The sequence below is a fragment of the Pseudomonas sp. FH1 genome (assembly GCF_000510895.2).
GTDB classification, from domain to species: Bacteria; Pseudomonadota; Gammaproteobacteria; order Pseudomonadales; family Pseudomonadaceae; genus Aquipseudomonas; species Aquipseudomonas azotoformans_A.
In genome coordinates this window covers 1-55,811 of record NZ_AOHM01000039.1, presented here as the reverse complement: position 1 = coordinate 55,811, position 55,811 = coordinate 1, and the positions used below count along the sequence as shown (strand labels likewise).

The 55,811-nt window shown below is 60.4% G+C and carries 54 protein-coding genes and 1 pseudogene (1 of these 55 running past the window's edge); 18 read left to right on the top strand and 37 right to left on the bottom strand.

Features of this window, described 5'->3' with window-relative positions; all coding sequences use genetic code 11:
- The 7 genes from tauD to H096_RS13450 form a co-directional block, all read right to left on the bottom strand.
- A protein-coding gene (gene tauD / locus H096_RS13480) for a taurine dioxygenase (protein ID WP_033898765.1) crosses the window boundary here: on the bottom strand, window positions 1-407 show its 5' end (the start). Its footprint begins 430 nt before the window's first position; the window shows 407 of its 837 coding nt (coding positions 1-407); the start codon lies at window positions 405-407; the stop codon falls past the left edge of the window.
- Window positions 408-418: 11 nt separating this feature from the next.
- Window positions 419-1,246: a taurine ABC transporter permease TauC gene (tauC, locus tag H096_RS13475; protein WP_033898762.1), complete on the bottom strand. Its 828-nt coding sequence runs from the start codon at window positions 1,244-1,246 to the stop codon at window positions 419-421.
- Window positions 1,243-2,022, bottom strand: a complete 780-nt coding sequence (tauB, locus tag H096_RS13470; RefSeq protein WP_017254560.1) for a taurine ABC transporter ATP-binding subunit — start codon at window positions 2,020-2,022, stop codon at window positions 1,243-1,245. Before tauB ends, tauC begins: the two co-directional genes overlap by 4 nt.
- A gap of 16 nt (window positions 2,023-2,038) precedes the next feature.
- Window positions 2,039-3,016, bottom strand: a complete 978-nt coding sequence (gene tauA, locus H096_RS13465; protein ID WP_033898757.1) for a taurine ABC transporter substrate-binding protein — start codon at window positions 3,014-3,016, stop codon at window positions 2,039-2,041.
- Between the two features lie 165 nt (window positions 3,017-3,181).
- Complete coding sequence (gene gshA, locus H096_RS13460; RefSeq protein WP_033898755.1) at window positions 3,182-4,765, bottom strand: glutamate--cysteine ligase; 1,584 nt, start codon at window positions 4,763-4,765, stop codon at window positions 3,182-3,184.
- 214 nt (window positions 4,766-4,979) lie between these two features.
- The gene (locus H096_RS13455) at window positions 4,980-5,363 is read right to left on the bottom strand and encodes a PaaI family thioesterase (protein WP_016979039.1); all 384 of its coding nucleotides are present in this window, start codon (window positions 5,361-5,363) and stop codon (window positions 4,980-4,982) included.
- Window positions 5,363-7,687, bottom strand: a complete 2,325-nt coding sequence (locus H096_RS13450) for a Tex family protein (protein WP_033898751.1) — start codon at window positions 7,685-7,687, stop codon at window positions 5,363-5,365. Before H096_RS13450 ends, H096_RS13455 begins: the two co-directional genes overlap by 1 nt.
- Window positions 7,688-8,043: 356 nt before the next feature.
- On the opposite strand from H096_RS13450, the gene ompR reads away from it, so the two are divergent.
- Together ompR and H096_RS13440 are read left to right on the top strand one after the other, a co-directional pair.
- The gene (ompR, locus tag H096_RS13445) at window positions 8,044-8,784 is read left to right on the top strand and encodes a two-component system response regulator OmpR (RefSeq protein ID WP_016979041.1); all 741 of its coding nucleotides are present in this window, start codon (window positions 8,044-8,046) and stop codon (window positions 8,782-8,784) included.
- A 117-nt stretch (window positions 8,785-8,901) separates the two neighbouring features.
- Window positions 8,902-10,215: an ATP-binding protein gene (locus H096_RS13440; RefSeq protein ID WP_033898748.1), complete on the top strand. Its 1,314-nt coding sequence runs from the start codon at window positions 8,902-8,904 to the stop codon at window positions 10,213-10,215.
- Window positions 10,216-10,310: 95 nt separating this feature from the next.
- Here H096_RS13440 and rimK read toward each other — a convergent pair whose 3' ends face one another.
- From rimK to H096_RS13425, 3 genes are read right to left on the bottom strand one after another with little or no spacing between them, the layout of a single operon-like run.
- Window positions 10,311-11,216 carry a 30S ribosomal protein S6--L-glutamate ligase gene (rimK, locus tag H096_RS13435; RefSeq protein WP_010214091.1) on the bottom strand — a complete coding sequence of 302 codons (906 nt, stop codon included), beginning with the start codon at window positions 11,214-11,216 and terminating at the stop codon, window positions 10,311-10,313.
- The gene (locus H096_RS13430; protein WP_170949822.1) at window positions 11,213-11,662 is read right to left on the bottom strand and encodes an ATP-dependent zinc protease; all 450 of its coding nucleotides are present in this window, start codon (window positions 11,660-11,662) and stop codon (window positions 11,213-11,215) included. Before H096_RS13430 ends, rimK begins: the two co-directional genes overlap by 4 nt.
- Before the next feature lie 46 nt (window positions 11,663-11,708).
- A complete protein-coding gene (locus tag H096_RS13425) occupies window positions 11,709-12,488 on the bottom strand; it encodes an EAL domain-containing protein (RefSeq protein WP_033898746.1) in 780 nt (259 codons plus the stop codon).
- 116 nt (window positions 12,489-12,604) lie between these two features.
- Between H096_RS13425 and H096_RS13420 the strand changes: the two genes are divergently transcribed.
- Entirely contained in the window at window positions 12,605-13,012 is a 408-nt protein-coding gene (locus H096_RS13420; protein ID WP_016979044.1) for a S4 domain-containing protein, read from the top strand.
- 39 nt (window positions 13,013-13,051) lie between these two features.
- On the opposite strand, the gene H096_RS13415 is transcribed toward H096_RS13420, so the two are convergent.
- A complete protein-coding gene (locus tag H096_RS13415; protein WP_033898744.1) occupies window positions 13,052-13,852 on the bottom strand; it encodes a phosphatase PAP2 family protein in 801 nt (266 codons plus the stop codon).
- Window positions 13,853-13,956: 104 nt separating this feature from the next.
- On the opposite strand from H096_RS13415, the gene hslO reads away from it, so the two are divergent.
- Together hslO and H096_RS13405 are read left to right on the top strand one after the other, a co-directional pair.
- Window positions 13,957-14,859, top strand: coding sequence for an Hsp33 family molecular chaperone HslO (gene hslO / locus H096_RS13410; protein WP_016979046.1), 903 nt, complete (start codon window positions 13,957-13,959; stop codon window positions 14,857-14,859).
- Window positions 14,860-15,038: 179 nt separating this feature from the next.
- On the top strand, window positions 15,039-16,580 hold the full coding sequence (locus H096_RS13405; protein ID WP_016979047.1) for a phosphoenolpyruvate carboxykinase: 1,542 nt from the start codon (window positions 15,039-15,041) through the stop codon (window positions 16,578-16,580).
- A gap of 57 nt (window positions 16,581-16,637) precedes the next feature.
- On the opposite strand, the gene H096_RS13400 is transcribed toward H096_RS13405, so the two are convergent.
- From H096_RS13400 to H096_RS13380, 6 genes are all read right to left on the bottom strand, one after another.
- The gene (locus tag H096_RS13400) at window positions 16,638-17,501 is read right to left on the bottom strand and encodes an EamA family transporter (protein ID WP_241495494.1); all 864 of its coding nucleotides are present in this window, start codon (window positions 17,499-17,501) and stop codon (window positions 16,638-16,640) included.
- A gap of 17 nt (window positions 17,502-17,518) precedes the next feature.
- Entirely contained in the window at window positions 17,519-17,875 is a 357-nt protein-coding gene (locus tag H096_RS13395) for a DUF1493 family protein (protein ID WP_033898738.1), read from the bottom strand.
- 542 nt (window positions 17,876-18,417) lie between these two features.
- Window positions 18,418-18,708, bottom strand: a complete 291-nt coding sequence (locus H096_RS13390) for a hypothetical protein (RefSeq protein WP_033898737.1) — start codon at window positions 18,706-18,708, stop codon at window positions 18,418-18,420.
- A gap of 301 nt (window positions 18,709-19,009) precedes the next feature.
- Window positions 19,010-19,609 carry a putative adenosine monophosphate-protein transferase Fic gene (locus H096_RS13385; RefSeq protein WP_033898735.1) on the bottom strand — a complete coding sequence of 200 codons (600 nt, stop codon included), beginning with the start codon at window positions 19,607-19,609 and terminating at the stop codon, window positions 19,010-19,012.
- Window positions 19,609-19,779, bottom strand: a complete 171-nt coding sequence (locus H096_RS33170) for a YhfG family protein (RefSeq protein ID WP_016979054.1) — start codon at window positions 19,777-19,779, stop codon at window positions 19,609-19,611. Before H096_RS33170 ends, H096_RS13385 begins: the two co-directional genes overlap by 1 nt.
- A gap of 115 nt (window positions 19,780-19,894) precedes the next feature.
- Window positions 19,895-20,944 carry a S8 family peptidase gene (locus H096_RS13380; RefSeq protein ID WP_051422024.1) on the bottom strand — a complete coding sequence of 350 codons (1,050 nt, stop codon included), beginning with the start codon at window positions 20,942-20,944 and terminating at the stop codon, window positions 19,895-19,897.
- Between the two features lie 164 nt (window positions 20,945-21,108).
- Between H096_RS13380 and H096_RS13375 the strand changes: the two genes are divergently transcribed.
- Window positions 21,109-23,046, top strand: a complete 1,938-nt coding sequence (locus tag H096_RS13375) for a RecQ family ATP-dependent DNA helicase (protein ID WP_033898732.1) — start codon at window positions 21,109-21,111, stop codon at window positions 23,044-23,046.
- A gap of 22 nt (window positions 23,047-23,068) precedes the next feature.
- A complete protein-coding gene (locus H096_RS13370) occupies window positions 23,069-23,500 on the top strand; it encodes a thioesterase family protein (RefSeq protein ID WP_016979057.1) in 432 nt (143 codons plus the stop codon).
- Window positions 23,501-23,525: 25 nt separating this feature from the next.
- Here the strand turns inward: H096_RS13370 and H096_RS13365 are convergent, their stop codons facing one another.
- From H096_RS13365 to H096_RS13350, 4 genes are all read right to left on the bottom strand, one after another.
- On the bottom strand, window positions 23,526-24,005 hold the full coding sequence (locus H096_RS13365) for a glycine zipper domain-containing protein (RefSeq protein ID WP_033898730.1): 480 nt from the start codon (window positions 24,003-24,005) through the stop codon (window positions 23,526-23,528).
- A 201-nt stretch (window positions 24,006-24,206) separates the two neighbouring features.
- Window positions 24,207-26,555 carry an FdhF/YdeP family oxidoreductase gene (locus H096_RS13360; protein ID WP_033898726.1) on the bottom strand — a complete coding sequence of 783 codons (2,349 nt, stop codon included), beginning with the start codon at window positions 26,553-26,555 and terminating at the stop codon, window positions 24,207-24,209.
- Window positions 26,552-27,391, bottom strand: a complete 840-nt coding sequence (fdhD, locus tag H096_RS13355) for a formate dehydrogenase accessory sulfurtransferase FdhD (protein ID WP_033898725.1) — start codon at window positions 27,389-27,391, stop codon at window positions 26,552-26,554. Before fdhD ends, H096_RS13360 begins: the two co-directional genes overlap by 4 nt.
- A gap of 97 nt (window positions 27,392-27,488) precedes the next feature.
- Window positions 27,489-28,376 (bottom strand): LysR family transcriptional regulator, encoded by an 888-nt coding sequence (locus tag H096_RS13350; protein ID WP_033898722.1) that lies wholly within the window; start codon window positions 28,374-28,376, stop codon window positions 27,489-27,491.
- Window positions 28,377-28,508: 132 nt separating this feature from the next.
- On the opposite strand from H096_RS13350, the gene lysM reads away from it, so the two are divergent.
- Window positions 28,509-28,949: a peptidoglycan-binding protein LysM gene (gene lysM, locus H096_RS13345; RefSeq protein ID WP_033898718.1), complete on the top strand. Its 441-nt coding sequence runs from the start codon at window positions 28,509-28,511 to the stop codon at window positions 28,947-28,949.
- 32 nt (window positions 28,950-28,981) lie between these two features.
- Here lysM and yrfG read toward each other — a convergent pair whose 3' ends face one another.
- Window positions 28,982-29,644 carry a GMP/IMP nucleotidase gene (gene yrfG / locus H096_RS13340; RefSeq protein ID WP_033898716.1) on the bottom strand — a complete coding sequence of 221 codons (663 nt, stop codon included), beginning with the start codon at window positions 29,642-29,644 and terminating at the stop codon, window positions 28,982-28,984.
- A gap of 87 nt (window positions 29,645-29,731) precedes the next feature.
- On the opposite strand from yrfG, the gene nudE reads away from it, so the two are divergent.
- Window positions 29,732-30,298, top strand: a complete 567-nt coding sequence (gene nudE / locus H096_RS13335) for an ADP compounds hydrolase NudE (protein ID WP_016979064.1) — start codon at window positions 29,732-29,734, stop codon at window positions 30,296-30,298.
- Window positions 30,295-31,131, top strand: coding sequence for a 3'(2'),5'-bisphosphate nucleotidase CysQ (gene cysQ / locus H096_RS13330; protein ID WP_033898713.1), 837 nt, complete (start codon window positions 30,295-30,297; stop codon window positions 31,129-31,131). Before nudE ends, cysQ begins: the two co-directional genes overlap by 4 nt.
- Window positions 31,132-31,150: 19 nt before the next feature.
- Here the strand turns inward: cysQ and H096_RS13325 are convergent, their stop codons facing one another.
- The 7 genes from H096_RS13325 to rfbB are packed head-to-tail and all read right to left on the bottom strand — an operon-like array spanning window position 31,151 to window position 38,227.
- Window positions 31,151-31,606: a YiiD C-terminal domain-containing protein gene (locus tag H096_RS13325; protein ID WP_033898712.1), complete on the bottom strand. Its 456-nt coding sequence runs from the start codon at window positions 31,604-31,606 to the stop codon at window positions 31,151-31,153.
- Between the two features lie 26 nt (window positions 31,607-31,632).
- A complete protein-coding gene (locus H096_RS13320; protein WP_033898710.1) occupies window positions 31,633-33,009 on the bottom strand; it encodes a sigma-54 dependent transcriptional regulator in 1,377 nt (458 codons plus the stop codon).
- The gene (locus tag H096_RS13315) at window positions 33,006-34,814 is read right to left on the bottom strand and encodes an ATP-binding protein (protein ID WP_033898706.1); all 1,809 of its coding nucleotides are present in this window, start codon (window positions 34,812-34,814) and stop codon (window positions 33,006-33,008) included. The genes H096_RS13320 and H096_RS13315 overlap by 4 nt, the downstream gene beginning before the upstream one ends.
- Window positions 34,815-34,850: 36 nt before the next feature.
- Window positions 34,851-35,732, bottom strand: coding sequence for a dTDP-4-dehydrorhamnose reductase (gene rfbD, locus H096_RS13310; protein WP_033898700.1), 882 nt, complete (start codon window positions 35,730-35,732; stop codon window positions 34,851-34,853).
- Window positions 35,729-36,274, bottom strand: a complete 546-nt coding sequence (rfbC, locus tag H096_RS13305) for a dTDP-4-dehydrorhamnose 3,5-epimerase (protein WP_033898696.1) — start codon at window positions 36,272-36,274, stop codon at window positions 35,729-35,731. Before rfbC ends, rfbD begins: the two co-directional genes overlap by 4 nt.
- Window positions 36,255-37,148, bottom strand: coding sequence for a glucose-1-phosphate thymidylyltransferase RfbA (gene rfbA, locus H096_RS13300; RefSeq protein ID WP_033898695.1), 894 nt, complete (start codon window positions 37,146-37,148; stop codon window positions 36,255-36,257). The genes rfbC and rfbA overlap by 20 nt, the downstream gene beginning before the upstream one ends.
- A complete protein-coding gene (gene rfbB, locus H096_RS13295) occupies window positions 37,145-38,227 on the bottom strand; it encodes a dTDP-glucose 4,6-dehydratase (RefSeq protein WP_033898694.1) in 1,083 nt (360 codons plus the stop codon). The genes rfbA and rfbB overlap by 4 nt, the downstream gene beginning before the upstream one ends.
- Window positions 38,228-38,379: 152 nt before the next feature.
- Between rfbB and H096_RS13290 the strand changes: the two genes are divergently transcribed.
- The 3 genes from H096_RS13290 to H096_RS13280 all read left to right on the top strand — a co-directional run bounded on the left by H096_RS13290 (window position 38,380) and on the right by H096_RS13280 (window position 42,961).
- Entirely contained in the window at window positions 38,380-41,280 is a 2,901-nt protein-coding gene (locus H096_RS13290; protein ID WP_033898693.1) for an aminotransferase, read from the top strand.
- Between the two features lie 124 nt (window positions 41,281-41,404).
- Window positions 41,405-42,511, top strand: coding sequence for an agmatine deiminase (gene aguA, locus H096_RS13285; RefSeq protein WP_033898692.1), 1,107 nt, complete (start codon window positions 41,405-41,407; stop codon window positions 42,509-42,511).
- A 234-nt stretch (window positions 42,512-42,745) separates the two neighbouring features.
- On the top strand, window positions 42,746-42,961 hold the full coding sequence (locus tag H096_RS13280) for a hypothetical protein (protein WP_033898691.1): 216 nt from the start codon (window positions 42,746-42,748) through the stop codon (window positions 42,959-42,961).
- A 59-nt stretch (window positions 42,962-43,020) separates the two neighbouring features.
- Here the strand turns inward: H096_RS13280 and H096_RS13275 are convergent, their stop codons facing one another.
- Window positions 43,021-45,108 (bottom strand): TonB-dependent siderophore receptor, encoded by a 2,088-nt coding sequence (locus H096_RS13275; protein WP_033898689.1) that lies wholly within the window; start codon window positions 45,106-45,108, stop codon window positions 43,021-43,023.
- Window positions 45,109-45,519: 411 nt separating this feature from the next.
- Here H096_RS13275 and H096_RS13270 point away from each other — a divergent pair, with 411 nt between their 5' ends.
- The 3 genes from H096_RS13270 (at window position 45,520) to H096_RS13260 (ending at window position 47,966) form a co-directional block, all read left to right on the top strand.
- Window positions 45,520-46,836, top strand: a complete 1,317-nt coding sequence (locus H096_RS13270) for an OprD family porin (RefSeq protein WP_033898687.1) — start codon at window positions 45,520-45,522, stop codon at window positions 46,834-46,836.
- 204 nt (window positions 46,837-47,040) lie between these two features.
- The gene (locus H096_RS13265; protein ID WP_016979078.1) at window positions 47,041-47,244 is read left to right on the top strand and encodes a 4-oxalocrotonate tautomerase family protein; all 204 of its coding nucleotides are present in this window, start codon (window positions 47,041-47,043) and stop codon (window positions 47,242-47,244) included.
- 20 nt (window positions 47,245-47,264) lie between these two features.
- Window positions 47,265-47,966 carry an SDR family oxidoreductase gene (locus H096_RS13260; RefSeq protein WP_033898685.1) on the top strand — a complete coding sequence of 234 codons (702 nt, stop codon included), beginning with the start codon at window positions 47,265-47,267 and terminating at the stop codon, window positions 47,964-47,966.
- Window positions 47,967-47,981: 15 nt separating this feature from the next.
- On the opposite strand, the gene H096_RS13255 is transcribed toward H096_RS13260, so the two are convergent.
- Window positions 47,982-48,869 carry an AraC family transcriptional regulator gene (locus H096_RS13255; protein WP_033898684.1) on the bottom strand — a complete coding sequence of 296 codons (888 nt, stop codon included), beginning with the start codon at window positions 48,867-48,869 and terminating at the stop codon, window positions 47,982-47,984.
- Between the two features lie 122 nt (window positions 48,870-48,991).
- On the opposite strand from H096_RS13255, the gene H096_RS13250 reads away from it, so the two are divergent.
- Entirely contained in the window at window positions 48,992-49,483 is a 492-nt protein-coding gene (locus tag H096_RS13250; RefSeq protein WP_033898683.1) for a hypothetical protein, read from the top strand.
- Here the strand turns inward: H096_RS13250 and H096_RS13245 are convergent.
- From H096_RS13245 to H096_RS33165, 6 genes and pseudogenes are all read right to left on the bottom strand, one after another.
- Entirely contained in the window at window positions 49,467-50,216 is a 750-nt protein-coding gene (locus tag H096_RS13245; RefSeq protein WP_033898681.1) for a hypothetical protein, read from the bottom strand. The two genes, H096_RS13250 and H096_RS13245, sit on opposite strands and share 17 nt — an antisense overlap.
- 13 nt (window positions 50,217-50,229) lie before the next feature.
- Complete coding sequence (locus H096_RS13240) at window positions 50,230-51,045, bottom strand: phosphatase PAP2 family protein (protein ID WP_033898680.1); 816 nt, start codon at window positions 51,043-51,045, stop codon at window positions 50,230-50,232.
- Between the two features lie 14 nt (window positions 51,046-51,059).
- Window positions 51,060-51,905 carry a MipA/OmpV family protein gene (locus H096_RS13235; RefSeq protein WP_033898677.1) on the bottom strand — a complete coding sequence of 282 codons (846 nt, stop codon included), beginning with the start codon at window positions 51,903-51,905 and terminating at the stop codon, window positions 51,060-51,062.
- A 15-nt stretch (window positions 51,906-51,920) separates the two neighbouring features.
- Window positions 51,921-52,955 carry a DUF1254 domain-containing protein gene (locus H096_RS13230; protein ID WP_033898676.1) on the bottom strand — a complete coding sequence of 345 codons (1,035 nt, stop codon included), beginning with the start codon at window positions 52,953-52,955 and terminating at the stop codon, window positions 51,921-51,923.
- A gap of 147 nt (window positions 52,956-53,102) precedes the next feature.
- Window positions 53,103-54,086 carry an AraC family transcriptional regulator gene (locus tag H096_RS13225; RefSeq protein ID WP_033898674.1) on the bottom strand — a complete coding sequence of 328 codons (984 nt, stop codon included), beginning with the start codon at window positions 54,084-54,086 and terminating at the stop codon, window positions 53,103-53,105.
- Window positions 54,087-54,252: 166 nt separating this feature from the next.
- A pseudogene (locus H096_RS33165) lies at window positions 54,253-54,353 on the bottom strand (DUF3077 domain-containing protein); the annotation flags it as partial.
- A gap of 755 nt (window positions 54,354-55,108) precedes the next feature.
- Here H096_RS33165 and H096_RS13220 point away from each other — a divergent pair.
- Window positions 55,109-55,786: a phospholipase D family protein gene (locus H096_RS13220; protein WP_051422021.1), complete on the top strand. Its 678-nt coding sequence runs from the start codon at window positions 55,109-55,111 to the stop codon at window positions 55,784-55,786.
- Window positions 55,787-55,811 lie beyond the last annotated feature (25 nt).

Genomic DNA, 55,811 nt, shown 5'->3' with positions numbered 1-55,811 from the left:
GCCTCATACGCCGCAATCCCGCTGGCCCACAGCGTATCGCCGCCAAACGCCGGCAGCAGCTTGGCGCTGAGTACGGCGCCCAACGCCGGGGTGGGCAGGAAGGTCACGTCGGTGTGCCACACGGCGTTGTCACGCACGTCGGTGACGGCGGTGTCGAGGATCAGCACTTCGGGCTGTTCCGGCACATTGGGGTAGATCGGGTGGATATGCAGGTCACCAAAATTCGCCGCGAATCGCGCTTGCTGTTGCGGGTTGATCGGTTGATCGCGGAAGAACAGCACCGAGTGGGTGAGCAACGCCTGTTCAATGGCATCTCGCTCTTCAATGTTCAACGGCTGGGTGATATCGACGCCACTGATCAGGGCACCCAATGCGGTGCTGATGGGGGTAACGGTCAGGCTGCTCATGCGGTTCTCACTCAATGTGCCTGGCCATGCCACGGCACTAATTTACGCTGCAGGGCGCGCAGGCCCATTTCCATGGCGAAGGCGATCAGGGCGATGACCAGGATGCCCAGCACCACCACGTCAGTGACCAGGAACTGCGCCGCCGACTGCACCATGAAACCCAGGCCGCTGGTGGCCGCGATCAGCTCGGCGGCGACCAATGTCGACCAGCCCACGCCCAGGCCGATGCGCACGCCGGTGAGGATGTCGGGCAGGGCGCTCGGCAGGATCACATGGCGAATCAGCTGGGCACGGGTGGCGCCCAACGACTGCGCCGCGCGCAGCTTGGCCGGGTCGACCGTGCGCACACCGGTCGCGGTGGCGATGGTAATCGGCGCGAAGATTGCCAGGTAAATCAGCAGCACCTTGGACAGCTCGCCAATGCCGCACCAGATCACGATCAGCGGCAGATAGGCCAGTGGCGGGATCGGGCGGTAGAACTCGATCAGCGGGTCGAGGACGCCACGGGCGATACGGTTGGAACCAATGGCGATCCCCACCGGCACGGCGGTCAGCACGGCAAAACCGAGGCCCAGGCCGATACGGCTGAGGCTCGCGCCCAGGTGCTGCCACAAGGTGGAATCCATATAACCGCTGGTCGCCAGCAGCCAGCCCTTTTGCAGCACGGCGGACGGCGGCGGCAGGAACAGCGGTTCGATCAGACCGGTGGCGGTCACGGCCCACCAGATTGTCAGCAGGGCGACCAGCGTCAGCACGCTGATCCAGCGCGTGCTCAAGCTGCGGCGCAGCGGGATAACGGTATGCACCACCGGCTTGGCGGCGAGTTCGTAGCTGCTCATGCGGACACCTGCCGTTGGGAGAACACTTTGCCCAGCACGTGTTCGCGGGTTTCGATAAAGCGCGGGTCGGACTTGATCGCCCGCGCCGACTCACCGGCGGCGTAGCGTTGGCCGAAGTCCAGGCTCAGGCGTTCGACGATCTGGCCAGGGTTGGGCGCCAGCAGGATCAGGTCAGTGGCGAGGAAGACCGCTTCTTCGATGTCGTGGGTAATCAGGAACACCGGCTTGGCCGTGCGCCGCCAGACTTGCAGCAGCAGCTCCTGCATCTGTTCGCGGGTGAAGGCGTCGAGGGCGCCGAAGGGTTCGTCCATCAGCAACACGCGAGGGTCGGCCGCCAGCGCGCGGGCGAGGCCGACACGTTGCTTCTGCCCACCGGAAAGTTGCCAGATGCGGCGGCTGTCGAAACCGGCCAGGTCTACCAGCGCGAGCATTTCCCGAGCGCGCACTTCACGTTGCGCCTTGGGCACACCGGCCAGCTCCAGGCCGAAGCCGACGTTGGCCAACACATCCTGCCAGGGCAGCAGGGCGTCGTCCTGGAACACCACGCCGCGTTCGGCGCTCGGGCCTTTGACCGGCACGCCATCAAGCGTAATGCGCCCGGCGGACGGTTCGACAAAGCCGGCAATCAGGTTCAACAGCGAAGTCTTGCCACTGCCGGACGGGCCGAGGGCCACCAGCAATTGCTGGGGCCCCAGGTCGATTGAAATGTCTGACAGTACCGGTTCTGTGGCGCCTGGGTACTGTGCGCTGATGCGCTCCAGTTGTAGCAAGGCCATCGCGATGAACTCCTGATCAATTAGTAATGAACTTGGCGCTGACGTACGGGGCGTAGTCCGGCAGCACGGCGTCGACCTTGCCTTGCTCCTTGAGGAACGCGGCGGTATCGGTCACGGCCTTGGTGGTCGGTGCGCCCAGCAGGGTCACTTGGTCAGCGGCCAGCGGGTAGACGTTGCCTTGCAGCAGCAGTGGGATGTCGCTGGCCTTGGCGCCGGAGAGTTTCACCAGTTTTTCGACGTTGCCTTTGTCGGCGAGCCAGGCTTGTGGGTCTTTACGGTAGGCGGCGTAGGCATCCAGAGTGACTTTGGCAAACGACGTGACGATTTCCGGGTGCTTCTCGGCAAAATCCTTACGCACGATCCAGGCATCGAAGGTAGGCGCGCCAAACTTGGCCAGTTCGCCGGAGGTGATCAGCACCTTGCCGTTTTCCTTGGCCACGCCCAGGGCAGGGTCCCAAACGTAAGTAGCGTCGATATCACCACGCTTCCAGGCGGCGATGATCGCCGGTGGTGCGAGGTTGAGGATGGTTACTTTGGACGGGTCGATGTTCCAGTGCTTCAGCGCGGCCAACAGGCTGTAGTGACCGGTGGACACGAATGGCACGGCGATTTTTTTGCCGATCAGGTCCTGCGGGCTGTTGATCCCCGAACCGTCGCGCGCTACCAGGGCTTCGGCGCCGCCGATCTGGGTGGCAACGAGGAAGGTTTCCACCGGCACTTTGCGGGTGATCGCGGCGGTCAGGGGGCTGGAACCGAGGTAGCCAATCTGCACGTCGCCGGACGCGATGGCGGCGATGATATCGGCGCCATTGTCGAATTTGCGCCAGTTGATCTTGGCGTTGGTGGCTTTTTCATAGGCGCCATCGGCCTGGGCGACTTTGGCCGGGTCCACGGTGGTCTGGTAAGCGATGGTCACATCCGCCGCCTGGGCAAACAGGCTGGCACCGGCCAGGGACAATGCGGCCAAGAGGCGCAGAGGGGTAAGCAGTTTCAAGGGGAAGCTCCTCAATCAGGCGGCCGAGGGTCGGCGTGTGAGGAGACTAAATGATCTAAGAATCCGAAAATAAATAACATTTTCGAATTAGCTTATGAGGAGAAAAATGTTGCCTGTAGTGAGCGGGCTTGCCCGCTCACCACAGTAAATTACCCCAACATTTTTTTAGTTGCTGATGGCGAGGATGCTGGCCTGGTAAGAGCCAACAAACACGTCAAAATCACCCACTTCGTTCTGCTCCAGCTCTGCCTGCTGTGCCAGCGATTTGCGTGCCAGTTCTTCAAACTGCGCTTGCTCTTCGGCCGGCAGCGGTTCGCTGCGGAAATGCTCGGCGTGCAGTTGGCTCTGGTGCAGGGAGAACTGCGCAAAGCTTTCCTTGCGCTCGGCCATCGCCGCCAACACCTGGGCCGACGGGGTCAGGGACGAATCCTTGACCTTGGCCAGTTGGGCATCCAGCGCTTGGCTGTGCTCGGTGATGCCGTGGCTTTCATCCAGCAAGGCGGCCAGTGGCGCAATCTGCTCCAGCAGCTCGGCAGCCCACTCCTTCATGTCCACAGGCTGGCCCAGACGCTGCAATTGCAGGCCGGGACGACGACCTTCCTTGACCACGCTGAGGAAGTTGGAGGTGGCGTTGCCGCACTCGTTGTCGGCGAACAGCGGGCTGTCGTTCAACGCGCAGTACAGCAGGAAGGCGTCGAGGAAACGCGACTCCGGCAGGTCGATGCCCATCGGCAGGAACGGGTTGATGTCCAGGCAGCGCACTTCGATGTACTGGATGCCACGGGCCACCAGCGCCTGGATCGGCCGTTCGCCGGTGTAGGTCACACGCTTGGGGCGGATGTTGGAGTAGTACTCGTTTTCGATCTGCAGGATGTTGGTGTTGAGCTGTACCCACTCACCGTCCTGATGGGTTCCGATTTCGACGTACGGTGCGTAGGGCGTTGCTACCGCTTCACGCAGGCTGTCGGTGTAGCTGCTCAAATCGTTGTAGCAAGGCGTGAGGCCGGCCTGGGCGTTGCTCTGGTAACCCAGGTCGCTCATGCGCAGGCTGGTTGCGTAGGGCAAGTACAGCGTGTCGGCGTCGAGTACTTCCAGCTGGTGCGAGCGACCCCGCAGGAAACCGGCGTCCAGGGCAGGGGATGCACCGAACAGGTACATCAGCAGCCAGCTGTAACGGCGGAAGTTACGAATCAGCGCGATATAGGCGGTGGACTGGTAGTCGCGGTCAGTGCCGACAAATCCTTCAGTCTCTTTAAGCAACGGCCACAGCGCTTCCGGCAACGAAAAGTTGTAGTGGATGCCAGCGATGCACTGCATGGTCTTGCCATAACGCAGGGCCAAACCCTTGCGATACACGTACTTGAGCTGTCCGATATTGGACGTGCCGTAGTAGGCAATCGGAATATCTTCCTCAGCCGGCAACGGGCACGGCATCGAGGGGCTCCACAGGTATTCGCTGCCCAGCTTGGTGTAGGCAAAGCGATGGATCTTGTCCAGGCTGCTCAGGGTATCGGCCGGGTTGGGCAGGGCGGGAGTGATGAACTCCAGCAGCGATTCCGAGTAGTCGGTGGTGATCTGTTCGTGGGTCAACGCGGCGCCCAGGGCTTCAGGGTGCGGCGTTTGTGCCAGTCGACCCTCACCGGTGACACGCAGGCATTCGCGCTCGATGCCGTGCAAGCACTGCTCTAGCAGGGAGAGGTGTTCGCGCTTGCCGAGCAGGGCCAGGCGGCGGTTGAGAAGTTCGCTCAAGTTGGATTCCTTCACGCGTCAGTCGCCCCAATATGGGGGTGGGCAGGACGGTCTACAAGGGTGAAGTTAAAACTGGCGTGATCGCCTGGTTTAGAGTCGATTTAACCCGCTCTGAATATGCCGACTTCACTCCATGAATTTGGCTACAGCGCAGCGAGAAAATTCCGACGCCGTGATTGCAGCGCCGAAATTAACTCAAATCGGGGGTGGGGAGCTATAGGACAGCGAAGGTGCCCTGTGCTTTTGCGACAAGTCTTTCGTCTTGATACACGTCTGCCTCGACCACCAACGTGCGGCGACCGGCATGAATCACCCGGCTGGTGCACAGCACGTCACCGTCGGACACGGCGCGGATATAGTTGATCTTGCACTCGATAGTCGCGCTCTGCTGGTCGAAACCATGGGAGCTGGAACAGGCCAGTCCCATCGTAATGTCCACCAGGCTGAAAATCGCCCCGCCATGGAGCTTGCCCGCGCGGTTGCGCAGTTGCGGCTCCAGGGTCAGGGCCACCTCGGCAACGCCTTCTTCAAGGCGTTGCAGGCGGCAGCCGATCAGTTCGCTGAACGCGCTCTGGGTCAAACCGGCTGGGATTTCCATCAGCGTTTCTTCAACTGTTTGGCGTTGGCGAACAGCGAGGCCATGGCATTGTTGCTTGGCGCTGCGGTGGCAGTTTCTTTGCGCGGTGCATTGTTCTGCGACTGTCGCGGAGCGGAACCAGGGCGCGCGCCACGGGCACCGTCGATTTTCTCGCCGGGGGTGTCGCTCATGCGCATGGACAGGCCGACGCGTTTGCGCGGGATGTCGACTTCCATCACCTTGACCTTGACCACGTCGCCGGCTTTGACCGCTTCACGCGGGTCTTTGATGAACTTCTCCGAAAGCGCGGAGATATGCACCAAACCGTCCTGATGCACGCCGATGTCCACAAAGGCGCCGAAGTTGGTCACGTTGGTGACCACGCCTTCGAGGATCATGCCCAGCTCCAGATCCTTGAGGTCTTCGACGCCGTCCTGGAACTCGGCGGTCTTGAACTCGGGACGTGGGTCGCGGCCAGGTTTTTCCAGCTCTTGCAGGATGTCGGTGATGGTCGGCACACCGAAGGTTTCGTCGGTGTACTTCTTCGGATCCAGGCGTTTGAGGAACGCAGCATCGCCGATCAGCGAGCGGATATCGCGGTCGGTCTCGGCGGCGATGCGCTGCACCAGCGGGTAGGCTTCGGGGTGGACTGCGGAAGAATCCAGCGGGTTGTCGCCGTTCATTACGCGTAGGAAGCCGGCGGCTTGTTCGAAGGTTTTCTCGCCCAGGCGCGCGACCTTTTTCAGCGCTGCACGGGTCTTGAACGCGCCGTTTTCGTCACGGTGGGTCACGATATTCTGCGCCAGGGTGGCGTTGAGGCCGGAAATACGCGCCAGCAAGGCGACGGAAGCGGTGTTCACGTCCACGCCCACGGCGTTTACGCAGTCCTCGACCACCGCGTCCAGGCCTCGTGCCAGTTTCAGCTGCGACACATCGTGCTGGTACTGGCCGACACCGATGGATTTAGGGTCGATCTTCACCAGCTCGGCCAGTGGGTCCTGCAGGCGACGGGCGATAGACACTGCGCCACGGATCGACACGTCGAGGTCCGGGAACTCCTTGGAAGCCAGTTCCGAGGCCGAATATACCGAAGCGCCGGCCTCGGAGACCATGACCTTGGTCATTTTCATGGCTGGGTATTTCTTGATCAGCTCGGCGGCCAGCTTGTCGGTTTCACGGCTGGCGGTGCCGTTGCCGATGGCGATCAGGTCTACCGCGTGCTTGGCGCACAGGGCAGCCAGGATGGCCAGGGTCTGGTCCCATTTGTTGTGCGGCACGTGCGGGTAAACGGTGGCGTGGTCCAGCAGCTTGCCGGTGGCGTCGACCACGGCAACCTTGCAGCCGGTGCGCAGGCCCGGGTCGAGGCCCAGGGTGGCACGCGGGCCGGCCGGGGCCGACAGCAGCAGGTCGTGCAGGTTGTGGGCGAACACGTTGATCGCCTCGGTCTCGGCGCCGTCGCGCAGCTCGCCCAGCAGATCGGTTTCCAGGTGGGTGTAGAGCTTGACCTTCCAGGTCCAGCGCACCACTTCACCGAGCCACTTGTCCGCAGGACGGTTCTGATTCTGGATGCCGAATTGTTGACCGATCATGCCTTCGCACGGGTGCATGGTGCCCGGCAATTCGTCGCCGACCTTCAGCGCGGAGCTGAGAATGCCTTCGTTGCGGCCACGGAAAATGGCGAGCGCACGGTGGGACGGCATGCTTTTCAGCGGTTCGTCGTGTTCGAAGTAATCGCGGAACTTGGCGCCTTCCTCCTCTTTGCCGGCGATGACGCGGGCACTGAGAATGGCTTCCTGTTTCAAGTAAGTGCGCAGTTTTTCCAGCAGGCTGGCGTCTTCGGCGAAGCGCTCCATGAGGATGTACTTGGCGCCTTCGAGGGCGGCCTTGACGTCCGCGACGCCTTTTTCGGCGTCGATGAAGCGGGCGGCTTCGGTGTCCGGGGTCAGCGACGGGTCGTTGAACAGACCGTCGGCCAACTCGCCCAGGCCGGCTTCCAGGGCGATCTGGCCCTTGGTGCGGCGCTTCTGCTTGTACGGCAGGTAGAGGTCTTCGAGGCGGGTCTTGGTGTCGGCGAGCTTGATGTCGCGCTCAAGCTGTGGAGTCAACTTGCCTTGTTCCTCGATGCTGGCGAGGATGCTGATGCGCCGTTCGTCGAGTTCTCGCAGGTAGCGCAGACGCTCTTCCAGGTGACGCAGTTGGATGTCGTCGAGGCTGCCGGTCACTTCTTTACGGTAACGGGCGATGAAAGGCACCGTGGAGCCTTCATCCAGTAGAGCGACGGCCGCTTCGACCTGTTGTGGGCGTACACCGAGTTCCTCGGCGATGCGGCTGTTGATGCTGTCCATAAAACCACCTGAAATTCTGAAAAGCAGCTCGCAGGCCCGGAAAACAAGGCCCTGGGAGGCTGGTTGAGCGGCCCGACTGGCGCCGCTGCCTGGGTCAATAGGCAGCCTATTGACCCTCGAAATCGAAAAAATCACACAAGCGGGTAAAAAAAGCCTCGGCAGCAAACGGTAACGATCTGAAGTTGCCCTGCACGACGGCGCCGCATTATAACCAGCGTTCTGTCCTTGGGGGGGATTGCGCCAACGGTTGTAGGGCGCGGGTTCGCTGGCAGTTGAGGAAAAATCTGCTAACAATGCACACGGTGCGTATAACGGCAGCTAGGCCATAATGCGCGCCGAGATAAGAGGAGCATCTAATGAGCAGCACTGCACAAACTGCTGAAGGCGAAAAAATTCTCATCGTTGACGACGACCCGGGGCTGAGCAGCCTGCTGGAGCGCTTCTTCAACTCCAAGGGCTACCGTGCCCGCGCGGTGCCGAACACCGAGCAGATGGACCGCCTGCTGGGGCGTGAAGTCTTCAACCTGGTCGTACTCGACCTGATGCTGCCCGGCGAAGACGGCCTGACCGCCTGCAAACGCCTGCGCGGCGCGAACAACCAGATTCCCATCATCATGCTCACCGCCAAGGGCGATGAGCTGAGCCGCATCAAGGGCCTCGAGCTGGGCGCTGATGACTACCTGGCCAAGCCGTTCAACCCCGACGAGCTGATGGCTCGGGTCAAAGCCGTATTGCGTCGCCAGGCACCGCCGGTTCCAGGTGCCCCAGGCAGCGAAGACGAGAGTGTCACCTTTGGCGACTACGAACTGTCGCTGGCGACCCGGGAGCTCAAGCGTGGCGATGAAGTGCACATGCTTACCACGGGTGAATTTGCTGTGCTCAAGGCCCTGGTGATGAACGCTCGCCAGCCGTTGACCCGCGACAAGCTGATGAACCTGGCCCGTGGCCGGGAATGGGACGCTCTGGAGCGCTCCATCGACGTGCAGATTTCCCGTCTGCGCCGGATGATCGAGCCGGATCCATCCAAGCCACGGTACATCCAGACGGTATGGGGCGTGGGTTATGTGTTTGTGCCGGACGGCAATAAAACCAGTTGACCGGTGATTTGCAGGGGCGGGCATCCTGGCGTTTGACTCCATGAGGGTCGACGGGATGTCCGGCGTCTGCAATTCTGCGAGCGCCGCTCGTTTCTGCAAGGTATCTAGCAGTCTTCTATGAAAACCCCGCTGTGGTTCCCCCAAAGTTTCTTCTCCCGCACCCTTTGGCTGGTGCTGATCGTCGTTCTGTTTTCCAAGGCACTCACACTGGTTTATCTGTTGATGAACGAGGACGTGCTGGTGGACCGGCAATACAGCCACGGTGTCGCCTTGACGCTGCGCGCCTATTGGGCGGCAGACCCGGAGAACCGCGAGAAGATCGCCAAGGCCGCGACCCTGGTGCGCGTCGCCGGTGCAGGTGTGCCGGAGGGCGAGCAGCATTGGCCCTACAGTGAGATCTACCAACGCCAGATGCAGGCAGAACTGGGTGAAGACACTGAGGTGCGGCTGCGTATGCATGTGTCGCCAGCGTTGTGGGTTCGCGCGCCAAGCCTGGGCGAGGATTGGCTGAAAGTGCCGCTTTACCCGCACCCGCTGCGGGGGCAGAAGATCTGGAACGTGTTGGGCTGGTTCCTGGCGATCGGGCTGCTTTCAACGGCGTCGGCGTGGATTTTCGTGCGCCAGCTCAACCAGCCGCTTAAACGCCTTGTGTTTGCCGCCCGTCAATTGGGCCAGGGGCGCAGCGTGCGTCTTCCGGTCAGCGATACGCCGAGTGAGATGACCGAGGTGTACGGCGCGTTCAACCAGATGGCGGAAGACGTCGAACAGGCCGGGCGCGAACGCGAGTTGATGCTGGCGGGGGTGTCCCATGACTTGCGCACACCGTTGACGCGACTGCGCTTGTCTCTGGAGCTAATGGGCAACCATAGCGACCTCACTGACGACATGGTCCGCGACATTGAGGACATGGACGCGATCCTCGACCAGTTCCTGGCGTTTATCCGCGATGGCCGTGATGAAGTGGTTGAGGAGGTCGACCTGACGGACCTGGTGCGTGAGGTGGTCGCGCCCTACAACCAGAACGGTGAACAGGTACGTATGCGCCTGGAGCCGATCCAGCCGTTTGCGTTGCGTCGAGTGTCGATGAAGCGCCTGTTGAACAACCTGATCGGCAACGCCTTGCATCACGCCGGTTCCGATGTGGAAGTGGCGGCCTATGTGTCCGGCGACAGCGCTGCGCCTTATGTGGTGCTGAGCGTAATGGACCGGGGCGCAGGCATCGACCCGGACGAGTTGGAAGGCATCTTCAACCCGTTCACCCGTGGCGACCGTGCCCGGGGTGGCAAGGGGACTGGCTTGGGGTTGGCGATTGTGCGGCGGATTGCCTCGATGCATGGCGGCAATGTTGAGTTGCGTAATCGTGAAGACGGTGGCCTGGAGGCGCGGGTGCGCTTGCCGCTTGGGCTGATGTTGCCTAGAGATGCAGTCTGACCAAAGCCAAGTCATCAAATGTGGGAGCTGGCTTGCCCGCGATAGCCATAGTGGATTCACCACTGCTATCGCAGGCAAGCCAGCTCCCACACTTTTTAGCCCTTACCCTTGGTCCGAGTCATATTCGGCCCACCATTCTTCTCCAGATGCTGAATGATGATCCCCGCCACATCCTTCCCGGTGGTGGTTTCAATGCCTTCCAGGCCCGGTGACGAGTTCACCTCCATCACCAGCGGCCCGTGATTGGAGCGCAGGATATCCACACCCGCCACACTCAACCCCATCACCTTGGCGGCCCGCAGTGCCGTCATGCGTTCTTCCGGCGTGATCTTGATCAGGCTAGCGCTGCCGCCACGGTGCAGGTTGGAGCGGAACTCCCCCGGCTTGGCCTGGCGCTTCATCGCCGCAATCACCTTGTCGCCCACCACGAAGCAGCGGATATCCGCACCGCCGGCTTCCTTGATGTATTCCTGCACCATGATGTTCTGCTTGAGGCCCATGAACGCCTCGATCACGGATTCGGCCGCTGTCGCGGTTTCACACAGCACCACGCCGATACCCTGGGTGCCTTCCAGCACCTTGATCACCAGCGGCGCGCCGTTGACCATGTCGATCAGATCGGGGATGTCGTCGGGGGAGTGGGCAAAGCCCGTCACCGGCAGGCCGATACCCCTGCGCGACAACAGCTGCAGCGAGCGCAACTTGTCCCGTGAACGAGCAATGGCGACCGACTCATTGAGGGGAAACACCCCCATCATTTCGAACTGGCGCAACACCGCGCAGCCATAGAACGTCACCGAGGCGCCGATGCGTGGGATCACCGCATCAAACCCCTCCAGCGGCTTGCCCCGGTAGTGGATCTGCGGCTTGTGGCTGGCGATGTTCATATAGGCACGCAACGTGTCGATCACCACCATTTCGTGGCCACGTTCGGTGCCGGCCTCAACCAGGCGGCGGGTGGAATACAGACGCGGGTTTCGCGACAGCACAGCGATCTTCATGCAGCACCTGGGACAGAAAGAGTTGAGACCGGGAACACCGGCTTGTCTTGAACGTACTTGATGCCGGGATTGACCACCAGTTGGCCGTCAATCAAGGCTTTGGATCCCAGCAATAGCCGGTAACGCATGGCTTTGCGGCAGGCCAGGGTAAATTCCACCCGCCATACCCGATCACCCAGCGCCAACGTGGTGCTGATGACATAGCGCACCTGCGCATGGCCGTTGGAGCTCTTGATGGTTTTCATCGTCACCAGGGGCGCTTCGCAGCGGCGGTGACGCAGTTGCACAACGCTGCCCAGGTGCGCGGTAAAGCGCACCCACTTCTCACCGTCACGCTCGAACGGCTCGATATCGGTAGCGTGCAGGCTTGAGGTGCTGGCACCGGTATCGATCTTTGCGCGCAGGCCTGCCACTCCCAAGTCGGGAAGTGCCACCCACTCACGCAGACCCACAACGGTCAAATGGTCAAATGTCTTCAATAGGGATAACCGGTCAATTCGTCCAGGCCTGAGGGGGAACCTCGGCCAGGGCGTTGAATGCAGGCTTGGCGAACCAGTAGCCCTGCATCAGAAATATTCCGCAGTCGGACAGGAAGTCGCGCTCGCCAGCACTTTCGATGCCTTCGGCGATGACAGTAACCCCCAACTGCTCACAGATTGTGACAACCCCCTGGACGATGACCTGACGGACACGATCCTGATCGACATCGCGGATCAGCGCCATGTCGAGTTTGATCAAATTAGGTTGGAAATCGGCCAGCAGATTCAGCCCCGAATAGCCCGCGCCGAAATCGTCAATGGCGGTCATGAAGCCGAATTCGCGGTATTCACGCAGAATATTCGTCAAATGGCGATAGTTATCTACATGCTCGCTTTCCAGAGTCTCGAAAATCAGCTGGTTCAACGGGAAATTATGCGCGCGCGCCGCCTCCAGGGTGCTGCGGATACACAACTCCGGACGGTACACGGCATTGGGCATGAAGTTGATCGAAAGGTGGGTCTGCATACCCAAGGCCGCCGCCCCGGCAATCGCCTGGGTTCGGCAGCGTTGGTCAAAGCGGTAGCGGTTGCTTTCGTTGACCTGGTCAAGCACCGACAGCGCGCCTTCGCCATGCGTGCCACGCACCAGGGCTTCGTGGGCAAAGATCGAATGGTCCCGCAGATCTACGATAGGCTGGTACGCAAATGCAAAATCGAAACCGAGAGGCTCGCTTTGCTGGCATCCCACACAGCGCTGGTTGGGCGAGGTGAGTGAAAGGGGGAATTCGGTCACAGCATATCCTCGCGAAAACAGGGTGCTACCTGGCGTATCTTAGGTGAGCCTAGGGGTTTATGCGTCGAAGGGCTTCAACGTTAAAGTTGCGACATTTTTCAGAGCGAGGAATTCAAGTGGCTCAAAAGCAGGAAGAGGAAGAAAAGGTCCGATTGGACAAGTGGCTGTGGGCCGCGCGTTTCTATAAAACCCGTGCCTTGGCCAAGGCCGCTATTGAGAGCGGCAAGGTGCACCATCGCGGCGAGCGCTGCAAGCCGGGCAAGGAGCCGCGTGTCGGCGATGAGTTCCAGATTCGTGTCGGGTTTGATGAAAAGACGGTCGTGGTTCAGGCGCTTTCCATCGTGCGCCGTGGTGCGCCTGAAGCGCAGGCGTTGTACACCGAGACCGAAGCCAGCATCGCCAAGCGTGAAAATGCGGCCGCGATGCGCAAGGCGGGCGCCACGGGCATGACCACCGATGGCAAACCGAGCAAGAAGCAGCGCCGCGACCTGTTCAAGTTTCGCGGCAGTGGCAATGATGATTGACGGCGACAGTGGGGGAGCAAGCTCCCTCACCCTTGGCCATCACGTTGGGCGAACCACACTCAGTCGACTGATCAGCGGCATGTGCTGAAGCAGGCCGAACACCGGTGCGGTCACCCGCAACAACCCGCTCGAAACCTTCGCCGCAAACGGCGTGTAATACCCCCATCCCAACGCCAACAGCGCCAGCAACACGCCACCGATGTAATCGTCCTGGCCCCAATGCGCGCCCGCCATCAGGCGCGGCATCATGAACAGCAGCGCCAGGCCCCAGATCACCAGCACCTGACCAATGCGCTTGGCGAACACCGTCATGAACATCCCCCAGATCAACAGCACCGACGCGTGATCCCCTGGAAAACTCTGGCTCGAACGGTCCTTCAATTCCCAGGTCTTCTCCAGTCCCGGGAAGTAGTCGCTCATCTGGATCGCGCCACTGATCACCATCGACGGGCTGCTGTGTTGCCAACCCATGTGCGCCGCGAACTTGGAAAACAGCATGCGGATAAACAGCAACAGCAGCAGAATGCCGACAAAACCTAACAATGCCTGGCGCACCTGCACGGCCTTGAATACCCAGTCGCCGCGAATCAGCAGCGTCAGCAGAATCACGCCGACCACCGCATCGAACGGCCGCAAACTGGCTACCGCCCACACGTGCAGCCAGGTCAAGTTGCTGGCCAGCGGGTCATTGAGCAGATGAAACAGCCACTCGTCGAAAAGCACACACAGCATCTGGCCCGTGGGCCACAGCCAAAAACACAGCAGTGCGATAGCGAGTAGATTGCAAAAGGCCCATCGCCCGAGGTTCCACTTGGCTTGGAACAAACCCGGATTGTTCATAAACTGTCCCCCACGGCTCTAGAAAACCGCACCAAAACGGTGCTAAAGCGTTTAATTCTATAAACCTTGTAATCAATTTGTCATCAATTCAGATACCCAGACCTATGACTGATCTACCGGATACCGACTTCACCCAACGCTTCATCTTTGACGAGAGCGACGCCCGCGGCGAGCTGGTCTCGCTGGAGCGCAGCTATGCCGAAGTCCTCGCCAAGCACCCCTATCCGGAGCCGGTCGCGCAACTGCTCGGGGAGCTGATGGCAGCGGCGGCGCTGCTGGTGGGCACCATGAAATTCGACGGGTTGCTGATCCTGCAGGCACGTTCCGAAGGCCCCGTGCCGATGCTGATGATCGAATGCTCCAGCGAGCGCGAAATCCGTGGTTTGGCCCGTTACGAGGCCGACCAGATTGCCCCGGACGCCACCTTGTCCGACCTGATGGCCAACGGCGTGCTGGCGATCACCGTCGACCCCACCGAAGGCCAGCGCTACCAGGGCATCGTCGACCTGGACGGCGAAACCCTGTCGGACTGCTTCACCAACTACTTCGTGATGTCCCAGCAGGTCGGCACCAAGTTCTGGCTCAACGCTGACGGCAAACGCGCCCGCGGCATGCTGTTGCAGCAATTGCCACCAGATCGCATCAAGGACGAAGACGAGCGCACCGACAGCTGGCGCAAGCTGACGGCCCTGGCCGGCACCCTCACCGCTGAAGAGCAACTGGGCCTGGACAACGAAACCATCCTGCATCGCCTGTACCACGAAGAAGCCGTGCGACTGTTTGACGCACAAGGCCTTCACTTCAATTGCAGCTGCTCGCGCGAGCGCTCGGCCAATGCCTTGGTCAGCCTCGGCCTGGAAGATGCGCAAAACCTGGTGGTAGAGCACGGCGGGCACATCGAGATCGACTGCCAGTTTTGCAACGAGCGCTACCTGTTCGATGCGGCCGATGTCGCCCAATTGTTCGCCGGCGCAGGCATCGACACCCCTTCCGACACCCGCCACTAAAACGTTTAAGCACAGGTAAATCACCTGACAAACGCCGGATTAGCGCAGTTCTGACGGGAGGGCCCTACTCTTTTTGGGCTTTTCTGGCATAATCCGGCCCACTTTTTTCGCGGTAGTAGTGCGCAACTTTCTACTACAAAACGTTTGGAGCACTCGGCCATAGGCCGACGGGGAACCTCATGACGCAAGCCAACAACGCCGTATACACCGATCTGAGTGTTGACGATCTGGTTAAAGAAGCCCTGCAGCGTGGTGAAGGCGTGCTCGCCGATACTGGCGCGCTGGTCGTCGAAACCGGTCACCGTACTGGCCGTTCGCCGGTCGATCGTTTCATCGTTGAAGAGCCTTCCACCCAGGCTTCCATCGCCTGGGGCCCGATCAACCGCAAGTTCCCGGCCGACAAGTTCGATGCCCTGTGGGCTCGCGTCGAGGCCTTCAACAACGCGCAAGAGCATTTCGTTTCCCATGTTCACGTAGGGGCTGCCGAAGACCACTACCTGGCCGTGAAAATGACCACTCAGACTGCCTGGCAGAACCTGTTCGGTCGTTGCCTGTTCATCAACCCGGCCCAGTACAACCCGGCCGGTCGTGAAGAGTGGCAAGTGCTCAACGTGGCCAACTTCGAATGCGTGCCAGAGCGTGACGGCACCAACTCCGACGGTTGCGTGATCCTCAACTTCGCCCAGAAAAAAGTGCTGATCGCCGGCATGCGTTACGCCGGTGAGATGAAGAAAGCCATGTTCTCGGTGCAGAACTTCCTGCTGCCGGCTTCCGACGTGCTGCCAATGCACTGCGCCGCCAACATCGGCGAAGCAGGCGACGTGACCCTGTTCTTCGGTCTGTCGGGCACCGGCAAAACCACCCTGTCCGCCGACGAAAGCCGTTACCTGATCGGTGACGACGAACACGGCTGGGGCGAAGGCGTGGTGTTCAACATCGAAGGCGGTTGCTATGCCAAGTGCATCGACCTCTCCGAGAAGAACGAGCCGGTCATCTGGAAAGCCATCAAGCACGGCGCGGTGCTGGAAAACGTGGTGATCGACGAGGCCAAGCACGCCGACTACACCAACGTCAGCCTGACCCAGAACAGCCGCGCGGCCTACCCGCTGGAGCACGTTGCCAAGCGTTCCGAGAAGAACCTGGGTGGCGAGCCAAACGCGGTAATCTTCCTGACCTGCGACCTGACCGGCGTACTGCCGCCTGTGTCGATCCTCAGCGAAGAACAAGCGGCCTACCACTTCCTGTCCGGCTACACCGCACTGGTGGGCTCGACCGAAATGGGTTCCGGCGGCGGCATCAAGTCGACCTTCTCCACCTGCTTCGGCGCACCGTTCTTCCCGCGCCCGGCTGGCGAATACGCAGAGCTGCTGATCAAGCGCATCCGCGGCTTCGGCTCCAAGGTCTACCTGGTCAACACCGGCTGGACCGGCGGCGGCTACGGCGTCGGCAACCGCTTCAACATCCCGACCACTCGCGGCGTCATCGCAGCGATCCAGAGCGGCGCGTTGATCGGTGCCGAAACCGAACACCTAGACACCATCAACCTCGACGTGCCACTGGCCGTACCGGGCGTTGAAACCGGCCTGTTGAACCCACGTAACACCTGGGCTGACAAGGCTGCCTACGACGAAGCGGCGAAGGCACTGGCGGGTCTGTTCATCGAGAACTTCAAGAAGTTTGAAGTGAGCGATGCGATCAAGGCTGCGGGTCCTAAGTTGTAAGATTCGAGCGTTGTGAAAAAGCCGCCTCTTGTAGGCGGCTTTTTTGTGCGCGAACGCTTAGTCGGCGATGTGCAGAACCACCGCGCCGAGCAGTACCAGCACAACCCCCACCACCTGCACCGCCGACAACCGCTCCTTGAAAAACACAAACCCCAAAATCGCCGCAATGCCGCCCGACAACGTACTGATCACCGTCACCACTGACACCGACCCCGCCATCGCCCCCCACGAAAACGCCGAGAACCCACCCAGGTTCATCAAGCTTGCACCGGTCAGCGTTGCGCAGTTTTTCAGCGGTGGGATTTTCAGGCCGTCCTTGATCTTCAGCACCATCACCACCAATACGCAGAGCCTCACCAGGTAACCGAGCCACAGCATGGTGATCGGCCCCAGCGCCGGCAGTGTGTAGCGGCCTTGCAGCCAGAAACTGGTGCCATACAGCAAGGCGGCGAGCATGGCGTAGGCGATCGACTGGCGAGGGTTGTTGTGGGGGACGCCGTTGTCTTTATGAATGCTGGAGAGGATCACGCCGATCACGCACACGGCGATGCAGCCCAGTTGCGTCAGGCTGATGTGCTCGCCGCTGGCCCAGGACAGCAAGGTGGTCACCACGCCGTAGGACGTCACCAGCGGCGCGACGATGGCGGCTTTGCCAAGGGCGAAGGCCTTGGACAGCGCCAGGGCGCCGGAGACGGTGAGCAGGGCGGCGGCGACGCCCAGCAGCCACACGCTCAGCGGGGCGTCGAGGGATTTGAGCAGCAAGCTTGGGAGAATGACCAGCAGCACAGTCATGATCAGGAAGCCGAGCGCTTGGCCGAAATACACCGCGCGTTTAACGCCCACGGCTCTGGCGTTGAGGCCCACGAGAAAATCCGTACCACCCCAGAGCAGGGCGGCCAGCAGGCCCATTGTTACGTCCATGTAAGGTCCTTAGTGTTTCAGCTCAGGTTTTCCAGCGTCTGCGTGTCCCAGCTTTGAGTCTTGATGGCCAAGTAGAGCATGCCGAGGGTCAGCGGCACTTTTTCGCCGCGCCCCTTGGCGCGGCGTTTGAGAAACACATCGAACACCGGCGGGTTGAAGTAACGATAAGTGTCGAAGTCGCCCAGGTCGAGCGCGAATTCCTGCTCCAGCGCTTCCATCAGTTGCTTGGCCTCACTGCCGTCGCAGCCGAGGTCGAAGTTGATCGAGGTTTGCAGGCGGATCGTCTTATGTTTGGGCAGGCCGATTTCTTCGTGCAGCAGTTGCAGGAGTTGCTGCATGACGGGGTCTTCGGGGAAGTTGGGGGCGAGGTTCATGGTGGGGGCACGCAGGAGTGGGTGGATGGGAGCGGATGATCTTATGCGCCGATACTTGTTTCGCTCCACAATCAGGCCGAGGCCAGTGGTGAGGAACATGTAGGTAATGGCGCTGTTTATCAGCGCATGGCGAGACAACGTTATTTCAGGTATGGGTGCGAATACGAGTATCAAACCACAGCCTAACAAGCCGAGTCCGAAGCCTATTCGGGATTTGTAATGCCTTATCAGCCAGAAGAGCAGCAATTGCGAGGTGACGACCAAGGCTAATTCTAGAAAAAAGCTCACGGTATTACTGCCGAGACGGTTGGGGGCGCTATTTTCGGTCAGTTACTGGTGATTCCTGTAGAGGGTGGAGCGGATTTTCGAAGTAATTTGGGAAGGGGATGTCGCAGCATTTGGAGGATTCTTACAGCGGTTTCCGGCATTTTTGGCTTGGCTGCGGTGTATCGGGTAAGACTGGCTAAATGTGGGAGCTGGGCTTGACCGCTATGACCGCAGCTCCCACAGGTTTAGCTCAGTGGCTGGCTAGATTGCGTTGGCTAACTGGTCGACGGTTGCAGCTGCACGTGCTGCGCTGCTTCCAGCAAATCACAGCCGTCCTGAACGAGCAGATACAAGGCGTTGGTGATGTGGGAAATATCTTTGAGGTCGGCATGTTCGAAAGTCAGGCAGGAAAAGGTTTCAAGCAGGTCCGTAGCTGCGCGGATGCGTTGATGGGCGGCGGACTGGATGTCTTCGGCTTTGGCTTGCGTGTCGATGATAAGCGGATGGGTATCGGTGAAGTTGGTGCGTAGCTGACGATAGCGGTCCATCGTTTCAGGTATTTGCATTTCAAGGTACTCGGTTTGCTGTTAGGTAACCGACATCACCGTGGCCAAACGGTGGGTGGCGGACTGTGCGCGGGTTGGCCAGCCGGAAACAGCACTCCGACACGTCCGAAGACGTCCCCCACACAGCCGCCATAGCACTGCGATACGAGACGATAGACGTTCGAAGAGTAAGTAATGGCACTTATGTGTGCTGTTTTTCGGGTGACCAAGCCCGGTCGCTGATTTGGCAGCGACGAAGCGAACCTTAGAAGTGAGTCAGTTTCCGGGCAATAAACAGATGGTTTAACTGGACAGGGTTCGATCAAGCCCCGACAGGCCGACTCACACACCGCTCAAAAATCGCTTCCAACCCCCGGTAATCACACGCCACCGCATCAATATTCGCCGGTATCCACGCCGCGTGTTTCACCAGCCACCAGTTCACCGAAAACCCGGCGTTGACGATGATCTGTTCGAACAAGATCCGTTGCGCCCGGCCGTTGCCTTCGCGGAAGGGGTGGATAACGTTGAGGTCGCCGTAGGCCTCGGCAATCTGTGTGATCAGCTCAGCCTGACTCACACCCACATACCAGTTCGCCTCTTGCATGCGCCGGATGATCTTCGCCGCTTCCGGCGGGATGCGTTCCGGGGTGCAGAACAGGGTGTCGCCTTTCTGGATGTTGACGCTGCGCAATTCGCCGGCCCAGTCGTAGAGGTCGCTGAACAGGGTGCGGTGGATGTGTTGCAGGCGGTCGAGGTCATAGGGCGGAGGGAAGAGCGGGAGGTTGCCTACGGCGATTTCGGATAATTCCCGCTCGGCTTGGTGCAAGCGGGCCTCGTCGTGCAAATCGAGGCGGTTGCGCAGCACGCTACTACCGGGATAGCAGTACGGATCCTGGCCCACCCCATATTTGTCGAGCATCAGCGTGGGGTGTTGCGGTACTTGGCGAGGACGGCTTCGCGGGTCGGCAGGGGTTTGTCGACGTCGGCCGGTTGGGTGTCGAACCCTTCCAGGCGCAGGCTGGCCAGGTAATTGGAACGGCGGATCTTGTGGTAGTGATCCTGTTTTTGCTCAAACGTCGGTTCGCTCATGGCAGCGTACTCCTGGGTAGCAAGGCTTTATTGTAGCGCAATGCTTCAGAGGGTAGGCCGGAGAAAAAATCACATCAACGTGCCCCAGTGGGGGCATTGTCTGTTTGCGCAATGGCTACGGGCGCGAGGCTGCGTCGAGGTCCATCAACCCTCGGCCATAGGCTTCGCTGTTGGCATAGATACCCGTTCGATTCGCCGTACTGAGCAGGCGCTCACGCACTTGTTGCGGTGTCATCTCGGGGAAGCGACTCTGCAATGCCGCCAAGGCACCACTGACCAACGCAGCGGCCGGCGAGGTGCCCGCGGTGGGGCCGTAGCTGCCATCCTTGTTGGTGGTCAACAACCCTGCGCCGCCGTCTCCCCCTGGCACCGCAATGCACCAGCGTGCCGCGAGGCCGCAATAATTGGATTTGAGATTGATGGCCGTGCCGTCGTTCTTGAGGGCCATGACGGCAATCCAGCCTTTCTCCAGTTCCGGAACCAGCGCGGGTAGGCCGGGTTCGGCGAGTGGCTCACGCTTGACCTCGTTACCTGTTGAAAAGACGAACACAGCCCCTTCGCCCACTAGCTTTTTTGCCACGCCCAACGAGTCACCCATCAGGCGTTCGTAGATGGGAACCTCGTTGGTGTTGGCTTCAATGGGGTTCGCCCATGAGTTACTGAAAATGCGTGCCCCTTTGCTATAGGCCAGCTCCCAGGCCTGGGCGATTTCACTGTCGAAGTAGAACGGCTCCTTATCATCACCGAAACGCATGGGGATCAACTGGGCGTTGAAGGCGATGCCGTGGATGCCCTGGTCATTCTTGTTGGCGGCGAGAATGCCGGCCATCTGGGTGCCGTGGCCCTTGATGTCGAGGGTGCCTGGCTGCTGTGTCACGAAGTCATAGCCTGGATCGGCCACACGCCCGTGGAACTCGGGCAGTGCCTGGTTGAGGCCTGAGTCGATCAACGCGACTTTAACGCCCTGGCCGGTGCCGCCCCGCGCGTAGAGGGAGGATGCTTTTACAATGGGCAGGGCTTTTTGCTCGAAGTATTCGGGCGTTTCAAAACGCTGTGTATCCGGTTCAGCAGGTATTGGGGCGGAGGCGCCTGCGCAGCCCAGCAGCAATAACGACAGCGTGAACACGACGAGATGTTGCAGTGAAAACAGTGTGCATCGAGACATCCACGACTCCTTGTCGGGGGTAGGTGATCTGGCGTGTTACTGTCTGCGTTTTTGCGCGGGCTTGCTGGTTTTCTCTGTATCAGTTTGTAGCGTTTATCCCCGACCTTTTCTTGATCGCTGATCTATGTTTTTGATTCCTTCAGCGGTCAACGGAGTGACAGCCTATGCACGACACCCTCCAGCAGGTTTTTGGTTATCCACAGTTTCGCCTGGGTCAGGAAGAGACGGTCAACGCCGTGCTGGCCGGCCGTTCGGCAGCGGCTATTTTTCCAACGGGGTCGGGCAAGTCCCTGTGTTATCAGCTGTCGGCGGTGCTGCTGCCGCACCTGACGCTGGTGGTGTCACCGCTGTTGGCGCTGATGCAGGACCAACTGGGTTTCTTGCAGCGCCACGGTATTTCGGCGGGCAGTATCGATTCGGCCCAGAGCCGCGAGGACGCCAATAACGTGATGGCCCGCGCGCGTTCCGGCGAGTTGAAGATCCTGATGATTTCCGTTGAGCGCCTGAAGAACGAGCGCTTTCGTAACTTCCTGCAAAGCGTGCAGATCTCGCTGTTGGTGGTGGACGAGGCGCACTGTATTTCCGAGTGGGGTCACAACTTCCGTCCGGACTATTTGAAGCTGCCGGACTACCAGCGTCAGTTCAATATCCCACAAGCGCTGCTGTTGACGGCTACAGCGACGCCCAAGGTGATTGCCGACATGCAGGCGAAGTTCGCCATTGCACCGGACTATGTGGTCACCACGGGCTTCTACCGGCCCAATCTCAACCTGTTGGTGGAGCCGGTCAGCGGTGCGGACAAGCGTCGACGGTTGGTGCAATGGATGGGCGAGCGCGCCGATCAGCCGAGTATCGTCTACGTCACCCTGCAGAAAACCGCCGAGCAGATTGCCGAGCATTTGAACCGCAACGGCATCCAGGCCGAGGCCTATCACGCCGGTTTGCCTCACGATAAACGCGAGGGTATCCAGCAGCGTTTCATGGACGGGCGCTCCAATTGCATCGTCGCCACCATCGCGTTTGGCATGGGCATCGACAAAAGTGATATCCGCAACGTGGTGCACTTCGACTTGCCCAAATCCATCGAGAACTACAGCCAGGAAATCGGCCGCGCGGGGCGTGATGGGCAACCGTCCGATTGCCTGGTGCTGGCCAACCGCGACAGCCTCAATGTGCTGGAAAACTTCGTGTACGGCGATACGCCGGAGCAGGAGGGCATTCGCCGGGTGCTTGACGAGTTGCAGGCCGCGCGAGGCGATGGGCAGTGGGAGTTTTTGCTCAGGTCCTTGTCGGACCACAGCAACATCCGCGAGCTGCCGTTGAAGACGCTGCTGGTGCAGTTGGAGCTCAAGGGCGTGATTGCGCCGCGTTATGCGTTTTATGCCGAGTACCGTTTCAAGTACCTGATCGAACCCGAGGCTTTGCTCGCGCGTTTTACGGGTGAGCGGCAGCAGTTTGTCGCGGCGATCATCCAGGTGTGCAAGCGGGCCAAGACCTGGGCGACGGTGGATTTTGACGTGCTTTATCAACAGCACAATGCCGAGCGTAGCCGGGTGGTGAAGGCGCTGGATTACTTTCAGGAGCAAGGCCTGATCGAGCTTGAGAGCAAGCAGATGACGGAGGTCTACAGCTTGCTTGATACCGATTTTGATCCACAGGCGCTGAGCACCGAGTTATACATAGGCTTCAAGCAGCATGAAGTGGGTGAGGTCGCACGGATTCACGCCATGCTCGATCTGTTCGCCACCGAGCATTGCCTTGGTCAACGCCTGGCGCAGTATTTCGGCGATGAAAACGCGCCCCAGCGTTGCGGGCATTGCTCGGTGTGCCACGGCCACGTTGCGCACCTTCCGCCGCCGCCAGGTTTGCCGCCGCTTGTGGATAAAAACTTCATGGGGCTGTGCGGTGATTTTATCCACAGGCATCATGAACACACCGGCCATTTGCCTGAGGCGGAACGTCTGACGCGTTTCCTCGGTGGTATTAGTGTTCCGCTGTTTACCAAGTTGAAGGCGCGGGGTATTCCGGGCTTTGCTGCGCTGGAGGATTATCCCTACGCCGAGGTCCGCGAGTGGGCCCTGGCCCATCTGAATGACCTGTAAACCCATTTCACGAGACTTGCCCATGTCTGATTCAGTGCCGCAACGCGCCGATTACCCGCACTTCCAGCCGATCATTACGCGCTGGCACGACAACGATGTGTATGGTCATGTGAACAACGTGACTTACTACAGCTTTTTCGACACGGCGGTGAATACCTACCTGATCGAGCAAGGTGGGCTGGATATTCATGACGGTGAAGTGGTGGGATTCGTGGTGAGTTCGGCGTGCGATTACTTTGCGTCGATCGCCTTTCCCGAACGCATCGAGATCGGCCTGCGGGTGGGCAAGCTGGGCAATAGTTCAGTGCAGTACGAATTGGCGGTGTTCAAGCAGGGCGAAGAAGAGGCCTGTGCGGCGGGGCGCTTTGTGCATGTGTTTGTGGAGCGGGGTTCGAACCAGCCGGTGACGATTCCGGGGATGTTGCGCGAGGCGTTGCAGCGGTTGGTGGTGTAGGCGCGAACGCCTACACCCTCAGGCCTTAGCGGTGACGGTAGTGATGCTTGTTCTTGCGATGGCCATAGGCATGACCGCGGCCACGGTGATCATCGCGGTCATAGCGACGGTTATCACGCCCATGGGAGCGACGATCATCGTCATCGCTCTTGTTGCCCATGTAGTTACCCAACGCGCCACCAGCACCGCCGCCGGCCGCTGAGCCGATCAGTGCGCCAGTGCTGCCGCCGACACTGCGGCCCACCACGTTGCCACCGGCCGCGCCCAAGGCGCCACCAATGGCCGCTTCGCCACGGCTGCGTTTGTCCGCACCCACCGCGCTGCCGCCTGCGCCGCCCAGGGCTGCGCCGATGGTCGAGCCGGTGTTGCCGCCGATCGACTGGCCGACTACCGAACCTAGAACCCCGCCCAATGCGCCGCCCACACCGGCTTCGGTGGTGCCACCGGCCATGGCTGCGCCACTGACCAGGCCAAGGGACAACAAGAGAATCGAGGAGAACTTCATTAGGGAGACCTCAAGAGGATGACGGCGCGATCCTGAGGCTGTATCGGAGTGGTGACAATAGAAATCCGACCAGTAACACGAGTTGTACACAATTCGCTAAGTTACTGTTTTTGTTGGGGAACTTAAGTTGTTTTTGTGAGTCTTTAACTACTTCGGAATGGCCGCTTTTATGCAAAAGCGGCCTTTTTTGTGCCCGAAGATTTATGCAGAGCGCGCCATGATCAGCCCGTTGTCACTCGCCGCTTCCAAACGGATCGCCACGAACTTCGACGTCGGCGTATGGCTGCCATCTCCCGTGCTTTCCAGCGGCACCAGTGGGTTCACCTCCGGGTAATAGGCCGCAGCCTGCCCAGCCGGAATATCAAACGCCAGCAGGGTGAAGCCCTTCACGCGGCGCTCGCGACCGTCTTCCCACAGCGACACGATGTCGGCCTTCTGCCCCGGCTTGAAGCCCAGGCGGATGATGTCGGCTTCGTTGACGAACAGCACATCACGCTGGCCCTTGACCCCACGGTAGCGGTCGTCCAGGCCATAAATGGTGGTGTTGTACTGATCGTGGGAACGCATCGATTGCATGATCAGGTCGGGCACACGACCGGTCGCATGAGTGCGTTCGTGGATCAGGTCCTTGGGCAGGATATTCGGACGGAAGTTGGCGCGGCCCGACGGGGTGTTCCAGCGACGTGCACCGGCGGAGTTGCCCAGGTAGAAGCCACCCGGATTCTTGATCTTCTCATTGAAGTCCTTGAAGCCCGGAATGGTGTCGGCAATCAGGTCGCGAATGCGGCCGTAATCGGCCACCAGCCAGTTCCAATCCACCGGTTTGCTGCCCAGGGTGGCGGCAGCGATACCGGCCAGAATCGCAGGCTCTGATTTCATCAGCTTCGACAGCGGCTGCAACTGGCCGTTGGAGCCGTGGACCATGCTGAACGAGTCTTCCACCGTCACCGCTTGCGGGCCGTCGGCCTGGATGTCGATGTCGGTACGGCCCAGGCACGGCAGGATCAGCGCGTCCTTGCCGTGCATCAGGTGGCTGCGGTTGAGCTTGGTGCTGATCTGCACGGTCAGGTCGCAATTGCGCAGGGCTTCGAAGGTACGTGGGCTGTCCGGCGTGGCTTGGGCGAAGTTGCCACCCAGGCCGATGAACACCTTGGAGCGGCCTTCAAGCATGGCGTGAATCGCTTCGACCACGTTGTGGCCATTGACGCGCGGCACCTGGAACTGGAAGCGCCGTTCCAGGGAGTCGAGGAATGCCACGGGTGGACGTTCGTTGATGCCCATGGTGCGGTCGCCCTGCACGTTACTGTGGCCACGCACCGGGCACAGGCCGGCGCCTGGGCGGCCGATGTTGCCGCGCAGCAGCATCAGGTTGGCGATTTCCTGGATGGTCGGCACCGAATGGCGGTGCTGGGTGATGCCCATCGCCCAGCACATGATCACGTTCTTGCCTTTGGCGTACATGCGCGCCGCTTGCTCGATCTCCACCAGGGTGAGGCCGGACTGTTCGACGATTTCATCCCAGGAGGTGTCGTCGATCTTGCCCAGGTACTCCAGCACGTTGGCGGTGTGTTCGTTGAGGAAGTCGTGGTCGAACACGGCTTCTTTGCCTTCGGCCTGCGCCTGGCGTTCCCACAGCAGCAGGAACTTGGCCATGCCGCGCAGGATGGCCATGTCGCCACCCAAGGCCGGGCGGAAGTAGGCGGTGTTGGTCGGTTTGTCACCGTTGGTGAGCATTTCCAGCGGGTGTTGCGGATGCTGGAAGCGTTCCAGGCCGCGCTCTTTCAGCGGGTTGATGCACACAACCTGGGCGCCGCGTTTGACCGCCTCGCGCAGCGGTTCGAGCATGCGCGGGTGGTTGGTGCCGGGGTTCTGGCCCCAGACGAAAATCGCATCGGCGTGTTCGAAGTCATCAAAGGTCACGGTGCCTTTGCCGACGCCCACGCTTTGCGCCAGGGCAACGCCGCTGGCTTCGTGGCACATGTTCGAACAGTCGGGGAAGTTGTTGGTGCCGTAGGCGCGCACGAACAGTTGATACAGGTACGCCGCTTCGTTGCTGGCGCGGCCCGAGGTGTAGAACTCGGCCATGTCCGGGCTCGGCAGGGCGTTGAGGTGCTTGCCGACCAGGTCGAAGGCCGCTTCCCAACTGATGGGCTGGTAGCGGTCGGTTTCGGCGTCATAGCGCATCGGCTCGGTCAGACGGCCTTGGTATTCCAGCCAGTAGTCGCTTTGCTCCAGCAGGGCGGTCACGCTGTGTTTAGCGAAGAACGCCGCGTCGACGCGACGCTTGGTGGCTTCCCAGTTCACCGCCTTGGCGCCGTTCTCGCAGAACTTGACCATGCCGCTTTCCGGCGAGTCGCCCCAGGCACAACCGGGGCAGTCGAAGCCGCCGTTCTGGTTGGTCTTGAGCATCATGCGCAGGTTTTTCAGCGCGTTGTCGCTGGTCAGCCAGGCCTGCGCCACGCTGATCAGTGCGCCCCACCCACCCGCAGCGCCTTTGTAAGGCTTGTAGCGCGGGGTGGGGGTTTGGTCGGCTTGGTGGTGCTGGCTCATGGCTGGTTCTCCATCGCAGGGCTGTAGACCCGCGGCGCACTTTTCTGCGGCAGGTGGATGAGATTGAGGTTATGCCGGCGGGCCCATTGCAGGGCCAGTCCGGTGGGTGACGACAGGCTGACCAGGGTCTGGATGCCCGCGCGCAGGACCTTCTGGATCAACTCCAGGCTGCAACGGCTGGTAACAATCGCCAGGCCGCCTTCGGTCGGAATCTTTTGGCGGATCAAGGCGCCGATCAATTTATCCAGGGCGTTGTGCCGGCCGATGTCTTCACGACCGAGCAACAACTCGCCCTGGCCGTTCATGAACACGGCCGCATGCACGGCGCCGCTGTATTGGCCCAGGGGCTGAAAGGCGCTGATGCGTTGGCGCAGGCCATCCAGCCACTCGGCGGGCGGCAAGGGCGCGCCGGGCAATACCTGGAGGTCTGGCAGGGCCTGTTCAACGGCTTCCACGCCACACAAGCCACAGCCGCTGGCGCCAGCCAACTGGCGGCGCTGTTGTTTGAGGTTCCAGAAGGCGCGGCTGGAGATCTGCACCTGAGCGTATTGGGCTGAGCCCGAACCGCTGAGTTTCAGATCATAAATATCGCTAACATCGGCGATAATGCCGCTACCGATGCTGAAACCGACAATAAAGTCTTCCAGGTCCGTCGGCGTCACCAGCATCACCGCTTGGCTGATGTCGTTATAGGCAATCGCCAACGCCACTTCTTCCGCCAAGGCTGTGCTGGCGGATTCTGTGTGTTCGAGATTGCAATACTGGTAGCTCTGGCTGGCGGCGGGCGCTGGCGTTTCGAGAGCGGGCGCCGCGCAGACTGGGCGCTTGGCGTTCATGGGGCAGTACCACCGGCGGATTGATCAGTGTTTAGACTAGGCGCGACAAAGCGTCGCGTCTAATTGCCAGTACTGATCTACCGATAGATGACGTCGATCAAGATTCGTTTGGCGATTTCTGATACAGCGCGAAACACGCCTCCGCCAGTGCTGAGCGCGGCGCGCTGCGGCGCATGATCAGCCCCAGGCGTGCGAGGGTGTGGGCGTCCTCGATCGGCTGCAGGCGCAGGTGTTCGGTGAGTGCGTCCAGGCCCCCATCCAGCGGCATCACCGCGCAACACAATCCACCGTGCACGGCTTGTAACAATTGATGGACGGCGTCGGTCTGCAGCAGCGGTTGCGGGTTGAGCCCACGGCTGTGGAAGTTGTGGTCGATGGATTGGCGAAAGTGCATGCCGCTGGTGAGCATGCCCAACGGCAGTTCGATCAGCGCCTCCCAGCTCAACGGCGTATCACCGAAACTGAAGAAGCGCTGGTCGTAGAGCAGGCCCATGCGGGTTTCGCCCAAGGCCAGCGAGTCGAAGCGCTCGTTGTCCAGGCGTTCCAGGTAGGACACGCCCAAATCCAGCCGGTTACTCGCCAGTTGTTCCAGGATCTGCTCCGAGCTGAGCGCGGAGAGCTCAAAGCGCAGGCTTGGGTGTTCCTTATGCAGTTGCTGCATCAAGGCCAAAGGATCAAAGCTCGACAGTGGCACCACGCCCAGGCGCAATGTGCCCACCAGGTTGCCGCGACAAGCCGCCGCCTCGGCCTGCAAACCGTCATAAGCCGCCAATACCGTGCGTGCCCACGCCAGCACGCGCTCGCCGGGTGCGGTAAAGCCTTCGAAGCGCTGGCCACGATTGACCAATGGCAGATCAAGCTCTTCCTCAAGGTTGCGCAGGCGCATCGACAGGGTCGGTTGGGTGATGTGGCAACGCGCCGCCGCCTGGCCGAAGTGACGGGTTTCGTCGAGGGCGATGAGGAATTTCAGCTGTTTGATGTCCATCTTCGCTCCAGGGCTTATTCCAATGGCGGGGGGATTCTAGCGCGTTTGGGTCTTTGGCCGGGCCGGAACCCAAATCCGTAGGACTGGTCTAGTCTTGGGCATCTGGAACTCAAATCCCAAGGAGAGCGCACTATGAGCATTTTCAGCTTTATCAAGGAAGCCGGCGAAAAGATTGTCGACCTGTTGACGCCGGGTAATGCAAACGCCAGCGAGCAGTTGAAGGACCATGTGTCCAAAGTGGGTCTGGGTAATCCGAATGTGCAGACCACAGTGGATGGCGACAAGGTGACCGTGACCGGTGAAGTCGCCACCCAGGAAGAGAAAGAGAAGATCCTGTTGGCGCTGGGCAATATCGCCGGTGTGGCCAGTGTGGATGACCAGATCACCGTATCCGGCCCGGCCGTGGCTGCCGCCCGTTTTGTCGTGGTAAAAAAGGGCGACACCCTCAGCGCGATTTCCCTGGCGGTGTATGGCAACGCCAACCAGTACAACAAAATCTTCGAAGCCAACAAGCCGCTATTGTCGCATCCGGACAAGATTTACCCAGGGCAGACTTTGCGTATTCCTGAGTAAGCAGCACGCTGTAGGGGCGGGCGTGTCCGCTCCTACAACCCGATAATCAGCTCGCGATAATCCCCCACCGCTGCAAACTCCGCCGTGTCCTTTGGCCCCTTCTGGCTGTCTGGCTCCTTCACCGCCAGCAAATGCCCGACGCCAAACGCCTGGGCGCTGCGCAGGATCGGCAAGGTATCGTCGATAAACAGACTGCGGGCCGGGTCGAAGTGGATGTCGGCTTGCAGAGCATCCCAGAACTGCGGGTTTTCCTTGGCGAAACCGTAGTCGTGGGAGCTGATCAACCGTTCGAAATACGGCGCCAGTTCAATGCGTTCCAACTTCAATGACAGCGAATCACGATGAGCGTTGGTGATCAGGATCACGCGCTTGCCGGCCTGTTTGATTGCCGCCAGGAAGGTGTCGGCGTCAGGGCGCAGGGCGATCAGGTGGGCGGTTTCCAGCTTGAGTTCGCGTACCGGGATCTTCAGTTCCGCACTCCAGAAATCCAGGCAATACCATTGCAACTGTCCGGCGTTACGCTCGAACAGGGGCTGCAACTCCATCTCGGCCATGGCGCGGCTTACACCGTGCAGCTCGGCGTAGCGCTGGGGCAGGTGCTCCATCCAGAAGTGGTTGTCGAAATGCAGGTCGAGCAGGGTGCCGTCCATGTCCAGCAGGACAGTGTCGATGGCGTGCCAGGGCAAAGAAGGCATGGGGCGGTCTCATGTAAGTAAAAATATCCGACACAGACAATCGGAAAAGCCACGGTATAGTAACCCGATCACGCCAAGGAGCCGCTCATGCGCCAGAAACCCACCGTCCTCGCCCGCGAAATAGTCGCCAGTAGCCGTTTGTTCCGCGTGGAGGAAGTGCAACTGCGCTTTTCCAATGGCGTTGAACGGACCTACGAGCGCCTGGTGGGCCGCGGTGCCGGTTACGGCGCGGTGATGATCGTGGCAATGATCGACGCGGACCATGCATTGCTGGTGGAAGAATACTGCGGCGGTACCGACGAATATGAGTTGTCGTTGCCCAAAGGGTTGATCGAACCTGGCGAAGACGTACTGGCGGCGGCAAACCGCGAACTCAAGGAAGAGGCCGGCTACGGCGCCCGTCAGTTGGAGCACCTCACCGAACTGTCGCTGTCGCCAGGCTACATGAGCCAGAAAATCCAGGTGGTATTGGCCACCGACCTCTATGAAGAACGCCTGGAAGGCGATGAACCTGAGCCGATGCGTGTGGACCGGGTCAACCTGCGCGAACTGTCGATGCTCGCGCAAAACGAGCAATTCAGCGAAGGCCGTGCCCTGGCTGCGCTGTACCTGGTACGAGACCTGTTGACCCAGCGTGGAGCGTTTACCGCATGAGCGAACTGTTTTTAGGCCACCCGTTTATTGCCCCTGTGATCGAACTGGCTCGTCAGGCCGGTGAAGTGATTTTGCCGTACTGGCGTGCTGACGTGGCCGTGACCTCCAAGGCTGATGATTCGCCCGTGACGGCAGCGGATCTGGCCGCTCATCACCTGATCCTGGCCGGCCTGACCGCGCTGGACCCGAGCATTCCGGTGTTGTCCGAGGAAGACGCCGACATCGACCAGAGCGTGCGCGCCGGCTGGCAGCGCTGGTGGTTGGTGGACCCATTGGACGGCACCAAGGAATTTATCGCCGGCAGCGAAGAATTCACCGTGAACATCGCCCTGATCGAGCAAGGCCGCGTGGTGTTCGGCGTGGTGTCGATGCCCACCAGCGGCCGTTGTTACTTCGGTGGCGCTGGCCTGGGCGCCTGGCGCTCGGATGTGAATGAAGCACCCAAGCAGATCCAGGTGCGCGAGGCACCCGCAGCAGGTGAGTCGTTTACCGTGGTGGCCAGCCGTCGGCATTCCAGCCCTGAGCAGGAGCGTTTGCTGGACGGCTTGAGCGAGGGCCTGGGCGCATTGAAGCTGGCGAATATCGGCAGCTCGTTGAAGTTCTGCCTGTTGGCTGAAGGCAGTGCCGATTGCTACCCGCGACTGGCGCCGACTTCCCAGTGGGACACGGCGGCCGCCCAAGGTGTACTGGAAGGGGCGGGAGGCGAGGTGTTGGAGTTGAGCGGTGAACCGTTCAGCTATCCGGCGCGGGCATCGTTGTTGAATCCGTTCTTTCTGGCGTTGCCGGCGAAGGCGGCTTGGCGTGAGCGGTTGCTGACGCTGGCCCGTTCCTGAGGCATTTGTGGGGTGGCGGTTAGCGGTGTAGGACGTACTGGCCTGTGAAGGCAACGGCGCGTTCTTCGCTACCTTCATTCACAATCCACGTCTCCAGCGTCAACCGCGCGCGGCCATAGCGCTTGTAGGTCGCCAGGAACCGCTGCCACACCTTTTCCTCGGGTGCTGTGCAAATCGCGGTCGCATCCCGCGTGACCGGCAGCGGATAGCTGATCTGTCCTTCCTGAATCACAATATGCCCGTCCTCAATCCCTTCTTCCCGCAACTGCAAGTGCAGCCAGCCCCAGCCCGCCAGTACCGCGCCGCAATATAAACTTCCGCCGAACATGGTGCTTTTGTGGTTGATGTTGGCTTGCAAGGGCAGATGCAGTTCCAGCCGCCCCTGTTTCCAGTCGAGCACCTTGAGGCCCATTTCCCGGGTGAGGGGGATGTCGTGGTGCAGGATGGATTCCAGGTAACGGCTGTCGCGGTTCATGGCGGCCTCTTGGCGGGTGGGGGCTGTCATTCGTCGTCGCTGCTTTGGTTGGCGAAGTTCAGGCCATGCTTGCGCAGCTTGTCGTGCAGGGTCTTGCGCGGTACGCCCAAGGCTTCAGCGAGGCTGCGCATGGAGCTGTGGGGGCGGGTCAGCTCGGCGGCGATCAGGCTTTTTTCGAACTGCTCGACTTGCTCGCTCAGGCCGCCAGGCGTGGAGGTCAGCACGCCAGCTGATGGATTGTCCGGTGTGTTGTCCAGCGCCAGTTCCAGGCCCAGAGCAAAGCGCTCGGCGGCGTTCTGCAATTCGCGCACATTGCCTGGCCAGCTATGGCGCAGCAGCAGCGCGCGCTGGCCGGGTTGCAGTTCGTGCAGCGGCAGGCCGTGGCGGCTGCTGGCCTCATCGGCGAAGTGCTGGAACAGCATCAGCGCATCCTCGCCCCGCTCGCGCAGCGGCGGAATACGCAGCGGCGCGACGTTGAGGCGGTAATACAAGTCGGCGCGGAAACGGCCCTGGTCGGCCGACTGGCGCAGGTCTTCCTTGGTCGCGGCGATGATGCGGATATCCAGCGGGATCAGCTGATTGCCGCCCAGGCGCTCCACCACCCGCTCCTGCAACAGGCGCAGGAGTTTCACCTGTACATCCAGGCTCATGCTTTCGATTTCATCGAGGAACAAGGTGCCGCCGTTGGCGAATTCGAACTTGCCGATACGGCGTTTCTGCGCGCCGGTAAAGGCGCCGGGTTCGTGGCCGAACAGTTCGCTTTCCACCACCGACTCGGCCAAGGCGCCTGCGTTGATCGCCACAAACGGGCCGCTGCGGCGGCTCGACAAATCATGCAGCGCGCGCGCTACCACCTCTTTGCCGGCGCCGGTTTCACCGAGGATCAGCACATCGGCCTTGGTCGCGGCCAGGGCGCCGATCTGCTCGCGCAGGCGCAGCATTTGCGGCGAGTGGCCCACCAGGCGCGTGCTCAGTTGCTGGCGGTCGCTGAGAGCAAGACGCAGGCTGCGGTTGTCCAGCACCAGCCGGCGCAGGGCCAGGGCGCGGCGCACGCTGTCGAGCAGGGCGTCGCTGGCAAACGGTTTTTCCAGGAAGTCATAGGCGCCGGCGCGCATAGCTTGCACCGCCAGCGGCACGTCGCCGTGGCCGGTGATCAGCAGCACCGGCAGGTCTGGGTCCTGGCCATGCAGTTCGGCGAGCAGCTCCAAGCCGTCCATGCCGGGCATGCGGATGTCGCTGACCACCACGCCCGGCCAGTCCCGCGACAGGCGCGCGGTGAGGCCGGTGGCTTCGCCCAGGGTCAGGACCTTCAGCCCGGCCAGGTCCAGGGTCTGGCACAGGGCCTGACGCAGGTGTGGATCGTCGTCGATCAACACCACCTGAATCTGGTTATCGATACTCATACACTGCGGTCCTCGGACGGTTGCAGACTGACGCCCGGCGCACCGGCACGCAATTTCAAGGTTAACAGCGCGCCGCCTTCCTTGTGGTTGGCAAACAGCAGTTCGCCGCCAAAGGCACGCATCAGGGTGTCACAGATTGCCAGCCCCAAGCCAAGCCCCTGGGTGCGGGTCTTGGTGGTGTAGAACGGCTCGCTGGCGCGGCCCAGGGCCTCCATGCAAAAGCCCGGGCCGTTGTCGCGAATGTACAGGTTGACGCCCTGTTCGGTGGTTTCGGCACTCAGCCAGAGTTTACGCGGCGGGCCTTTTTCGGTGAGCGCGTCGAGGGCGTTGGCCAGCAGGTTGCCCAGCACCTGACGCAGGCGGGTTTCACCGGCCTGGACCCACAGCGTCGCTTCGGGCAAATCGCGGATCAGCTCGACCTCCATCGACCGCCGCCGCTTGGCCAGCAACGCCAGTGCATCATCCAGGGCCGGTTGCAGGGCCACACTCTCGGGCGCATGGCGGTCGCGGCGGGCAAAGGCGCGCAGGTGGGCGATGATCGAGGCCATGCGCCCGGTCAGCTCGCTGATCAGTTTGAGATTGCCCCGTGCATCGGTGGTGCGCTCATGGTCGAGCAGGATTTCAGCATTCTCTGCATAGCTGCGAATCGCCGCCAGGGGCTGATTGAGTTCATGGCTGATGCTCGCCGACATGGTGCCCAGAGCCGACAGTTTGCCCGCCTGCACCAGGTCATCCTGGGCGCGTACCAACTCCTGCTGGGCGTGTTCGCGCTCCAGCACTTCCTGTTTCAGGCGCCGGTTGAGGCCTTCGAGGTCACTGGTCCGCTCCACCACCCGCGCTTCCAGCTCGCGACGGGCCTTGGCTTCGAACGCAATGCGTTCCAGGTAATGGCGGCGACGTTGCATCATCAAACCGAGCAGCAACATCAACACCAACAGCGTAGCGCCGCCCACGGCGACCACCGTGCGCACCGGGCGGTTGATCAGCGAGCGCGGCGCGAGGATTTCCACGTTCCAGCCGGTTTCGGCGATGGCCGTGGATTGGCGCAGCCAGGCGGTGTTGCTCAGGCTCAGCGGCTGTGGATCGCGGGTCGGGTAGGGCTGGATGGCGATGATGGCCTGGCGTTCTTCAGCCGTCAGTGGCCGGGTGGCGCGGAATCGCCATTGTGGGCGTGAGGTCAGGATCACCACGCCATTGTGGTCGGTGACCAGCAGTTGCTCCGGGGTGTTGCCCCACAGGCTTTCGGTGTGGTCCAGGTCGACCTTGACCACCAGCACGCCGATGATCGTATCGCCATCACGCACGGCGGCGGCGAAGAAGTAACCACGCTTGGCCGAGGTGGTGCCCAACCCGAAAAACCGCCCCAGGCGTCCGTCCATGGCCTCGCTGAAATAAGGCCGGAACGAGAAGTTGCGCCCGACGAAGCTGTCTTGCTTGTCCCAGTTGGACGCGGCCAGGGTCTTGCCGGTGGTGTCCATCAGATACATCACCTCCACCCCGGCCTGGGCGGCGACGTCCTTGAGCAGCAGGTTGGCGTTGACCAGATTGGTGCTGACCCCAGGCGCATCCAGCGCGGTGCGCAAGGCCGGCAAGTCGCCGAGAATCTGCGGCAGCACCTCATAACGGTGCAGCGTGCCAAGTAAGTTGGCCACGTACAGGTCGAGGGTCTGGCGGTTCTGGCCGGCCAACTCACTACGGTAATAACGCTCGGCCAGGTGCTCCAGCGGCCACAGCAGCGGTGCCAGGCACAACGCCAACAAGGCGAGGCTGCGCCAGCGGGGTCTACGTGGGAGGGGTGGAGTCATGGGAGTCGTGCGCCTGTGGGTACAGGCGCATTATGCCTAGTGCAGCTCTGCAAGACACTCGCGCAATGCGTCTTGCCAGTGGGGCAGGCTGACGTGCCATTGCTGCTGCAGGCGGCTGCAATCGAGACGCGAGTTCAGCGGGCGCTTGGCGGGCGTTGGATAAGCGCTGGAAGGGATCGGCTCCAGTTCGGCGCAGGCCTTGCCCTGTTCGCGCAGGTGCTCGCCAATGGCCTCGGCAAAGCCGAACCATGAGGTTTCGCCTGCGGCGCTCAGGTGATAAATGCCCCATTCCCCCGATTTGCCGGCTTGCCAGCGCTCGATCAATGCACGCGTGCTGTTGGCAATGCTGACGGCCCAGGTCGGCGCGCCGATCTGGTCGGCAACGATGCGCATCTGTGGCTTCTCCTGCAGCAAGCGCTGCATGGTCAGCAGGAAGTTCTTACCGTGGCTGGAGTAGACCCAACTGGTGCGCAGGATCAGGTATTGGCCACCGACGGCGGCTATCGCTTGCTCGCCGGCCAGTTTGCTCTGGCCGTAGACGCCCAGCGGGTTTGGCGTGTCGGCTTCGGTGTAGGGGGCTGGCTTGCTGCCGTCGAACACGTAGTCGGTGGAATAGTGGATCAGCGGGATGCCTAGGGTTTTGGCTTCCTCCGCGAGAGCACCGGGGGCAATGGCGTTGATGGCGAAGGCGGCGTCCGGCTCGCTTTCGGCCAGATCGACCGCAGTGTGGGCAGCGGCGTTGATGATCAGGTCGGGACGATGGTTGCGCACTTGCTGGCGAATGTGGTCTGCGTTAGCCAGGTCAAGCTGGCTGCGGCCCAGAACCACGAGTTCGCCCAGGCCTTGGAGCCGAGTTTGCAGTTCATGGGAGACTTGGCCGTGTTGGCCGGTGATGAGAATTTTCAAGGACGCGGTCATGGAAACAGATCCGCATCTCTGAGGCTTATGCCGTTTTGATCCTTGGCGGATAAGGTTGGGGAACCGTTGAGTTGCCAGTCGATATTGAGTTCTGGATCGTCCCAGCGGATGCAGCGTTCGGCAGAGGGGGTGTAGTAGTCGGTTGTCTTGTAGAGGAACTCGGCGTATTCGCTGAGCACTACAAAGCCATGGGCAAACCCCGGAGGAATCCACAGTTGGCGGCTGTTGTTCGCAGATAACCGCACGCCTGCCCACTTGCCGAATGCCGGTGAACTGCGGCGGATATCGACCGCTACATCCAATACTTCCCCGGCAGTCACACGCACCAGCTTGCCTTGGGCGTGTTCCACTTGGTAGTGCAGGCCCCGCAACACGCCTCGTTGCGAACGTGAGTGGTTGTCCTGCACAAACTCTTGTTGCAGCCCGGTAGCGTGGGCAAAGTCCCGGGCATTGAAACTCTCATAGAAAAAACCGCGTTCATCGCCAAAAACCTTCGGCTCGATGATCAAAACACCGGGCAACTCAGTGGCGGATACATTCATATGGATTATCCCCTGCGAGGGTGAACAAGTATTGACCATAGCCGGTCTTGCCAAAATATTTGGCTCGTTCCAGCAAATACTCACGATCAATCCAGCGATTCTGGTAAGCAATTTCTTCCAGGCATGCCACTTTCAGGCCCTGGCGGTGTTCAATGGTTTGCACATACAGCGAGGCTTCCAGCAGGCTGTCGTGGGTGCCGGTATCGAGCCAGGCGAAACCTCGGCCGAAGCGTTCCACATGAAGGTCGCCGCGCTTGAGGTAGGTGTTGTTCACGTCCGTGATCTCCAGCTCGCCGCGGTGCGAGGGCTTGACCGCCTTGGCGATGTCGATCACGTCGTTGTCGTAGAAGTACAGGCCGGTCACGGCATAGGGTGACTTTGGCTTGAGAGGCTTTTCTTCGATGGAGAGGGCCCGGCCTTCCTGGTCGAAATCGATCACGCCAAAACGCTCCGGGTCCTTGACCCAGTAGCCGAATACCGTGGCGCCGGAAGGACGCTTGGCTGCTGCACGTAGTTGATCGCCGAAATACGCACCGTGGAAAATGTTGTCGCCCAGGATCAGGCAGACAGGATCAGTGCCTATGAATTCTTCGCCGATGATAAATGCCTGGGCCAGACCATCCGGAGAGGGTTGTTCCGCATAGCTGAACCGCACCCCGAACTGGCTGCCATCCCCGAGCAGGTTGCGGTACTGGGGTAAATCCACCGGGGTGGAAATTATCAGGATGTCCTTGATGCCCGCCAGCATCAGTACCGAGATCGGGTAGTAGATCATCGGCTTGTCATACACCGGCAGCAATTGCTTGGACACGCCCAGGGTAATGGGGTGCAAACGGGTGCCTGAGCCACCGGCCAATACGATTCCCTTCATCATGCAATCAGATCCTTCATGTCGGTATTGCCCAATCGTTCACCCTGATAACTACCGTCCTGCACCCTGCGGCACCACTCCAGGTTATCGAGGTACCACTGCACGGTCTTGCGCAGACCGGTCTCGAAGGTTTCCTCAGGAACCCAGCCTAGCTCACGTTCGATCTTGCTGGCATCGATTGCATAACGCTGATCGTGGCCTGGGCGGTCTTTGACGAACGTGATCAGGTCGGTGAACCGCTCGACGCCGGAGGGGCGTTGTGGTGCCAATTCTTCCAGCAAACCACAGATGCCGCGTACGACGTCGATGTTTTTTTGCTCATTGTGGCCACCGATATTGTAGGTCTCGCCAACGACACCTTCGGTTACAACCTTCAGCAATGCGCGCGCATGGTCTTCTACGAAGAGCCAGTCACGCACCTGTAAACCATCACCATAGACCGGGAGTGGCTTGCCGGCGAGTGCGTTGAGTATTACCAGCGGAATCAGCTTCTCCGGGAAGTGGAACGGCCCGTAGTTGTTTGAGCAGTTGGTCAGCAAGACGGGCAGGCCGTAGGTACGCTGCCATGCGCGCACCAAGTGATCGGACGCAGCTTTGCTGGCCGAGTAGGGCGAACTGGGTGCGTACGGGGTGGTCTCGGTGAACAGGTCGTCTACGCCATGCAGGTCGCCATACACTTCGTCGGTCGAGATGTGGTGGAAACGAAAGGCGCTCTTGGCCGGCTCTGCCAACCTGTGCCAATAAGCGCGGGCAGCTTCCAGCAGGCTGTAGGTGCCGACGATATTGGTCTGGATAAAGTCCGATGGACCGTCAATGGATCGGTCGACATGAGACTCTGCCGCCAAATGCATGATCGCCTGGGGCTCGAAGCGCTCCAGCACGGTACTGACGGCGGCCTGGTCGATGATATCGGCTTGGACAAACTCATAGCGGCTGTTGGACGCGATGCTGCTCAGCGACTCCAGGTTACCGGCGTAAGTGAGTTTGTCCAGGTTGAGCACTTCGTGCTCGGTATGTTGAATCAGGTGGCGGATCAGGGCGGAGCCGATAAACCCGGCGCCACCGGTGATGAGAATGCGCATGTCGGAGGGCCTTTTCCTTAGACGGACATCAAGCGAGTGAAGCATAGCTTGAGTTGTGTGGCGGGCAGGAGCAAGTGCGGCATGCGTCAGGGGTTGCCTAATCCCCCTGAACAATGGCGATATACACGCCTAAAAAAGCCGAGGCCAACCCCATGCTGCTCGCCACCCTGATCCATCGCGCCAGTCTACCCTGCCCGCAAGTAGGCCCCGACCAGGCGGCTCGGTTGCTCGAACAGCATTACGGCCTCACTGGCACCTTGCAATCATTGGGCAGCCAACAAGACCTCAACTACAAAGTCGACAGCCCTCGCGGCCGGTTTGTTCTGAAAATCTGCCGGGGTGACTACGCCGCGTTAGAGTTGCACGCCCAACACGCCGCACTCAATAGCCTGCAGGCTGTACGCGTACCCAAGGTCATCAAGTCCTTGACGGGGGACGAGCTGTTGACCCTGAGCCTCGACGGCCAGGCCCTGCACGTGCGGGTGCTGGACTATATCGATGGCCAGCCGTTGACCCATCTGCCTCACCTGGGGCGCAGGGTGATCGCCGGGTTTGGTGACCTGTGTGGGCGCATGAGTCAGGCGCTGGCGCGGTTCGAGCATCCGGGCCTGGACCGCACGCTGCAATGGGACCCGCGCCACGCGCAGGCTTTGATCACGCATCTGCTGGCGACGCTGGACAATCTTGCGCACCGCCCGGCACTGGAGCAAGTGGCCGAGCAGGTCGAAAAGCGTATCCGCCCCCTGGCCGATCACCTGCCGTGGCAAGCAGTGCATATGGACATCACCGACGACAACGTGGTGTGGCAACGTGATGCTCAACGTCATTGGCAACTTCAAGGCGTGATCGATTTTGGTGACCTCGTGCACACCTGGCGCATTGCCGATCTGTCGGTGACTTGTGCGGCATTGCTGCACCACGCCGACGGCGATCCCTTTGCAATCTTGCCGGCGATCCAGGCGTGCCACGCGGTGACGCCGTTGCAGCACGAAGAATTACAGGTGCTGTGGCCGCTGATCGTCGCCCGTGCGGCGGTGCTGGTGTTGAGCAGTGAGCAGCAGCAACGCTTGGATCCGGATAACAGTTACCTGCTGAAAAACGCCGAGCATGAGTGGGAAATCTTCCACGTGGCGACGTCAGTGCCGTTTGAGTTGATGGAGGCGGCGATTCTGGGATGTGTCAGTCAGGCGCCCGCACCGATCGCCAGCCAGGGTTTTGCGCCCTTGTTGCCGGGGTTGGTGGGGCGCGAGTTTGCGTTGATCGACCTGGGCGTCCTCAGCCCGCATTTTGAGGCAGGAAACTGGGAGCAATCCGGCATTGATCAGCGCCTGTTACAGGAAGCAGCGGCGGTGCATGGCCTGGCGGCGAGTCGTTATGGGCAATACCGTTTGTCGCGTACCGAGGCCGACAGCGCGAATGAGCCAGAGACGTTCCCGCTGCATGTCGAACTGCACGTGCCGTTGGGTACCTCCGTCGAAGCGCCGTTTGCAGGTGTTGTGCGACGGGACGCCCACGGTGAGCTGCAGGTACACAGCAGCGAGGCAAGCGTGCGGCTATGGGGCGTTAAAGCACAGCTTCAGCCAGGTGCTGCGGTGCTGAAGGGCCAGGTGATCGGTGAGGTCGAAGGCCCGCTCACCGTGCAATTATGCCGTTTTGACTGCCCCGCCCCGCTGTTCTGCACACCTTCCCGGGCACAGGCTTGGCAAACGCTGTGCCCATCGCCGGCCGCGTTGTTGGGGCTGGCCTGCGATGCCGAGCCCGAGCTGGACCCCGAGGCCCTGCTGGCCCGTCGCGACGCCAGTTTCGCCCGTTCGCAAAAGCATTATTACGTCGACCCGCCGCGCATCGAACGTGGCTGGCGCAACCATCTGATCGATATGCAGGGCCGTTCCTACCTGGACATGCTCAACAACGTCGCAGTGTTGGGCCACGGCCACCCGCGGATGGCGGCGGTGGCGGCGCGGCAGTGGTCGTTGCTCAATACCAACTCGCGTTTCCACTACGCGGCGATTGCCGAGTTTTCCGAGCGCTTGCTGGCGCTGGCGCCTGAGGGCATGGACCGGGTATTCCTGGTCAACAGCGGCACTGAGGCCAATGACCTGGCGATCCGCCTGGCCTGGGCCTACAGCGGCGGGCGCGACATGCTCAGCGTGCTGGAGGCTTACCATGGCTGGTCGGTGGCGGCGGACGCGGTGTCCACCTCGATTGCCGATAACCCTCAGGCATTGAGCAGCCGTCCGGACTGGGTACACCCGGTGACCGCGCCCAATACTTATCGAGGCGAGTTCCGTGGGCAGGACAGTGCGCCGGATTACGTACGAAGCGTGGAACACAACCTGGCGAAAATCGCCGCGAGCAAACGCCAACTGGCGGGTTTCATCTGCGAGCCGGTGTATGGCAATGCCGGTGGTATCTCGTTGCCGCCGGGCTATTTGCAGGAGGTGTACGGACTTGTCCGCGCCCAGGGCGGCGTGTGCATCGCCGATGAAGTGCAAGTGGGTTACGGCCGGATGGGGCATTTTTTCTGGGGCTTTGAAGAACAGGGCGTGGTGCCCGATATCATTACCATGGCCAAGGGCATGGGCAATGGCCAGCCGCTGGGCGCGGTGATTACCCGGCGTGAAATTGCCGAAGCGCTGGAGGCCGAAGGTTACTTTTTCTCGTCGTCGGGAGGCAGTCCTGTCAGTTGCCGCATTGGCATGGCGGTGCTGGATGTAATGGAAGAGGAAAATCTGTGGGAAAACGCCCAGGTGGTTGGCGGGCATTTCAAGGCAAGGTTGGAGGAACTGATTGATCGTCATCCATTAGTCGGTGCCGTCCATGGTTCCGGTTTTTACCTCGGGCTGGAGTTGGTGCGCGACCGGCAAACCCTGGAACCGGCCACCGAAGAAACCACGTTGCTGTGTGATCGCCTGCGGGAGCTGGGGATTTTCATGCAGCCCACGGGTGACTATTTGAACATTCTCAAGATCAAGCCGCCGATGGTCACGTCCCGGCGTAGTGTGGATTTTTTCGTCGACATGCTGTCGAAGGTGCTCGATGAGCAACTGTGATTAATCGATTGTTATCGGCTAATCATTGTAATATTCACCCGCTATCATCCTAAGTTGCTTTTAAAGCCGATTTTTATCCGCTATAAAGTCGGCCTTCACCCCCCCATTCGGAGTCCTGATCGCCATGACCACCCTGCACAGCACCCCCCGCGCCGATGGCTTTCATATGCCTGCCGAATGGGCGCCACAGACCCAGACCTGGATGATCTGGCCTGAGCGCCCGGACAACTGGCGCCTGGGTGGCAAACCGGCGCAAGCCGCTCATGTGGCGGTGGCCAAGGCCATTGCTCGGTTTGAACCGGTCACCGTGGCGGTATCCGCCGGCCAGTACGAAAATGCCCGCGCACGCCTGGATGTGCCGAATATCCGCGTGGTCGAGATGTCCAGCGATGACGCCTGGGTGCGCGACACCGGCCCAACCTTCGTGATCAACAACAATGGCGAAGTGCGCGGTGTGAACTGGGACTTCAATGCCTGGGGCGGTTTTGATGGCGGCTTGTATTCGCCGTGGAACCGCGACGCCCAGGTCGGCGGCAAGATCCTCGAAATCGAACGCGCACCGCGCTATCGCACCGAAGGCTTTGTGCTGGAAGGCGGCTCGATCCATGTGGACGGCGAAGGCACCCTGATCACCACTGAAGAATGCCTGCTCAACCGCAATCGCAACCCACACCTCGGTCGTGCCGAGATCGAAGCCGTGCTGAGTGCCAATCTGGCTGTGGATAAAATCATCTGGCTGCCGGACGGTCTGTTCAACGACGAAACCGACGGCCATGTGGATAACTTCTGCTGCTACGTGCGCCCAGGCGAAGTGCTGCTGGCCTGGACCGACGACCCGCAAGACCCGAACTACGCGCGTTGCCACGCCGCCATGGACGTGCTGCAAAGCAGCACCGACGCCCAGGGACGCTCGTTCACAGTGCATAAAATGCCGATCCCAGGCCCGCTGTACGCGACCGAGGAAGAATGCGCGGGCGTCGACCCGGTTGACGGCAGCCAGGAGCGCAATCCGACCGTGCGGCTGGCCGGTTCCTACGTCAACTTCCTGATCGTCAACGGCGGCATCATCGCGCCGAGCTTCGACGACCCGCTGGACAGCCAGGCCAAGGCCATCCTGCAGGACCTGTTCCCGCAGCATGAAGTGGTGATGGTGCCGGGCCGCGAACTGTTACTGGGTGGCGGCAATATCCATTGCCTGACCCAACAGCAGCCAGCGCCGCACAAAAATTGAGTGCAGTTGTAACAGCACCATGACGACGAACCGGCGCTGATCGGTTCAGGCGTCCACAACAAGCCCGCGGCCCAGACAGGTCGCGGGCTTTTTTGTGTCCAAACGCCTATGGGCCCGAGACATTGGCATAGCTCTTGTATCGCCGTTGTGACAGTAGCCCAAGGCGATGACTGCGCAGTTCTGTCATAAACCTTGAGTAAGTTAGCCGCTCACGCAGTAGGAGAGAGCGCTGAAATGAATGCCGATATCAACCTGATGTACACGCGCACGTTCCACCCTTTGCGGGTCAACGGCGACGCGATCCATGCGCTGGCGCTCTGGTTGAAGGAAAACGGCTCGCGGCAGATCAGGCAACCGCCTGACCTGCGCAGCGTGATGAGTGAACGTTACCCGGCGGGGTTGTTCAGTGAGGATGAAGTGCACGCGCTGTGTGAGTTAATGAATAACTAAAGGAACACCAAAATCAAATGTGGGAGCAGGCAAGCCAGCTCCCACACGGACCGTGTTCTTCAGAAGCTGTAGGTACCTGTCACCACCAGGCTACGCGGCTCACCTGGCTGAATCTGCGCCACACTGGTCGCCGATGCGTAGTAATTTTTGTCCGCGATATTGTTCAGCGCCGCCCTCACGTCCCATTCCTTCTGACGGAACCCGGCCAGCGCATCCCAACGGCCATAACCCGGCAACACCACGGTGTTGAGGCTGTCGGCATAGCGGTCGCCCACCAGCGTCAGGCCGGTTTCTGCGTACCAGCCCATTTCCGGCTTCCAGGTGATGAACAGGCTTGCATTGCGCTTGGCCACATCGCTGACGCGCTTGCCTTCGAAGCCGTTGTTGTCCTTCTCGACCTTGGCATCCTGCAGGCCGACACCGCCGCGTACATACCAATTGCCGACGAGTTTGCCGGTGGCGGTCAGCTCCACGCCGCGTGAGCGCTGCAAGCCGCTGAGCAGGGTGATGGTGCGGTCCAGCGGGTCGCTGGTGCGGCGGTTGTAGAGTTCCAGCTCGTACACCGCCAGGGTGGTGCTCAGGCGGTCGTCGAGCCAGTCGCTCTTGACCCCGATTTCCTTCTGCTTGGTCAGCTCGGGGCTTAGGTCGTTGACGCTGCCGGCAGCATTCGGGGTGATACCGATCAAGCCGCCCCCCGCTGGGGAAAACGTCTTGCTCCACGACGCGTAGAACGAGTGGTGCTCCAGTGGCGTCCACACCAGGCCGAACCGCGGGCTGGTGCTGTGGCTTTTGACAGCCTGCTGGGCGTGGGTCAGCTTGTTCTTGGTATCCACTTCAAAGCGGTCGTAACGCAGGCCGCCCAGAACTTGCCACTGATCATTCAGGCGCAGTTGGTCCTGTACATAAAGTGCGCGGCTTTCGACTTCGGTGTGGTTGTTGCTCGACACGCTCATGCGCCCGGTATGGCTGAGGTTGCGGTTGGGCTGGTTGAGGTCCAGGCTCGGCACGGCCTGGCCGCCTCGGCTGACGGCAGTGGCGGTGTACAGCTTCGGATCGCGGCGCTGGCTGCCCAGTTCGAGGCCGGTCAGCAGGCGGTGTTCCAGGCCGTAGGTGCTGAAGCCACCTTCGAGCTCGACGTTGTTGAAGATATTGAGGGTGGTGAGGTCTTGCTGCCAGCGCTGGCGCGTGACGCTGTTGTTCGCCGGCACGTAGGCGGTTTGGTAGGTATTGTCGAAATCACTGTCGAGCTTGAACACACCGAGCGTCTGGCGCAATTGCCAGTTGTCGTTGAGTTCATAGGCCAGCTTGGAGCGCAGCGACTGGGATTTGTCGTCGATGTAATCGCGGTTATCAAAGTAGGTGGTGCTGCGGTTTACATCCGCCGGGCGACCATTGACGCCGGGAATGCCACGGTCGGGCGTGCGGTTGTAGCGGCTGTATTCGTATTGCACCAGCCAGTTCAGGTCCGGCGTGAGTTGCCAGTTCATGGACGGTGCGAACAACTGGCGATTGCCGCTGACGCCGTCGCGGAAGCTGTTGTTGTCCTGGTTGCCCATGTTCAGGCGCAGGCTGATGTTATCCGTGGGGTCAGTGCTGAGGTCGGCGTACAGACTGCGCAAGTCGTTACTGCCGCCCTGAGCTTCGATACTCGATTTATGCCCGGCCATCGGCAGCTTGCTCACGCGGTTGACGATCCCTCCCTGACCGCCTCGCCCGTAAAGCACGGCTGCTGGCCCCTTGAGCACTTCGATGCGCTCGATGTTGTGCAGGTCGCGCACATATTGGCTGTCGTCGCGAATGCCATCCAGATAGAAGTCGTTGCTCGCGTCGAAACCGCGGATGCGCAAGCTATCGAAGCGCGTGTCGGCGCCGCTGCTGACGTTAGGGATGCCGCTCAACGCCTGGCCCAGGTCATTGGTGCCATAGGACCGCAGGCTTTCGGTCTTTACCGAGTCGATGGCCTGGGGCACATAACGCACGGGTGTGTCGGTGCGAGTGGCGGTGCTGGTTTCCTTGACGCGCGGATCGTCTTCGTCAGCTTCGGCGCTGATCGACGTTTCGGGCAAAGTCGTGGCCGCACAGGCAAAACCGGCAGACAGCAGAACAGAAAGCCCAAGGGTGATGGGCGTCAGGCGAGGGGCAGGCATGGAGAAATGTATCCGAATTGTTTGGGAGGAAATTGCGCGTTAATGGTAATGCTTTGCATTTGCGTGCGTTATCTATTACCAAACGTATCGGCTTTGAAATGTGTTACGGAATGTGTTTTTTGCCGTTTTGAATGCGGTTTTTTGTCGCTTACAGGACCGCTGTAGGCGCTTCCTTAGAATTATTTCGCCTAAATACAGACGATTCGCGAAATTGACACATAGTTCCGGGCGCGACTAGGATTGCGCCCAACGCCTGTGGCTAACCGCCATGACTCATCCAATAAAAAAGGCCCGCGGCCTGTTAAGTCGTCCGCGGGCCTTCTTTTTTCCGGAATCAGTCGACACCAGAAAAAGCATTACGGAGCCTGGTGTCATAGCGCGTACTCAACCAGAAATAAGGAATACAAAAAAATGTTGAAGCAACGGATGAGTCTGATCGCTCTGGGGATTTTGAGCGCATCGACAGCAATGGCAAACGACCAGGACCAGTCCAAGGGTTTTATCGAAGACAGCCACCTGAACATCGCCGCACGTAACGCCTACATCAGCCGTGACTACAAAAATGGCAAGCAAGATAAAGCCGAATGGGGCCAAGGCTTCATCGGTAAGCTCGAATCCGGTTTCACCCAAGGCACCGTCGGTGTGGGTGTGGACGTGATCGGCCAATACGCTATTCGTCTGGACGGCGGTAAAGGCCGCGCCGGCGCCGGCGGTATCGACTTCTTCAAACAGGGCAATGGCACCACCAACCCTGACGGCTCGAACAACCCTGGCTCGGCACCACACGACCTGGCCAAGGGCGGCGCTGCCGTGAAGTTCCGCGTTTCCAACACCGTGCTCAAGTACGGTGATCAGTTCCCGGCTGTACCTGTGCTGCAGTACGACAACTCCCGTCTGTTGTCGGAAACCTACACCGGTACCTCGATCGTTTCCAAAGAGATCGCCGGTCTGCAACTGGACGCGGGTCACTTCACCAAAGAAGCCCGTAAGAGCATGGAAGGCACCGACAGCGGTCGCCTGAAAAGCATCGACTACATCGGTGGTAGCTACAAATTCACCGAGAGCCTGTCGGCCGCGCTGTACGCCTCCGACATGCAGGACGTGCTGAAGAAGCAATACGTCAACGTCAACTACGTGCTAGCCCTGCCAGAGAAGCAGTCGCTGACTTTTGACTTCAACGGCTACAAAACCAAGCTGGACAAGAGCTTCGCGCTGGAAAACCAGAAAGACGAAAACGCGCGTGACAACAAAATCTGGAGCCTGGGCGCCACGTGGGCTGTTGGCCCGCACAGCTTCACCGTCGCTCACCAGCGCAGCACCGGCGACACCGGCTACCTGTACGGCGGCTATCGCAATGCCGGCGGTATCGGCGATGGCGGTAACACCATCTTGCTGGCCAACTCCTACTGGTCCGACTTCAACGGCAAGGACGAGCGTTCTTGGCAACTGGGCTACGGCATCGATTTCGCCACCTTCGGCGTACCAGGCCTGACCTACAACGTTGCCTACGTTCGCGGTACCAACATCGACGACGGTACCAACCGTGGCGATGGCACCGAGCGTGAAATCTGGAACCAGTTCAAATATGTGGTTCAGAGCGGTCCAGCCAAAGACCTGAGCCTGCGTGCTCGTGCCTCTTGGTTGCGCGTCTCCAACAACGCTGACCAGTACAACGTAGGCGGTAACGAAATCCGTCTGTTCGCCGACTACCCGATCAACGTTTTCTAATTGATCCGGCGTCGCGCCTGATTCCAGGCGATAAAAAAACCCGACTGGTTCGGGGTTTTTTTATGCCTGGCATTCCAGCGCTGTCTTGTTACACCGCAGTACGAATGAAGTACCCGGCCCCACCTTTATCCCCTCCCGACGCAAGCCTAAATTGGCCCCACTGCCCGCCCATCACCCCGATGGCCGGCCACTGGAGTTATCGCCATGCCATTTGTCAGCCTGCGTATCACCCGTGATGGCGTTACCCCTGAGCAAAAAGCCCAGGTCATCGCTGAGTTCACCGAAACCCTCGAACGCGTCCTGCACAAACGCCCGGACCTGACCCACATCGTCATCGAAGAAGTCGATACCGATAACTGGGGCTACGCCGGCATCACCACCACCGAATACCGCAAATCCCAAGCCTGAATCCCTACTGGAGAACCCTCATGAAAAAAGTTGTCATCATCACCGGCGCATCCCAAGGTATCGGCGCCGCCGTGGTCCAGGCTTACCGCGCCCTCAACTACCGCGTAGTCGCCACGTCGCGCTCGATCCAGCCTTCCACTGACCCGGACATCCTCACCGTCGCCGGCGACATCGCCGACCCGGCCACCGCCCAGCGCGTCATCCGCGAAACCCTGGCCACCTTCGGGCGCATCGACAGCCTGATCAACAACGCCGGTATCTTCATCGCCAAGCCGTTCACGGCCTACACCCAGGAGGACTACGCCAATGTGCTCGCAGTGAACCTCAACGGCTTCTTCTACATCACCCAACTCGCCATTGCCGAGATGGAAAAGAACCACGCCGGTCACATCGTCAACGTCACCACCAGCCTGGCGGACCACGCCATTGACGGCGTGCCGTCGGTGCTCGCCAACCTCTCCAAAGGCGGGCTGAATTCAGCGACCAAGTCCCTGGCGATCGAGTACGCCAAGCGTGGCATCCGGGTGAACGCGGTGAGCCCAGGGATCATCAAGACGCCGATGCACGGCGCAGAAACCCACGCGGCGCTGGGGCAATTGCACCCGGTCGGGCATATGGGGGAAGTGAGTGATATCGCCCAGGCGATCGTCTATCTGGAACGTGCTGGGTTTGTCACCGGCGAGATTCTGCATGTCGACGGTGGGCAAAGCGCGGGTCATTGATGAACACGCCCCGGCCTACCCCGGCCGGGCGTTGTCCTCCCGTGGCGAGCGACCAAAAAAGGCTTTGTAGGCGCGGCTGAACGCCGCCTCGGACTCATAGCCAATCGCAAAGCCAATTTCGCCGATACGAGCGTCCTGTCTGGACAGCATGGTTTTCGCCAGGGTCAGGCGCCATTCATTTTGATAACGCAGCGGCGAGCGCCCGACCAGCGTAGTGAAGCGTTCACAGAAGTTCGAGCGTGACATCCCCGCAATTTCCGCCAGCGCGTCGATACGCCACTGCGTGCCCGGCGTTTCGTGAAGGGCCTTCAGCGCTCGGGCGATACGTGCATCCGACAGCCCACCCAGCCATCCAGAAGCAACACCCTGCTGCACCCAGGTGCGCAGGATGCGAATCACCACTAAGTCGATCAGGCGCGAAATCATCAACGCACCGCCCGGTTGCGTGTCATGGGCTTCAAGCAGCATGAAATGCAGGATGCCTTCCGCCCAGGCGGCAGCTTCAGCGTGCGGGATATGAATCAGCCGCGGCAGGGCAAACAGCATGGCCTGGAAACTGCTCGCGTCGAACCAGAAGCGGCAGATGACCACGCTGGTGGCCCCATCCACCGCCGTCATCACGAGGCCCGCAGGACCGTGGGGCAGCAGGATGACATCGCCTGGGTTCAAATTCTGTGCCGGTTGATCGGCCACGTCCAACTGCAGTTGGCCTTGCTGAAGCACGCAGATATGCGCGCTCTTTTCATCAAGATCGAGGGTCTGCGCGTCCGCAAGCGTGCAGGCATAAACGCGGTCGCCCGTCAGACGGATCTGCGCCAGCACCTGGGACAGCAAATCGCCCTTGGCCAGCCCTTCCAGTTGCATTTCCGGATGAATGATCAAGTTTTCCAAGGGATTCATCATATCGGTCCAATCCCGCCGTCACTAAGCTGATCCCCGAGATCATAGCGTGCCGGCGTCATCGAGATGAACGTTTGCAACGTTGGCCGTTTATGCACGTCATCCAATTACATGGGAACACTGAAATGTTCGGAATCTCCGCCCTTGGCTGGCTTCACACCCTCGGCAGCCTGCCGGCTATCCCACTGGCCGCCTACATGTTTATCAAGCACGGGCGCATCGTGCCTCGGTCGGTACCGGGAGTGTTTTATTTCGTGTCGATGCTGATCGGTGGCCTCACCGTGTTCCTGGTGGCGCATCAACCCGTCAGCAACATCATCGGTGTGATTACCCTTGCGCTGCTGTTGGCAGGTTACGGGGTAGGGCACTTGGCCTGGTTGGGGCGGGCGCGTGTCTACTTGGAAACGATCTTTTTGAGCCTGACCGCGTTCTTTCTGATGGTGCCCACCGTTTCCGAAACGTTGCGTCGCGTTCCCGATGGCCACCCCTTCGTGACAGACCTGCAATCGCCCGTGTTGCTTGGCGCACAGGCGAGTATCGCGGTGGCGCTGGTGATCGGCTTGACGGCACAAATGGTCCATCTGCGCAGAAAGGCGCGTCTCAGAACCGCCCACTGATCCCCAGCAACGGCCCTTTCTGAACGATGTCGTAGACGAAACCATCGTGACGATAATTCACGCCCATCGCCCGGTAGCCGGCCACTGCCGAGAAGCCGGGCCAGAACTCCCAGCCCGCCAGCGCCGCCAGGTCCCAGTCTTGCTTGGACTGCCCCGCGCCTGCCATGCCCCAGGATGACAACCAGAACCGCTCATTCAACGCATAGTGCCCGCGCAGCCCGGCCATGGCGTCGGCCCAGGTGGCGCTGTCGGAGCCGGATCGCCCGCCAGCGGGCCCACCATGCAAGGTGAGGGTGGTGCTGCTGTACCAGACGCGCATCCCGCCGGCCACATCCAACCGCCGGTCTGCATCCCCCCACACGGTATAGCCACCTCCCAGGAATCCGGAGGCGGTCTTGCTTTCCACCTCAAGCTTGTTGGCAAGGATGCCTCCAGGCAGGCGGCTGCGGGTGTCAGTGTCGATGTACATCAGGTCGGCGAGCACGCTGTAGGGACCACGACGCGCCTCGCCCATCAGCATCACCGACATATCCACCGTGCGTGCGATGTCGGAGAAGTCGGACTTGATAAATTGGGTGCCGGTGCTGCGATGGCCCACGTGCCCACGGATACCGGCGCCCCACAGGTAAGGTCCGCCGTTGAAGGTCCAACCCTCGCCGTCGGCGGCCGTGGCCAAGGTGGGCATTGCCGCAAAGGCGCCCAACACCAGCGTCAGGCGTCGTAAGTGCATCATGGCGTTTCTCCGATCAGTGCTGGGTCAGCGAGAGCGCCACGCTTTCCGCCCCACAGTCTTGCGTAGGTTTCAGACCGGCTTTTTGAGCCGCCTTGACCTCCTCCTTCGCCGCCGCCAAATCCGCCAGGAACGCTGGATTGGCATGCAAGCTCGCCACCGTCGCCGCGCCCATGATGCGACCGGCATCCACGTCGCTTTGCCAATGTGCGTCGCAGATGACGCGGCTCTGGCCGAAGGACAATCCACGGGTCATCAACTCGGTGGCGCGCGCCGGCTGAATCTCGGCCAGCAGCAGTCCCCAGGCCCAACCGGCAGCAGAGTGGCCGGACGGCCAGGAACCATCCGTGCGCAGCAGGGGTTCCATATCCTTGCGGCAGGTGCCTTCGTTATGTGCCACGAAAGGTCGGGTGCGGTTGTAGGCGTTCTTCCCGGCGTAGGTGGAGCCGCCGGCATCCGTCAGGGTGCGCTGCATCAAGGTATAAAGATGTGGCGTGTTTTTCTCGGTGATCGGTGTACCCATCGCGCAGGAGAAGGCTTGTGCCGGGCCCGGGAAGGCCAGCTCCGCGTCTGCCGCCGCAAGTTTTTCCCGGGCTGTGCCGCGTAGCGACAATGCAGCGCGCCGCGCTTCTTCATCCCGTGCAAGGGCTGCGGAGTCCGATTTGGGTGGCGCGCCAAGCAAGGCCAGGCGCAATGGCAGATCCTTCGCGTCAAGATAGCCAGGGGCAAGCTTGAAATGCGGGTCTGTGATCTGGGTGACGGGCTCGTCGGCAAACGCCAGCCCCGCGCCGATCAGGCCTGCCAGCCCCAGCAACATCTGATGTGTGTTCATTGATTGTTCTCTGATCAGAATCGGTACAAGGCATTCAGATAGGCGCCTGCGCCCACCTTTTCACCCGTCAGCGGGCTGTTGCGTGCGTCGGAGACCAGGGCGTAGGTCTTGAGGCCGCCTTCCAGCGCCAACTGTGGCTGCCATTGCCAGGTGAGGCCGAGCTTCAAGGTCACGTCACGCATGCCGCCGCCGGGGTGGTATTCATCGAACTGGGTGCGCGCGGCTTGTTGGGCCGTGACGCCATAGCGGGCCATCATGTCGTTCTCATTGCTCCAGGTGCCGTACAGCGTCGAGTCCAGGGTTAACGTCGAAGACAGTGCGTAGGCGGTGGCGAAGCCGGCTTCCAGGTATTTGGTACGGCCGAGGTTTTCGCCGCCGTAGTTGCGACTTTCGCTGGCTTGCAGGCCGCGAACGAACAGGCGCCCGGCGGGCAGGATCCAGTAGGCTTCTGCGCCGATCAGGGCCGTGCTGTCCAGGTTGCCCATGCCCTTGAGGTAGTCGTCACGGCCGCCCAGGGTGTGGATTCTTTCTTTGCGCCCCTGGTCGTACCCCAACAGCAGCGCTACGCCGAAGGGCGATAGCCCCGGCAAGTCCCAGCGCAGCCCGTCCGGGAAGGCCGCGGTGAACTTGCCCCAGTTTTCAGTCGGCAACACGGCCTTGAGTTTCAGTGACGGAAACGCCGCGTAGTGCGACGAACCTTCGTACAACGGGCCGACCGCCAGTCCGCCGCCAACCGTGACGGACGGCTCGCTGTTTGAGTCGTCTGCGTACGCTGGTAACGCCATCGCCACGGCGAGAGTGATACCTGTAATGAGTGTCGTCGGATGCTTGAACACGTTTGAACCACCGAGCGTTGTCATCGATTCTTTCCTGAATTAGAGAGCGACAGGCTGCGGCGTCGGAAAACGCCATTGGCCACTCAAGATCTCGTCACTCGGCTGATACAGCCGAACCGTGTAGTTCCAACCGGGCGTAGTCGGCAGGCAATTGGCGATCTTTCCGTCACAGCCGCCGAACTGGATGACAATCGAGCCGTCAGCACTTTTCTGGGCGGTTAAATTGTTCAGCGAATAAGCGTCATACGGGTTTTGCTGGAAGTAGCCGTCTGCGTTGTAAACGCTGACAGACCAGAAGCTTTTCACCGGAACATCGCCGACCTTGAGTCGGTAAACGGTCTTGCCGTCGTTCGCAGGCATCACGCCGCCGAGGTAGATGGCGTCCTTGGCCGGGTTGCCACCCCATCCTGTGGCCGTGCCGATCAGGTGATGAATCGGATTGACCTTGCCCTTGGGACCAAACGACTGGTTGTAATCGGGGATTGTCGAGCCCAGCACTTCGAGGGCTTCGCGCACTTTTGCCTGGCTGGCCGGGTCCCACTTCGGTACGACGAACTCCCCAACCTTGGCTTGTTCGACCGTGATTGCGTCCTGCAGTCCATGCACCTTTTTCAGGTCTTGGCGGTTCGTGGGGTCGAAGAAGGTGCGCACAGCGACAAACACATAACGCGTGCCCACCGCCTCTTTCGTCAGCGTCCGGCGACCGGCGCCGTAGGTGACGATGGGCACGTAGTGGTCTTCATTGATCACGGCCATCGACATGAACCGCCCCTCGGCCTCAGGCAAGGCGATCGTGACGGGCCCGGCATCGAGGTCGAATACCGCTGATGAATAGAGCGTGTCCCGATTCATCCGCACCACATTCTGTGCGTCGATGGGTACGGCTTCGCGACTATGAACAAAGCGGCCCAAGCTGCCGGTGGCAACCATTTTGCCCAAGTAGAGATCGGACTCGGCACGCGCAAAATTATCCACACCCACCGGTATCGCCGCCTCCGGGGATGACTGAGCGTGCGCACTTCCAAAAGCAGCCAGCGCCAGGGCGAAGAGGCAGGCCGTGGGTGATTGAGACATTGAAACCTCGGGGTTTTATAAGTTGGCGTTGATTTTTTGACTGTATAAGAACGCCCTGGCGCGAACTTGCCATTTGGTGCCAAAAGCTCAGCGAGCGGGCACGCGAAGGCCTCCGCTGAGCGTGGCCGGAAGGGTTAAGCGAGGGTATTAACGATCTTGTTTCAAGAGGGCGCGATAGCGCGACGGTGGGCTGCCGGTCCAGCGCTTGAAGGCACGGGTAAAGTGCGCGGGATCGCTGTAGCCGACCATGTAGGCAATTTCAGTCGCGCTGTACCGGCCGCTGGCAATCAACTGAAGGGCTTCACTGCGACGTGTCTCGTCACGCAGTGCGTCGAAGTCGATGCCGCAATGTTCCAGGCGTCGTTGCAGCGTTCGCACAGACAGCCCGATCTTTCTGGAAATAGTGACGAGCTTGGAGAGTTCCTGATCGGCAATCTGCTGGGCAAGCACGTCGGCCGCTGCCGAGGTCGAGTTCAAGGCTTGGGTGGTTTTCCAGGCGACATCCCGGACAGGCCGCAGGGGGATTTCGAGCAATTCTCGATCAAACTCGATCATGTTGTAGTCGGCGTTCATGACCAGGTTCGGGCCCAGATACTCCTCAAGCGCCTCGTCGCCTCGCTCTCGCGGGCTCTTCAAATGCACCCGTATGGCGCCAGGCGCACCCGACATGAGCGGCACTTTCCTGAGCACAGCCAGCGTTCCGAAAATCACCTGCTTGGGGTCTGCGCCATGGTGCCCGGTAAAGTGTTGGATCAACTTTGTCGTACGGCCTTCGGTGACAATCTTGACTTCGCTGCCCTGGTGCAACAAATCCGTATGCACCGCCGCTGCTGCACAGGCTTGAGCCAAACTGGTGGAACCCAGAATCAACTCGCCCCACAGGCCGGTTGAGCGCACATCGGTCAAATGCCCGATCATCGCTCCACCGAAAGGGTCCTGGGCGATGGCAGCCATTTCATTCGCGATATGAAAGCACGCCGCACGCGGCACCCAGGCTTCAGGGTTTTGGAAGACATGCGGGGAAATGCCAAAACGCCGAAAGAACTCCAACGGCGATACCCCGCGCATGCTCAGGTAGGGCGCGATCTGGCGAAGCGTGCTGAGCTTGATGGCGGGCGGGGCATTCGTCATGGGGATTGTCTCGGCCATGATGTCTTGGACGTTGAGGTGCTTGGAGCAGGGTAGCAGAGGGTGGCGCTGTTTATGGTTGAGTAAACAGCAGGAATGGGCGGGTGACAAATCGGGGGATCCCTTACGTAGCCCCGGCCCTCTCAGGGTGGGGCTCTTCAGGTGGGGGTTACTGCCTCGTAGTGCCGGTTGACTCCAACACCTTCACCACACATCAATCACCGCCTTGCTCATCTCCTGCAGGTAATGCGACGCCCAGGCATACGGGTCTAGGGGCGCTTGGTGCGCCTGCATCTTGCCGGGCTCTCAGGCCCGATCGCTGAATTGGCAGCGATGGAAGGGAGGGGAGCGTGGTGGAACGGGGGGCAATCGGGGATGCTGATGGGATGGGTGCGAAAAAAAGCAGGGTAGTGTTTTGAGCGTGGACGTTTAGTGGGCATTTTCAGGAAACGACGCCCAGAGTTTCTCGCGTTTTCCAAACCCCAGAAACCACAAAGCCCCGCATTGCGGGGCTTCGAGATATGGTGCGGCACCAGACGAACGGTAGTGGTCGGCGGGGCTAGGTTTTCTGCGGGTCTGGAATTCGGTAGAAAATTTGGCGTACCCCTACTAGTAACTATAAATAAATCAGCTAGTTATGGCGCTCAGTGGAATCGAATCGGGGATGTATGCGGCATTCACAATGCTATCGCTTGCACGTAAATCATCCAAATGGGCGTACGGCATAGTAAGCCTTCTGAGCTCGAATCTTACCGGCCATTCTCGCCATAGGTAATAAGTAAGATTCGCCTTTCACGGCATGCGGTTATCGGCCTAAAGCAGTCATTTGAGAGAACCCCACCGTTCGAACTGCCCAGCGTTTTTTTCAAGCTGCCTTCATCCTCGTAATAACCAGCCATCGTCGCCCAGGAAGCGAACATACCTGAAGACGACGAAGGGGCCCTGTATCGTTTCCATCGCGGATCATCACAGTTCCCTCACCTTCAGATAAGCTCGTAGGTTCTAAATCTGCTCCGGGACAACTGATGTTCCTGTCGTCAAAAAAATACCTAGAACAGTTTCGCAGCCTAATCGAAAGCAGCGGGGATTTATCAATTGCGGTTGCTTTCTGGGGCGAGGGTGCTCAAACGCTTATTGCCAAGGCATGGAACGGCCGGTCCTTGCGAATAATTTGCAACCTTGGTAGTGGCGGGACCAATCCACAGGTCATCCGTGAGCTGATCGAACTCGCCAAGAAAAAGCCTGGCATTCGGATCCTGACGCTGGACAACCTCCATGCAAAGGTCGCGATTAGTGAAACTACCGCAATAGTGGGGTCTGCCAATCTATCTGTGAATGGGTTGGGATTTGAAGGAGTGGAATGCGCAGGTTGGCATGAAGCCGGAATGCTGGTCCACGAGCAATCACAATTGACACAGATGCGGGAGTGGTTTGAGCGCCTGTGGCAGCAAGGTGCGGCCATATCAGAAGATCGTTTGATCAAAGCTCATATTCAGTGGGTAAAGAACCGTACAAGCCGCCCGCTCCGTGTAAACAAGCTCTTAGATGCACCCTCCAACGCTTTAAAAAATCGAAACATATACATTGCAATCTATCGACTGGAAGCTAGCGACCAAGCCAAAGCCGAAGCCGTCCAAGCAGAGAAAGACGCAAGACGATCAGATCTTCCCGATGTGCGGAATGAATCGCCCCGGGTTTCCTAGACACTCTCCAGGCTCGCTGCGTAAC

What these genes read in the sequence shown, in the direction of transcription:
- H096_RS13405 (WP_016979047.1), top strand. Translation starts at nt 15,039, where the DNA reads ATGACGCAAGCCAACAACGCCGTATACACCGATCTGAGTGTTGACGAT.
- H096_RS13255 (WP_033898684.1), bottom strand. Translation starts at nt 48,869, where the DNA reads ATGATGAATCCCTTGGAAAACTTGATCATTCATCCGGAAATGCAACTG.
- H096_RS13225 (WP_033898674.1), bottom strand. Translation starts at nt 54,086, where the DNA reads ATGACGAATGCCCCGCCCGCCATCAAGCTCAGCACGCTTCGCCAGATC.
- rfbD (WP_033898700.1), bottom strand. Translation starts at nt 35,732, where the DNA reads ATGACCGCGTCCTTGAAAATTCTCATCACCGGCCAACACGGCCAAGTC.
- H096_RS13320 (WP_033898710.1), bottom strand. Translation starts at nt 33,009, where the DNA reads ATGAGTATCGATAACCAGATTCAGGTGGTGTTGATCGACGACGATCCA.
- rfbA (WP_033898695.1), bottom strand. Translation starts at nt 37,148, where the DNA reads ATGATGAAGGGAATCGTATTGGCCGGTGGCTCAGGCACCCGTTTGCAC.
- H096_RS33170 (WP_016979054.1), bottom strand. Translation starts at nt 19,779, where the DNA reads ATGAGCGAACCGACGTTTGAGCAAAAACAGGATCACTACCACAAGATC.
- fdhD (WP_033898725.1), bottom strand. Translation starts at nt 27,391, where the DNA reads ATGAACGCCAAGCGCCCAGTCTGCGCGGCGCCCGCTCTCGAAACGCCA.
- H096_RS13290 (WP_033898693.1), top strand. Translation starts at nt 38,380, where the DNA reads ATGCTGCTCGCCACCCTGATCCATCGCGCCAGTCTACCCTGCCCGCAA.
- rimK (WP_010214091.1), bottom strand. Translation starts at nt 11,216, where the DNA reads ATGAAGATCGCTGTGCTGTCGCGAAACCCGCGTCTGTATTCCACCCGC.
- H096_RS13240 (WP_033898680.1), bottom strand. Translation starts at nt 51,045, where the DNA reads ATGAACACACATCAGATGTTGCTGGGGCTGGCAGGCCTGATCGGCGCG.
- aguA (WP_033898692.1), top strand. Translation starts at nt 41,405, where the DNA reads ATGACCACCCTGCACAGCACCCCCCGCGCCGATGGCTTTCATATGCCT.
- H096_RS13455 (WP_016979039.1), bottom strand. Translation starts at nt 5,363, where the DNA reads ATGGAAATCCCAGCCGGTTTGACCCAGAGCGCGTTCAGCGAACTGATC.
- H096_RS13380 (WP_051422024.1), bottom strand. Translation starts at nt 20,944, where the DNA reads ATGTCTCGATGCACACTGTTTTCACTGCAACATCTCGTCGTGTTCACG.
- H096_RS13360 (WP_033898726.1), bottom strand. Translation starts at nt 26,555, where the DNA reads ATGAGCCAGCACCACCAAGCCGACCAAACCCCCACCCCGCGCTACAAG.
- H096_RS13370 (WP_016979057.1), top strand. Translation starts at nt 23,069, where the DNA reads ATGTCTGATTCAGTGCCGCAACGCGCCGATTACCCGCACTTCCAGCCG.
- H096_RS13280 (WP_033898691.1), top strand. Translation starts at nt 42,746, where the DNA reads ATGAATGCCGATATCAACCTGATGTACACGCGCACGTTCCACCCTTTG.
- H096_RS13440 (WP_033898748.1), top strand. Translation starts at nt 8,902, where the DNA reads ATGAAAACCCCGCTGTGGTTCCCCCAAAGTTTCTTCTCCCGCACCCTT.
- tauB (WP_017254560.1), bottom strand. Translation starts at nt 2,022, where the DNA reads ATGGCCTTGCTACAACTGGAGCGCATCAGCGCACAGTACCCAGGCGCC.
- tauC (WP_033898762.1), bottom strand. Translation starts at nt 1,246, where the DNA reads ATGAGCAGCTACGAACTCGCCGCCAAGCCGGTGGTGCATACCGTTATC.
- H096_RS13350 (WP_033898722.1), bottom strand. Translation starts at nt 28,376, where the DNA reads ATGGACATCAAACAGCTGAAATTCCTCATCGCCCTCGACGAAACCCGT.
- H096_RS13400 (WP_241495494.1), bottom strand. Translation starts at nt 17,501, where the DNA reads ATGGACGTAACAATGGGCCTGCTGGCCGCCCTGCTCTGGGGTGGTACG.
- rfbC (WP_033898696.1), bottom strand. Translation starts at nt 36,274, where the DNA reads ATGAATGTATCCGCCACTGAGTTGCCCGGTGTTTTGATCATCGAGCCG.
- H096_RS13365 (WP_033898730.1), bottom strand. Translation starts at nt 24,005, where the DNA reads ATGAAGTTCTCCTCGATTCTCTTGTTGTCCCTTGGCCTGGTCAGTGGC.
- H096_RS13270 (WP_033898687.1), top strand. Translation starts at nt 45,520, where the DNA reads ATGTTGAAGCAACGGATGAGTCTGATCGCTCTGGGGATTTTGAGCGCA.
- H096_RS13385 (WP_033898735.1), bottom strand. Translation starts at nt 19,609, where the DNA reads ATGCTCGACAAATATGGGGTGGGCCAGGATCCGTACTGCTATCCCGGT.
- H096_RS13265 (WP_016979078.1), top strand. Translation starts at nt 47,041, where the DNA reads ATGCCATTTGTCAGCCTGCGTATCACCCGTGATGGCGTTACCCCTGAG.
- H096_RS13375 (WP_033898732.1), top strand. Translation starts at nt 21,109, where the DNA reads ATGCACGACACCCTCCAGCAGGTTTTTGGTTATCCACAGTTTCGCCTG.
- H096_RS13325 (WP_033898712.1), bottom strand. Translation starts at nt 31,606, where the DNA reads ATGAACCGCGACAGCCGTTACCTGGAATCCATCCTGCACCACGACATC.
- H096_RS13250 (WP_033898683.1), top strand. Translation starts at nt 48,992, where the DNA reads ATGTTCGGAATCTCCGCCCTTGGCTGGCTTCACACCCTCGGCAGCCTG.
- H096_RS13230 (WP_033898676.1), bottom strand. Translation starts at nt 52,955, where the DNA reads ATGTCTCAATCACCCACGGCCTGCCTCTTCGCCCTGGCGCTGGCTGCT.
- lysM (WP_033898718.1), top strand. Translation starts at nt 28,509, where the DNA reads ATGAGCATTTTCAGCTTTATCAAGGAAGCCGGCGAAAAGATTGTCGAC.
- H096_RS13395 (WP_033898738.1), bottom strand. Translation starts at nt 17,875, where the DNA reads ATGAACCTCGCCCCCAACTTCCCCGAAGACCCCGTCATGCAGCAACTC.
- nudE (WP_016979064.1), top strand. Translation starts at nt 29,732, where the DNA reads ATGCGCCAGAAACCCACCGTCCTCGCCCGCGAAATAGTCGCCAGTAGC.
- ompR (WP_016979041.1), top strand. Translation starts at nt 8,044, where the DNA reads ATGAGCAGCACTGCACAAACTGCTGAAGGCGAAAAAATTCTCATCGTT.
- H096_RS13275 (WP_033898689.1), bottom strand. Translation starts at nt 45,108, where the DNA reads ATGCCTGCCCCTCGCCTGACGCCCATCACCCTTGGGCTTTCTGTTCTG.
- hslO (WP_016979046.1), top strand. Translation starts at nt 13,957, where the DNA reads ATGACTGATCTACCGGATACCGACTTCACCCAACGCTTCATCTTTGAC.
- H096_RS13245 (WP_033898681.1), bottom strand. Translation starts at nt 50,216, where the DNA reads ATGATGCACTTACGACGCCTGACGCTGGTGTTGGGCGCCTTTGCGGCA.
- cysQ (WP_033898713.1), top strand. Translation starts at nt 30,295, where the DNA reads ATGAGCGAACTGTTTTTAGGCCACCCGTTTATTGCCCCTGTGATCGAA.
- H096_RS13220 (WP_051422021.1), top strand. Translation starts at nt 55,109, where the DNA reads ATGTTCCTGTCGTCAAAAAAATACCTAGAACAGTTTCGCAGCCTAATC.
- H096_RS13450 (WP_033898751.1), bottom strand. Translation starts at nt 7,687, where the DNA reads ATGGACAGCATCAACAGCCGCATCGCCGAGGAACTCGGTGTACGCCCA.
- rfbB (WP_033898694.1), bottom strand. Translation starts at nt 38,227, where the DNA reads ATGCGCATTCTCATCACCGGTGGCGCCGGGTTTATCGGCTCCGCCCTG.
- H096_RS13415 (WP_033898744.1), bottom strand. Translation starts at nt 13,852, where the DNA reads ATGAACAATCCGGGTTTGTTCCAAGCCAAGTGGAACCTCGGGCGATGG.
- H096_RS13235 (WP_033898677.1), bottom strand. Translation starts at nt 51,905, where the DNA reads ATGACAACGCTCGGTGGTTCAAACGTGTTCAAGCATCCGACGACACTC.
- yrfG (WP_033898716.1), bottom strand. Translation starts at nt 29,644, where the DNA reads ATGCCTTCTTTGCCCTGGCACGCCATCGACACTGTCCTGCTGGACATG.
- H096_RS13315 (WP_033898706.1), bottom strand. Translation starts at nt 34,814, where the DNA reads ATGACTCCACCCCTCCCACGTAGACCCCGCTGGCGCAGCCTCGCCTTG.
- H096_RS13260 (WP_033898685.1), top strand. Translation starts at nt 47,265, where the DNA reads ATGAAAAAAGTTGTCATCATCACCGGCGCATCCCAAGGTATCGGCGCC.
- H096_RS13390 (WP_033898737.1), bottom strand. Translation starts at nt 18,708, where the DNA reads ATGCAAATACCTGAAACGATGGACCGCTATCGTCAGCTACGCACCAAC.